Genomic DNA, 42,327 nt, shown 5'->3' with positions numbered 1-42,327 from the left:
CCCCCCCCCCCCCCCCCCCCCCCCCCCCCCCCCCCCCCCCCCCCCCCCCCCCCCCCCCCCCCCCCCCCCCCCCCCCCCCCCCCCCCCCCCCGCCGGATGGTCACTCGTTCCGGAAGACGGCCTTGCTCACTTCGGCGGGATTCTGGAACTCCTTCTTCCCGAGGTGCGAGATCCGGTCGGTGATCTCCTTGGACGCATGGTTGTCCTCGGCGACCTTGCGGAGCTGGTCCGAGCTCGCCGGGTACTCCGCACCGGACAGGGCTTTCTGCAGGTCCGTGGGGCTGACATCCGCCATGGTTCCTCCAGGCGGTGAGAAGGATCCTTGGTGCACCGGCGCCGCATGCTGCGCCGGACTGCTCAGGTACCCGGCCCGGGGAGGCGGATTCACCTCATTTGTTCAGTTGTGGGGCGTTCCGTGCAGGGGTACTCGGAGGCTTCGGCACATCGGACACAGGCATGAGACCGACGCGGAGGCACCGGATGAGCGAGCAGACCCCGTCCCAGGCCGAGGGCGAGCGGGAGCCGGGCGACACGGAACCGGACGTCCCGCGGACCACTCCCTCACAGGCCGAGGGCGAAGACACCGGCGACACCGGCGACACCGGCGACGGCGGCGAGTCCGGCGAGAGCCGGTGATCCCCGGTCTTGACGCCTGCGGGCACCCTGCCTAGCCTCGCCCCGATCACAGACGTCTGGACAGGGGGCAGACCGACGATGGCGCATCCGCAGGACCCCCGCGCGAGCAGCCCCGGTGCCCGCCCGATCCAGCTGGAGACCCAGGGCCTCGACGTCATCGGGGGCGCGGAGCGCAAGGGTACCCCGCGCACCTTGTTCTGGCCCTGGTTCGGCGCCAACGTCTCCGTCCTGGGCCTCAGCTACGGCGCCTTCGCCCTCGGCTTCGGCATCTCCTTCTGGCAGGCGCTCGCCGCCGGAGTGCTCGGCATCCTCGGCTCGTTCCTGCTGTGCGGTTTCATCGCGGTCGCCGGCAAGCGGGGCTCGGCGCCGACGATGGTGCTCAGCCGGGCCGCGTACGGCGTGCGCGGCAACCGGCTGCCCTCGGTGATCTCCTGATGCTCACCGTCGGCTGGGAGACGGTGCTGACCGCGCTCGCCACCCTGGCCACCGCCACCGTCTTCGGCCGGCTCGGCTGGGGCGGCGGCACGCAGACCAAGGTGGTCGCCCTGCTGGTGGTGGCCGCGCTGACCGTGGTCGGCGGGGTCATGGGCTTCGACCTGATCATGCGCCTGCAGACCGCCATCACCGTGATCACGGGCGTGCTCACGCTGGTCTACGTCGGCCTGGTCGCCGAGCACGTCCACTGGGCGACGGTCCGTGCCGTCCCGGCGGGCTCCGCCCAGGAGTTCATCGGCGCGCTGGTGTTCATGATGACCGGCTTCGGGCTCGGCTGGGTCAACGCCGCCGCCGACTACTCCCGCTATCTGCCCCGCGCCTCCTCCAGCCGGGGCGTGATCGGCTGGACCACCTTCGGCGCCTCCGCGGCCCCGCTGCTCCTGCTGGTCTTCGGGCTGCTCCTGGCCGGCTCCTCCGAGCAGCTGAGCAAGGCGGTCGCCGCCGACCCGATCGGGGCGCTGACCACGATCCTGCCGACCTGGTTCCTGGTGCCGTTCGCCGTGGTCGCCGTCCTCGGCCTGGTCGGCGGCGCCGTCCTCGACATCTACTCCTCCGGCCTGGCCCTGCTCTCCGCCGGTCTGCGCGTGCCGCGTCCACTGGCCGCCCTCGTCGACGGCGTGCTGATGATCGCCGGCTCCGTCTACATCGTGTTCTTCGCCGGCGACTTCCTCGGCCCGTTCATGGGATTCCTCACCACCCTCGGCGTGCCCATCGCCGCGTGGTGCGGGATCGTGCTCGCCGACCTCGCGCTGCGCCGTCGCGACTACGACGAGGACGACCTGTTCCGCCCGCACGGCCGCTACGGCGACGTGCCCCCGCTGCCCTTCCTGCTCACCCTCGGTGCCACGGCGGTCGGCTGGGGCCTGGTCACCAACACGGCCGCCGCCTGGCTGACCTGGCAGGGCTACCTGCTGGGACCGCTCGGCCTGGGCGGCCGGGACGGCCCCTGGGCGTACGCCAACCTCGGCGTCCTGGCCGCCCTCGCGCTCGCCTTCCTCGGCACGCTGCTGCTGGGCCGCCGCCGGGTGCGCGCTCAGGAGGCCCGGGAGCCGGGTTCCGCACCGGACGAGGGGAAGCGCCGCTGATGACCGGCGTACCCGGGCTGCTCGCCGCGATCGACCTGCAGCGCGTCTTCGCCGACCCCACGAGCCCCTGGGCCACCCCGCGCTTCGCCGACGCGGCCGCCGGGGTGCGGCGCCTGCTGCCGGCCTTCGAAGACCGCGTCGTCTTCACCCGTTTCGTGGCACCCCGGCAGCCCACCGGGGCGTGGCGGGCCTACTACGCCCGGTGGCCCTTCGCCCTGAAGCCGCCGGACGCCGGGCTCTGGGACCTCACGGACGAGTTCGCGGGCCGCGCGCCGCACGTGCTGGACACCGCCACCTTCGGCAAGTGGACCCCGGAACTCGCCGACCGCGTCGGCCCGGAAGGCCGCCTGGTGCTGGCCGGGGTCAGCACCGACTGCTGCGTGCTGTCCACCGCCCTGGCCGCCGCCGACGCCGGCGCAGAGGTCCTGGTCGTGGCGGACGCCTGCGCGGGCGTGGACGACGACTCCCACGTCAGGACCCTGCAGATCCTGGACCTCTACCGGCCCCTGATCCGGGTCACCACGGTCGACGACCTGCTCGGCGTGGACCGGCCGTGACCGGCGCCGGCCGGGAACCGGTGGATGCGGCCCGGTGTCCCACCGCCACGGAACCCACCCGGGCCGACCACCGCACGGGCCCCGGCTCTCCCCGCAATCCCCATGCATGCGGCAGACCCCACCGGGTACGCGAGGCGGGAGCACGTCCGGGCCCCGCCCGTCCGTGCGGCCGTACGACCGCAGCTACCTGGGGATCTGCCATGGAGACACCCGCACACGACGACCACCTGCCGACGCCCGCACAGCAGGCGCTCGACGCGCTGGCCGTGAACGCCGAGGACCAGGCCGCCCTGGACACCCTCGCCCACAGCGAGGTGCTGGTCCCGGTGCCGGACGACGCCGTGGACGGCGAGGGCGCCGACGCCTCGACGGTCGCCCTGCCCGTCCTGGAACAGACCGGGGGCGATCCGGTCGTCCCCGTGTTCACCTCGGAGGGGACGATGGCCGACCTGCTGCCGTTCGTCTCCCGCTACCGTCTGATCCCGCTCGGTGCGCTTGCCTCCCAGTGGCCGGACGACGACCTGTCCCTCGCGATAGACGGCAGCTCGGACCACGGCCTGACGCTGACCTCGCACGGAGTGCGCACGCTGCTGGCCCGCTGAACCGCCACCAGGTCCGCTGCGGCGCGCGGGCGGGCGAGGCCGGCCGGTTTCCTAGCCGGCCCGTTCGGCGAGCATGCGCTCCAGGACCGCCCGCTGCAGCGGCAGCACCTCGGCGTACAGGTCACGTCCCTTGCGGGTGAGTGCGACCCACACCCCGCGCCGGTCCTCCGCGCACACCGAGCGCTCGACCAGGCCCTCCTTCTCCAGCCGGCCGATCAGCCGGGACAGGGCGCTCTGGCTCAGATGCACCCGGCCCACCAGGTTCTGCACCCGGCACTGGTCGCCCTCCCGGGGCGAGTCGGAGGCCAGGATGTCCAGCACCTCGAAGTCGCTCGCGCCCAGCCCGTGCGGATGCAGGGCCCGGTCGATCTCGCACATCGTGCGCGCGTGCACCGCGAGAATGCCCCGCCAGCGTTCCTCGAGCCGGGTGTCGGCCGTCTTGACTGCCATACCCGCACGGTAGCACCGTTCCAGCCAATTGTTGAGTGTGCAACTAGTGCTGTGCGCAAGCAGTCGTGAACGGGTGTCAGGCCGACGGGTCCTGGAGCAGACCCACCAGGTTGCCGTCGGGGTCCTTCACCGACACGACGAGCCGGCCGTTGCCGACGTCCCGCACGTCCTGCAGCACCTCGGCACCCGCCTCCAGCAGCGCCGCCAGCCGCTCCCGGAGATCGGTGACATGCCAGAACGGCACCGGCCCGGTCATGCCCTGCGCATGCCCGTTCGGGTCGAGGCCGACGTCCTGTCCCTCGGCCTTGAAGCCGACGTAGTAGGGCTCGTCCACGTACGGCTCGACCCCGAGCAGAACGGTGAACAGGGCCTTGGCGCGCTCCTTGTCCTTGACGGGGTAGATGATCGTCTGCAGACCGGCGGTCATGGCGCTCACTCCTTCGCGATGCGTGATCCGACGCGTTCCTCGTCGGTGCTCTCACGCTAGGCCCGGGGAGCCCGCCCCGGCTTCTTCGATCCTGACCGGTTGCGGGCTCCCCCGGATCACTCGTTGTGCAGCACCTCCGCGACCGTCAGCCGGGCCGCACGCCGGGCGGGGACCAGGGCGCCCAGCACGGCGATCACCACACCGGCCAGCGCGAGTCCGGCCAGTCTCGGCGCGTGCCAGACGTCCGTCATGTACGACGGCAGGGTGATGTCGATGCCCGCGGCCATCCGCGGGACCACCACCTCGTAGGCGGCGATGCCCAGCGGCACGCCCAGCACCGAGCCGACGGCGCCGAGCACGGCCATCGACGTCACCGTCATCACCGTCACCTGCCCCGGGGTCATGCCGATCGACTTCAGCATGCCGAGGTCCCGGCGGCGGTCGTGGGTGTTGAGCACGGCCGTGTTGAACACGCCGAGGGAGGCGACCAGGGCCAGCAGCAGGGTGAGCGCGGTCGCCGAGCCGATGAGGGTCTCGGCGCCGCTGCTCGGGCCGGTCAGCTGGGTACTGAGCCCCTTGTCGACCGCTCGTGCGGCACGCGGATCACCGCCGCACCCGCACCATCTCGTTGCTGACCCGGTCCCACGGCTGACGGATCGTGGTGAGCCGAGGGATCGCGGCCGTGGCCGCCGGGGAGTCGTCGAAGCCGCCGACCGCGATGTCCTGCGGCACCCGCCGGCCCGCCCGGTGCAGCGCCGCGAGCACGCAAGCACGCCCTGCGCCATCAGCTCCGAGGCGACGAACACCGCGTCCATGTCCGGCGCCTGCGCCGGCAGCCGCTCCGCGCCCGCCTCGCCGCCGGCCCTGCTGTAGTCCAAGCCGTCACCGGCAACGGCTGGGACCCGACCGACTCCTCCTCCGGCAACGGCTGGGAGAACCAGGCCCTGTTCGGCTACGACGACAAGGCGCTCTCCTCCATGTCGTGGTTCAGCCACCGCTGAACCGCCCCTGACGGGGGCCCGGCCGCAAGGGGACGGCCGGGCCCCTCCTGCTTTCGCCGCCCCGGGCCGGACGCGGGCCGTTCGGTACCGGACAACGGCAGTGGAGTCCCCTGCGCGGCGGCGTCGGCTGCGCCACAGTGGGAACCGGGCAAACGGCGCCCGAGGAGGCCGGGGACGGAGGCGGTACGGATGATGGGGACGCCTTCGGGCCGCGTACGGCAGACCATCCTGGACTGGCTCAAGGACCCGGCGGCGAACTTCCCGGCCGGCCGCCGCCAGGGCGACCCGGCCGGCACCGGTGTCACCGCGCGGGCCGTGGCCGCCAAGCTGGGCGTGCCCCGCCGCACCGCCGCCGCCCACCTCGACCTCCTCGTCCGCCTCGGCCTCCTGCGTACCCGCCGGATCCGCTGGCGCACCCACTACCGGCGCGACGAGATCCGCATCGCGGAGGTGTCCCGGATGTTCGAGAAGGGCTGGTGAGAGACCCGGGGATCAGGCACCGTCCCCCTGAAGGGGCCGCAGCCCCCGAAGGTCTCGCTCGACGGCGAAGGGAAGCAGTACATGACCACGGCACTCGTCCCGCTCCACTACGTCGCCCTCGGCGGCCACGGCCCCGAGGACGTCGTGGCCGATGCCGACGGCGGCGTCCTGACCGGGACGGCGGACGGCCGCATCCTGCGCGTGCGCGGCCTCACGGACCCGGACACGGCCCGCGTCGAGACGCTCGCCGACACCGGGGGCCGCCCCCTCGGCCTCCAACTCCTCCCGGACGGCGCCCTGCTGGTGTGCGACGCGGAGCGCGGACTGCTGCGGGTCGAACCGTCCACCGGCACCGTCCGCGTCCTCGCCGACGCGGTGGCGGGGGAGCGGCTGCGGTTCTGCAGCAACGTGATCGCCCTGGCCGACGGCAGCGTGTACTTCACCGTCTCCAGCCGCCGTTACCCCCTCCACCAGTGGATCGGCGACATCGCCGAGCACACCGGCACCGGACGCCTGCTCCGGCTGCCGCCCGGCGGCGGCACCCCGGAAGTCCTCCTCGACGGACTGCAGTTCGCCAACGGCCTCGCGCCCAGCGCCGACGGCACCTTCCTGGTGATCGCCGAGACCGGCGCCTGCCGGCTCACCCGCTATCACCTCACCGGCCCGCACGCCGGGCGGTCCGACCTCTTCACCGGCCTCCCGGGCATGCCGGACAACCTGTGGCGCGAGGGCCCGGACGGCCCGATCTGGGTCGCCCTGGCCGCACCGCGCATCCCCGCGCTGGAGCTGCTGCACCGCAGCCCGCCCGCCGTACGGCGCGCCGCCGCCCGTGCCGCCGTGCACGCCCCGTTCCGGCCGGGCGGCACGACCGGCGTGCTCGCCGTCGACGACCGGGGCCGGACCGTTCACCACCTCACCCGGCGCCGCTCCGGCTACCGCATGGTGACCAGCGTCTGCGCTACGGGCGGCCGCCTGGTCCTCGGCAGCCTCTGGGAGCCGGGCATCGCGGTCTGTGCGGGGCCGGCCGCCCGCTGACCCGGCGGTACCCTGGTGCCCGGCCGTGATCACCCGTACGGGCGGGCCGAACAGGAGACGCGCGCGTATGACACCCGAAGCCGAGAGCCTGCGGACCCGCCCCGCGCCACCGCGGCGGGCGCAGTGGCGTACCCAGGCGCCCGTCGTCGCGGTGGTCGCCGCGGGCGGCGCCCTCGGCGCGGTGTGCCGCTACGCCCTCGGCCTGGCCCTGCCCACGCCACCCGGCGGCTTCCCCTGGGCGACCTTCTGGACCAACGTGATCGGCTGCGCCGTGATCGGCGTCCTCATGGTGCTGATCACGGAGGTGTGGGCGGCACACCGCCTGGTCCGGCCGTTCTTCGGCACCGGCGTGCTCGGCGGCTTCACCACCTTCTCCACCTACACCGTCGACCTCCGCAACCTGGTCGGCGCCGGCCATCCGCGCACCGCCCTGGCCTACCTCGCCGCGACGCTGCTCGCGGCCCTCGCGGCGGTGTGGCTGGCCTCGGCCGCCGCCCGCCCGGTGCTCCTCCGGAGGCAGCGATGACCTCACTCACCGGCCCGGCCCTGCGGCTCACCGTCTACATCGGCGAGGACGACACCTGGCACCACAAACCCCTCTACTCCGAGATCGTGCACCGTGCGCACGCCGCCGGGCTCGCCGGAGCCAGCGTCTTCCGCGGCATCGAGGGCTTCGGCGCCTCCTCGCGCATCCACACCTCCCGGCTGCTGTCGCTGAGCGAGGACCTGCCCGTCGCGGTGGTCGTGGTGGACAGCGAGGAGCGTGTCCGGGCCTTCCTGCCGCAGCTCGACGAACTGGTCGGCGAGGGCCTGGTGACGCTCGACCCGTGCGAGGTCGTCAGGTACGTCGGCCGTGCGGCGGACCCCGCACGAACGGACCCGAAGGGTGAGAATCCATCGTGAACTGGCTGCTGGTCGCCCTCGGGGCCATGGTCGGCGCACCCCTGCGCTATCTCACCGACCGCGCCGTGCAGTCCCGCCACGACTCGCTCTTCCCCTGGGGCACCTTCGTGGTGAACGTCACCGGCTCCCTGATCCTGGGCCTGCTCAGCGGCGCCGTCTCGGCCGGCGCCGCTGGTCCGCAGCTCCAGCTCCTGGTCGGCACGGGACTGTGCGGCGCCCTGACGACGTACTCGACGTTCTCCTACGAGACCCTGCGGCTGACCGAGGCGGGCGCGGGCCTCTACGCTGCCGTGAACGTCGTCGCGAGCGTGGCGGCGGGCCTGGCGGCGGCCTTCGCCGGGGTGTCCCTCGCGGGCGCCCTCTGGGCGTAGCCGACCGTCGTACGACCGGGCATAGTAAGACTGTCTACAGCACTGTCGACCAACCACTCCTCAGAACTGGATCCCATGAGCGCCATCTCCGTCGGTCAGGCCGTCGTCCTCGGGGTAGTCGAGGGGGTGACCGAGTTCCTCCCCGTGTCCTCCACCGGCCACCTCAAGATCGCCGAGGGGCTCATGGACATCCCCGTCGACGACAAGTCCGTCGTCGGGTTCTCCGCCGTCATCCAGGTCGGCGCCATCGCCGCCGTGCTCGTGTACTTCTTCAAGGACATCAAGCGGATCGTCTCCGCCTGGTTCCGCGGTCTGACCAACCGCGAGGAGCGCTACCACCACGACTACAAGTTCGCCTGGTGGGTGATCGCCGCCACCGTCCCGATCGTCGCGGTGGGCCTCGCGGCCAAGCCGCTGATCGACGGTCCGCTCGCCTCGCTCTGGGTGGTCGCCGGCTCCCTGATCGTCGGCTCCGGCGTGATGTGGGCCGCGGACCAGATGGGCCGGCACAAGCGCGGTGAGGACGACACCTCGTTCAAGGACGCGATGTGGGTCGGCTGCTCGCAGATCCTCGCCCTGCTCTTCCCCGGCTTCTCCCGCTCCGGCGCGACCATGTCCACCGCGCTCATCCTCGACCTGGACCGCGTCGCCGCCACCCGCCTGTCCTTCTTCCTCGGCATCCCGGCCCTGACCGGCGCCGGCATCTACGAGCTGAAGGACGCCCTCGGCGCGGGTGTGGGCGCCGCACCGTTGGCCGTCGGCACCATCGTGTCCTTCGTCGTCGCCTACGCCTCCATCGCCTGGCTGCTGAAGTTCGTCGCCAAGCACTCCTTCAACGCCTTCGTGCTCTACCGGATCGTCGTCGGCGTGGCCCTGCTCGGCCTGCTCGCCACCGGCACGCTCAGCAGCTGAGCGCCGCCTTCCTGATCACCCACGGGGTGCGGATGCCTGCATTCAGGCACCGCACCCCGTGAATGTTTCCTTACCGCACGCCTTGACAGCCCCGACCCGCACCCCGCAGGATCGCTCCCGTGAACCTGTCAGACAGCCAGACAGGTGGCGTGGTCCCGCGGCGCGTCAGCGCCATGGAAGCGGTCCTCGGCCACCTCCGCGGCGCCATCGAGCGCGGCGAGTACGCCATCGGCGACAAGCTCCCCTCCGAGGCCGAGCTGTGCCGCACCCTCGAGGTGTCCCGGCCCGTGCTCCGCGAGGCGCTGCGCGCGCTGCAGACGATGGGCCTGACGGTCTCCCGTACCGGCAAGGGCACCTTCGTCGTCGCCAACGCGGTGGAGGACCCCACCTTCGGCGACTACGCGGCCAGCGACCTGCTCGAGGTGCGCCGCCACATCGAGATCCCGGTCGCCGGGTACGCGGCCCTGCGCCGCACCCCGGAGAACCTGGACCACCTGGCCCACCTCCTGGACCGCATGGAGCGGGAGACGGACACCACCGCGTGGGTCGCGATGGACACCCTCTTCCACCTGGCCGTGGCCGAGGCCGCCCAGAACCCGGTCTTCCGCCGGGTCATCGAGGAGATCCGCGACGCCCTCGCGCGCCAGTCGGCCTTCCTCAACGAGCTGGGCGGGCGCCGCGAGCAGTCCAACCGCGAGCACCGGGCGATCGTCGAGGCGCTGATCGACGGTTCCGAACTCGACGCGGTGGAGGCCATGAGCCACCACCTGGACCGCGTCGAGACGACCCTCACCGACATCGTGCGCTCTCCGCGCACGGACCTCCCCACGGAAGGCGGACCCGAGGCGTGAGCGAGCAGCACCTCAAAGACGAGACGCGCCCCTCGTCCGGCCATGTCGACGCCGGAGACGCCGGCTACAGCAAGTCGCTGAAGCACCGGCACGTCAACATGATCGCCATCGGCGGTGCCATCGGCACCGGCCTCTTCCTCGGCGCGGGCGGCCGGCTCGCCGACGCCGGACCCTCTCTCTTCGTCGCGTACGCCGTCTGCGGCGTCTTCGCCTTCCTCGTCGTGCGCGCGCTCGGCGAGCTCGTCCTGTACCGCCCGAGCTCCGGCGCCTTCGTGTCGTACGCCCGGGAGTTCCTGGGCGAGAAGGGTGCGTACACCGCAGGCTGGATGTACTTCCTCAACTGGGCCACCACCGGCATCGCCGATGTCACGGCGGTGGCCGTGTACACCCACTACTGGGGCATGTTCTCCGACGTCCCGCAGTGGCTGATCGCCCTGATGGCGCTGGCCGTCGTCCTGACGGTGAACCTGATCTCCGTGAAGATCTTCGGCGAACTGGAGTTCTGGTTCGCCATCGTCAAGGTCAGCGCGCTGGTCGTGTTCATGTGCATCGGCATCTACCTGCTGGTCACCCAGCACCCCGTCGACGGCCACCACCCCGGCCCGTCCCTGATCACCGACAACGGCGGCATCTTCCCCCATGGCCTGCTGCCCATGCTGCTGATCATCCAGGGCGTCGTCTTCGCCTACGCCTCCGTCGAGCTGGTCGGCGTCGCCGCCGGCGAGACCGCGAACCCCGAGCAGATCATGCCGAAGGCGATCAACTCGATCATGTGGCGCGTGGGTCTGTTCTACGTCGGCTCGGTGGTCCTGCTGTCGATGCTGCTGCCGTGGACCAAGTACAGCGCCGCCGAGAGCCCCTTCGTGACCGTGCTGTCCCACATCGGCGTCCCGGCGGCCGGCGGCGTGATGAACCTGGTCGTGCTCACGGCGGCCATGTCGTCGCTCAACTCCGGCCTGTACTCCACCGGCCGCATCCTGCGCTCCATGGCCGTCAACGGCTCCGCCCCGAGGTTCACCGCCCGGATGAGCCGCAGCCAGGTCCCGTACGGCGGCATCCTGCTCACCAGCGGCATCTGTGTCCTCGGCGTCGGCCTGAACTTCGTCGTCCCGGCGGACGCCTTCGAGATCGTCCTGAACTTCGCGGCGCTCGGCATCCTCGCCACCTGGGGCATGATCATGCTCTGCCACCTGCTCTTCTGGCGGAAGACCCAGAGGGGCGAGCTGACCCGGCCGTCCTACCGGCTGCCGGGCTCCCCCTGGACCGAGATCGTGACGCTGGCGTTCCTCGCCTCCGTCCTGGTCCTCATGTACGCCGACGGCGGCGCCGGACGCACCACCGTGCTCTGTCTGCCGCTGATCGTCGCAGCGCTGGTCGCGGGCTGGTACGGCATCCGCGGCCGCCTGAAGCGCACGTCCACCGGCGCCGACGCGTGACCCGCGTTCCGGCCCCGACCCACCCACCGATAACAGGCAGTGATGTACAGCAGTCCTCCCACGGCGGCACCCCTCGTCCGTGAGCCCCTCCACGCCCCCGTCGCCCACCTCATCCGCGGCGGGGTCGTCGAGGGCGTCCACTACGGCTCCGTCGTCGTCCTCGGCGCCGACGGCCAGGTCCAGTTCCAGCTCGGCGACATCGAGGCGGCGTTCTACCCGCGCTCGGCCCTCAAGCCCGTCCAGGCCGTGGCCATGCTGCGGGCCGGGCTGCCGCTCGACGGCGAACTGCTGTCGCTGGCCGCGGCCAGCCACTCCGGCGAGGAACGCCACCTCGCCGGCACCCGGCGAATCCTGGAACTCGCCGGCCTCGCCGAGGACGACCTGCGCAACGTCCCCGACCTGCCCTTCGACCCGGTCGTCCGGGACGCCTGGATCCGCGAGGGCCGACAGCCCTCCCGCCTCGCCCAGAACTGCTCCGGCAAGCACGCGGCGATGCTGTGGACCGCGCGGCTGAACGACTGGTCCCTCAAGGACTACCTGGACCCCGCGCACCCGCTGCAGCAGGCCGTCGCCGAGATCGTCGAGGACCTGACCGGCCAGGCGATCGCCCGGGTCACCGTGGACGGCTGCGGCGCGCCGCTGTTCTCCATCTCCCTGCACGGGCTCGCCCGCGCCGTCTCCCGGATCGTCACGGCCGAGCCCGGCACCCCCGAGGCCCGGGTCGCCGACGCGATGCGCGAGCACGCCGAGATGGCCTCCGGTTCCGGCCGGGACGTCGCCGCGCTGATGCGGGCCGTGCCCGGTCTGCTCGCCAAGGACGGCTTCGAGGGCGTCCAGGTGGCCGCGCTGCCCGACGGCCGGGCCATCGCCGTCAAGATCGCCGACGGCGCCGACCGGGCACGCATCCCGGTTGCCGCCGCCGCGCTCGCCCGGGCCGGCGTCGACCCCGCTCTGCTCACCGCGTTCGCGGGCGAACCGCTGCTCGGGGGCGGGGAGCCGGTGGGGTGCGTGCGCGCCGTCCGCGCCCTGGACCCCGTCCCGCTGCCGGCCTGCGCCTGACCTCACCACCCCCTCACCCTCACCTCGTACCTCCGAAAGAGGATCCGTACTGTCATGACCGCTGCCACCCGGAGCGAACACGACCTGCTGGGCGACCGTGACGTGCCCGCCGACGCGTACTGGGGCATCCACACCCTGCGCGCGCGGGAGAACTTCCCGATCACCGGCATGCCGATCTCGGCCTATCCGCATCTGATCGACGCGCTGGCGGCGGTGAAGGAGGCCGCGGCGCTGGCGAACGAGGAACTGGGGCTGCTGGCGCCCAGGAAGGCGGCGGCGATCGTGGCCGCCTGCCGGGAGATCCGCGCGGGCGAGCTGCACGAGCAGTTCGTGGTGGACGTGATCCAGGGCGGCGCGGGCACGTCGACCAACATGAACGCCAACGAGGTGGTGGCCAACCGCGCGTTGGAACTGCTCGGTCACGGCAAGGGCGAGTACAGGTATCTGCATCCCAATGAGGACGTCAACCTCGGTCAGTCGACCAACGACGTGTATCCCACCGCGGTCAAGATTGCGACGGTGTTCGCGGTGCGGGGGCTGCTCAGGTCGATGTCCGTCCTGCAGGACGCCTTCGCCCGCAAGGCCGTCGAGTTCCGCGACGTGCTCAAGATGGGCCGTACACAGTTGCAGGACGCGGTGCCGATGACCCTCGGGCAGGAGTTCTCCGCGTTCGCCGTCATGCTGGAGGAGGACCGCAGCCGTCTCGCCGAGGCGGTCGAGCTGATCCATGAGATCAACCTCGGCGCCACCGCCATCGGCACCGGCCTGAACGCCCCGGCCGGCTACGCCGAGGCGGCCCGTCGGCACCTGTCCGCCATCACCGGCCTGCCGCTCGTCACCGCCGCCAACCTGGTCGAGGCCACCCAGGACTGCGGTGCCTTCGTCCAGATGTCGGGTGTGCTGAAGCGGATCGCGGTCAAGCTGTCCAAGAGCTGCAACGACCTGCGCCTGCTGTCCTCCGGCCCCCGCGCGGGTCTGGGGGAGATCAACCTGCCGCCGGTGCAGGCGGGATCCTCGATCATGCCGGGCAAGGTCAACCCGGTGATCCCGGAGGTCGTCAACCAGGTCGCCTTCGAGGTGATCGGCAACGACGTGGCCATCACGATGGCGGCCGAGGCCGGACAGCTGCAGCTGAACGCCTTCGAGCCGGTGATCCTGCACTCGCTGTCGGAGTCGATCACCCACCTGCGCAACGCCTGCACCACCCTGGCCGAGCGATGCGTCGCCGGCATCACGGCCAACACCGAGCGGCTGCGCGAGAGCGTGGAGAACTCCATCGGCCTGGTCACCGCGCTCAACCCGCACATCGGGTACACGGCGGCCACCGACATCGCCAAGGAGGCCCTGGTCACCGGCCGGGGGGTTGCCGAACTGGTGCTGGAGAAGGGGCTGTTGCCCGCCGACAGGCTCGCCGACCTGCTGCGCCCCGAGATCGTCGCGGGCAGCGGGGCACCGGCCGCCTGACCTGCGCGGACAGAGCCGCGACTACGCACCGGGAACGGCGGGGAGGCACAATGGTGATCATGACAACGACGTCGTCCCTCGCCTTCCTGCCGGTCCTGGAGCGCATCGCCGAGGAGATGGGGCGGACGCCCGGCCGTGGGCGTCCCGCCGACTACATCCCGGCGCTCGCCGCCTGCGATCCCCGCAGCTTCGGCATGGCCGTCGCCGAGCTGGACGGCACGGTGTACGGGGTGGGGGACTGGCGGCAGCCCTTCTCGGCGCAGTCCATCACCAAGGTGTTCACGCTCGCCCTGGACCTGGCCCGCGAGGGCGACGAACTGTGGGAGCACGTGGGCCGCGAGCCCTCCGGCAACCCGTTCAATTCCCTGGTGCAGCTGGAGTACGAGAACGGCATCCCGCGCAACCCCTTCATCAATGCGGGCGCGCTGGTCGTCACCGACCGGCTGCAGACCCGTACCGGGGACGCGGCCGGGGAGCTGCTGGCCTTCCTGCGGGCCGAGAGTGGCAATCCGTCCCTGGACTTCGACAAGGAGGTCGCCGCCTCCGAGTCCGCGCACGGCGACCGCAACGCGGCCCTCGCGCACTTCATGGCGTCCTACCGCAACATCGACAACGACGTCCCGCTCCTGCTCGACCAGTACTTCCGGCAGTGCTCCATCGCTGCCTCCTGCGCCGACCTGGCGCTGGCCACCGGCTTCCTGGCCCGGCACGGCATCCGCGCCGACGGCACCCGGCTGCTCACCCGCAGCCAGGCCAAGCAGGTCAACGCCGTGATGCTGACCTGCGGGACGTACGACGCGGCCGGCGACTTCGCCTACCGGGTCGGGCTGCCCGGCAAGAGCGGCGTCGGCGGCGGGATCATCGCGGTCGTGCCGGGCCGCTGCACGCTGTGCGTATGGAGCCCGGGCCTGGACGAGCGCGGCAACTCGGTGGCCGGAGTGGCAGCCCTGGACCGGTTCACGACCCTCACGGGCCTCTCGGTGTTCTGAGCGGCCCCTGTTTCTTCGGGCCGGTGGTCCGGCAAGGGCGGTGTTCCGTACGACCGACGCGCACCTGCCGGCCGAGGCGCGGGCGCGGGCCCTGCCGCCGGTCCTGGCGGTCGGTCAGCCGCTGGTGCCCCGGGTGCCCTTGGCGCGCAGGGCCAGGGCCACGGCTCCCGCGCCGAGCCCGGTCAGGCCCACGACCGTCGCGGCCCGCGACCACTCGGAGTTGTCGTCCGGCGCCGGAGCGGTGGCCGCCGCGACGGGCGCCGCTGTCGACGACGCCGACCGGCCGTCGGCGCGCAGCCCGTCGAGCGACCCCACCGGATCAACCCGCCCGGCCGCCGCGAAGCCCCAGTCGAGCAGCGCGCGCGCCTCCTCGTACACGGCGAACCCGCCGCCCTCCTGAGGATTCATCACCGTCACGACGAGCGTGCGCCCGCCCCGGCGGGCGGCGGCCACGAGGGTGTTGCCGGCGTTGCTGGTGTAGCCGTTCTTGATGCCGATCAGGCCCGGGTAGGGCGCCACACCGTCCTCACCGGTCAGCAGCCGGTTGGTGTTCTCGATCTCGTACGGCCATCCGTTGCCCGGGAACTGGGAATGGGCGGTGGAGCAGTACCGGGCGAAGTCGGGGTTGTGCAGCCCGGTCCGGCCGAAGACCGCGAGGTCGTACGCGGAGGAGACCTGGCCGGGGCTGTCGTAGCCGTCCGGGGAGACCACATGGGTGTCCAGGGCGCCCAGGGCGCGGGCCTTGGCCTGCATCTTCAGGGCGGTGGCGTGCCAGCCGCCGTCCAGCGCGGCGAGCACGTGCACCGCGTCGTTGCCGGAGCTGAGGAAGACCCCGCGCCACAGGTCGGCCACCCGGTAGGTGTGCCCCTCCTCGACGCCGACCAGGCTGCTGCCCTCGCCCACGTCCGCCAGTTCCTTGTACGTCACGGTGTGCTGCCGCTCGGCCGGCAGGGTGGGCAGCACGGTGAGGGCGAACAGCGTCTTCATCGTGCTCGCGGGCGGCAGCGGGCGGTGCGCGTCGTTCGCCGCCAGCACCTCGCCGCTCCCGGCGTCGGCGACCAGCCAGGACAGCGCGGAGACGTCCGGCACCTCGGGCGCGCCCCGGTGCGGTCTGACCTGGGTGCCGGAGCGGTAGAGCAGGGACGGCTGCGGGACCGCGACCCGTGGCCCGGGCGGCGCGGGTTCCCCCGCACGGTGTCCGGCGGCGGCAGCGGCCGGCGCGAGGGCCAGCGCCCCCGCCATGCACAGGGAGCAGGCCGATACGGTCGTCCGACGAGAGAGTCCGAAGATCATACGATCAACGTAGGAAGGACCGGGAGGTACGGCGCGCTGTCCCGGCCGGACGGCCTACGGGAGCAACCCGGATGCCGCACTCGGGGACGACCCGGTACGCATCGATGCGACGGGGGCGCCGTTCACCCCGCCGGGAGGGTCGGCTGGACGCGGCGCAGGAAGGCGGCGTTGTCGGGGGTGTCCCGCATCCGCTCCAGCAGGGTCTCCGTGGCGGCCGGCGCGCCCTCCCGGGAGCGCAGCGCGCGGCGCAGGCCCCGGGTGGCCGTCAACTCGGCCGGGGTCAGCAGCAGTTCCTCGCGCCGGGTGCCGGTGGTGTCGATGTCCACGGCCGGGAACACCCGCCGCCCGGCCAGCTCCCGGTCCAGGCGCAGCTCCATGTTGCCGGTGCTCTTCAGCTCCTCGAAGAAGTAGCCGTCGGCACGCGAGCCGGTGTCCACCAGCACGGTGGCGAGAATCGTGAGCGAGCCGCCCTCCTCGGCCCGGCGGGCGGCGCCGAAGAACCGCTTCGGGCCGAGCAGTGCCCCCGCGTCGACACCGCCGCTCAGGGTGCGCCCGCCGGCGGCGGAGGCGTTGTTGTGGGCCCGGCACAGCCGGGTCAGGGAGTCCAGCAGGACGACGACGTCCTCGCCGGCCTCCACCAGCCGCTTGGCCCGCTCGACGACCAGGTCGGCGAGGGCGATGTGCTCCTTGGGGGCCCGGTCGAAGGCGGAGGCGTACACCTCGCCGCGCACCGAGCGGCGCATCTCGGTGACCTCCTCGGGCCGCTCGTCCAGCAGGAGGACCATCAGGCGGCACTCGGGATGGTTGCCGGCGACGGCGGCGGCGAGCTGCTGCAGCAGCACGGTCTTCCCGCTCTTCGGCGGGGCCACGATCAGCCCGCGCTGTCCCTTGCCGACCGGCGCGAACAGGTCGGTGACCCGTCCGGCGAGACCGGACGCCGGGTGTTCGAGGCGGATCCGGTCGTGCGGATGCAGCGGGGTGAGGTCCCGGAAGTGGCGGCGGCCGCGCAGCTCACCGGGCTGGGCGCCGCCCACGTGCGTGACCTCGGTCAGCGCACGCTGCGCCCCGCGGACGCCCTCGACGAGGTCGCCGCGGCGCAGTGCGTACCGGCGGATCAGCGCGGCCGGGACCTGCGGGTCGGCGGGGGAGGGCAGCAGGTGCGGTGCCCTCAGGTGCCCCTTCCCGTGCGCGTCGATGTCGAGCACACCGGTGACGGGCCGGCCGGATGCGGACTGCTGGGCCGCAGAGGGGCGTTCGAGTGTGGTGGTCATGGGGTGGATGTCCTTTCGCGGACGGAAGGCCGTCGGGCGGGGCAGGAGGGGAGAGGCCGCGAGCGGGAGGCGGGCACACCTGCCTCCGGGCGGCGGGAACGGCACCTCGGGCACGGCGACGAAAGCGCTGGTCACGAGGTGGTGCTGAAGGAAAGCCAACGCCGGTCTGCGACAACGGCCACGTGGCTGGAGGAGAGGAATCGGCACCGGCGCCCGGACGACGGGGCGCGCACAGGTGCTGTCCGCACTATACCGATGCCTGCAGGAAGCGCAACGTCACGCGGCGCGCTCCCCTTCCCCCTCCGTCCCCGAATGCGTCCCCATACCATAACGATCCCGGATTTCAGGGGACTTGACCGTCAACCATGCCCTATCGTCACGACATGTCCACGCCACCGCAGTCCCCGCAGCCGGCCGACCAGCCCGTGCCGCAGCCGGCCGTCCCGCAGCAGCCGACGGCCTACCCCTACCCGAGCCCGCAGTCTCCCCCGCCGGGGAACTTCTACGCGCAGCCCACACTGGTCGGCCACCCTGCCCCGCAGTCGGGGAACCCCTACGCCCAGCCCCCGCAGTACGGGCCCGTGCCCGCTCCGCCGCCGGCCGGAGGGAGCGCGGCGGGGCGCGCGGTGCTGTGGGCGGTCGTCGGCGCGGTCGTCGCCTCCGTGGCGTGGGCGGGCGGGGTGTTCCTCGTCGCCGGCACGGGCTCCGGCGCGGACCTGCGTGGTTACTCGGCGCCGTCCAACATGTGCTCCGGCTCGGACTACTCCTCGTTCAAGGACGAGTACCCCGACAACGACTCCTCCCCGACGCACAGCTCCCTCAAGGACAAGGCGCTGGACGAGAGTTACTGCAGCGTGAGTCTGAAGAAGTCCGGCTCCACCTACGCCGACGCCTATCTGTCCCTGCAGATCGACCTGCACCGCAGGACCGACCCCGCGCCGGAGTTCACCGCCACCTGGAAGAACTACGACGACAGCCACACCGGGTACGACGTCAAGCCCGTCGAGGGCATCGGTGACGAGGCCTACCTGGTCAGCCAGGACACCACCAGCGGCACCTCCAGCGGCTCCCGCTACGCCACGCTCGCCGTGCGCGACGGCTGGGTGACGTACACGATGAGTTACAGCGCCTACCTCAGCTCCTACGACCAGGACAAGAACCCGCCCGGGCTGTCCGACGTCTCCGACTGGCTGAAGACGGACTCCAAGGCCACCCTGGAGCAGCTCAAGGGCTGACGTTCACCTGCGGCGCGGCGCGGCGCTCACGCGGAGCGTGCCTCCGCCTCCTTCGCGATCTGCTCGAACCGGGCGCCCATCGCGGCGGCGAGCGCCTGCGCGCCCGACATCGGACGGACCATGACCATGAAGTCGTCGATCAGGCCCTCCTCGTTCACCCGCAGGAAGTCGCAGCCGGTCAGCTCGCGGTCGCCCACCCGGGCCGTGAAGACCAGCGCGTGCTCGCGGCCCTCGGGGTCGCCGATCTCGCGGACGTACCGGAAGTCCTCGAACACCTCGGAGACGGCGCGCAGGATCGCGGCGGTGATCGCCTTGCCCGGGTACGGCTTGAAGACGACCGGGCTGGTGAAGACGACGTCCTCGGCCAGCAGCGCCTCGACCGCCTCCAGGTCGCCCGCCTCCACCGCCTCGCGGAACGCGCGCATCGGATCACCTCACATAGTCAACTAATTGAATAGGTGCGGATGAGAGTAATCACCTGCTGCTAGCGTGTCCACATGTCGCTCAAGTACGCCGTCCTGGCCGCCCTGCTGGAGGGCGAGGCCTCGGGCTACGAGCTGTCGAAGGTGTTCGACGTCGGGCTCGCGAACTTCTGGCCCGCCACCCCGCAGCAGCTCTACCGGGAGCTGGAGCGCCTGGCGCAGGACGGGCTGGTCGAGGCCCGGACCGTGCCGCAGGAACGCCGGCCCACCAAGCGGCTGTTCAGCCTCACCGAGGCCGGCCGGGACCGGTTGCGCGCCTTCGCCGCCGAACCCCCGAGGCGGCCGACCGCCGTCCGCGACGAACTCCTCATCAAGATCCAGGCCATGGACGGCGGCGACCCCGAGGCCACCCGGGCACTCGTCGAGGAGCGCAGGGGCTGGTCGCGCGGCAAACTCGACCGCTACGAGCGGGTGCGCGACCGCCTCCTCGACGGCCGTACCGAGGAGGAGTACCTGCGCACCGCCGACCGGATCGGCCCGTACCTCACACTCATGGCCGGCATCGCCTTCGAGCAGGAGAACCTGCGCTGGTGCGAGCGGGTTCTGGGCATCCTGCGGCAGCGCGTTCCCCTAGGCTGACCGGATGTTCAGCCCCGAAGGCCCCAGCCTGCGCGAACTCGCCGTCCAGGCGCTGTCGTCCGTCGAGCACGGCTACGACCTGCTGGCCCCGAAGTTCGACCACACCCCCTTCCGGACGCCGGACACGGTGCTGGAGGCCGTCGCGAAGTCCCTGGTTCCGCTGGGCCCTTTCGACGACGGGCTCGACCTGTGCTGCGGCACCGGCGCCGGCGTCGACGTGCTCGGCGGACTGTGCCGGCGCAGCATCACCGGAGTCGACTTCAGCGCCGGCATGCTCGAGGTGGCCCGGCGCCGGGTCCCGTCCGCCGCACCGGGCGTCGCCTGGGTGCGCGGCGACGCCCGGAGGCTGCCGTTCCGGGCCGCTTTCGACCTCGTGGTCAGCTTCGGCGCGTTCGGCCACTTCCTGCCCCGCGAGCTGCCGGGGCTGTTCGCCGAGGTCCGCTCGGTGCTGCGGCCGGGCGGCTGCTTCGCCTTCCCGGTCCTCGCCCCGCCGCGCCCCTTCGACCCCGCCTTCTGGATGCTGCTCGGCTTCGACGCGGTGATGCGGGTGCGCAACGCGCTGTGGCGGCCGCCGTTCGTCATGTACTACCGGGCGTTCCGGCTCGGGGACGTCCTCGGGGAGCTGAGCCGGGCCGGGTTCACCGTGGACCTGTACCCGCTACCCGAGTTCGGGCGGCGCAGCGACGGCAGCCCCCGGGCCCGGCTCGTGGTGGCCCGCGCCCTCACCCCGCCGCCGGCAGCGTGAACTCGTAGACCAGCGCGTCCTGTTCGGCGTGCACCACCAGGTCGGTGATCTCCAGCGGGCGGGCGTACTGGTCGTGCACCCGACGGGTCACCCGGACCGAGGAGGCGTCGCCGACCTGCGTGATGGCGTCCCGGTGGTGCAGGGTCAGCCCCGCCTTGCGCATCCAGTCGTAGGCCCGGCGCAGCTGCGCGGGCGTGTTCCCGTCGGCCCGGTCGCGGTAGCGGCCCAGCTCCGCGACCTCGGCCAGTGCCACGGCCGAGAACGAGGTCACCGCCGTACGCAGCGACCGGCCGTCGGGCGTGGCCGACCGGTAGCGGTGCACCAGCGTCGGCCGGTGCGGGGCCAGGCCCAGCGCCCGCGCGTGCTCCGGCGGCGGTTCCTCCCAGGTCACCGTGGCCCGGTCCACCGCGCACGGGTCCGTCGGCCGGGCGCCGACCGGGAAGCCGAGCGACACCGGGTCCTCCACCGGACGGCCGGGCAGCGTGGCATGGCTGCCCCGCCGGTCGGTGGCGACCAGACCGTCGCGGCGCAGCAGCTCCAGCGCCTGCCGGACGGTCTCCCGGCTGACCTCGAAGTGCCGGGCCAGATCCCGCTCGCCCGGCAGCCGTTCGCCGGGCGGAATGGTGCCGTCGCGCAGTTCGTCGAGCAGCAGCGAAGCGATCCGCCAGTACAAGGGCCGGTCGTCGGTCTGCGGGGGATCGTGCGGGGTGGTGCGGGCCATGCCGCCCCTCCTGTGTGGTGACAAGACGTAGCCGTGCGGGCTCATTGCGCGACCACATCTAGCATTGGTCTAAACCAGGAGGGAAGAGTGGTCTGTCGGTTCGGCCGAAACCCGTCCGCGCGCTCCCCGGCTCACAGGGCGCTGTAAAGGGCGTCCACCAGGGCCCTCTTGCGCGGGTCGTCCGCGATGTGCGGGCCCATCCGGTTCATCACATAGCCCAGCGAGACCCCGGCGTCCGGATCGGCGAGCCCGCAGGAGCCGCCGAACCCGTCGTGACCGAAAGCCCGCGGATTGGGCCCGTACGAGCCGCCCGCCCCGCTCAGCCACAGGCCCAGCCCGATCTCCGTCTCGCCCTCGAAGCCCGCCCCCAGCACCAGATCCCGGCAGCTGCCCTGCCCCTCGCGCACCCGCTCCGCCGCTTCCGGGGACAGCAGCCGCCGTCCGCCGTAGGAGCCGCGCCCGGCGAAGACACCGTACAGCGCGGCCACCGCACGCGCCGTGCCGTGCCCGCCCGCCGCGGGGATCTCCGCCGCCCGCCACTCGGGTGTGTTGGCCTGCGCCGCGCCCACCACCGGATTGGTCAGCGCGGCGATCGCGGCAGGGTGCAACTGACTGAAAACCGCGGCCTGTTCGCCCGAGCGCGAGGGCCGGGGATGCACCAGCTCCGCCGCCCGGCCGGACTCCTTCTCCGGCAGGCCGACGGTGAAGTCCAGCCCGAGCGGCCCGGTCACCTCGTGCTCCAGGAACGCTCCCGGACGCAGCCCCGACACCCGCCGCACCACCTCGCCGACCAGGAACCCGAACGTCAGCGCGTGATACCCGGACACCGTGCCCGGCTCCCACCACGGCTCGGTCGCCGCCAGCCGCTCGGTCGTCAGCTCCCAGTCGTAGAGCTGCGCCACGGAGTGCGGCTCCCGCAGCCCGCAGAGGCCGGCGCGGTGCGACAGCAGATGCCGCACCAGCACCTTCTCCTTGCCGGCCGCCGCGAATTCCGGCCAGTACGCGGTCACCGGCCGGTCGAGATCGAGCAGGCCCCGGTCGGCGAGCAGATGCGCGCACAGCGCCACCGGGCCCTTGGTGGTCGACCACACGTTGACCAGCGTGTCCCGTTCCCACGGCCGGGTGCGGGCCGCGTCCGCCCAGCCGCCCCACAGATCCACCACCGTCGCGCCGTCGACGGTCACCGCCACGGCGGCGCCCAGCTCGTCCCGTGTCCGGAAGTTCTCCTCGAACGCCTCCCGCACCGCCGCGAAACGCGGGTCGCAGTGGCCGTGGACCTGTGCCTCGTGCGCGGACATCGGACCTCCGTCGTCGCCGGGAGCCCTGGCCGCCACGCCGCGACCCGGGCACCCCGAACGTACCGACTGGTCGGACTGGAGGGAAGGTGCCGGGCACCGCCTCAGGCGTACGCCCGCAGCCAGCGCAGCTTCCGCTCCTCCTGGTACGGGCCGCCGCCCTCGTGGTCGTTGAAGTCGTACACCTCGATCACCTTGTCCTCGTGCGCCCAGGCGTTGAACGCCGCGAACACCGTCGACGGCGGGCACGTCTGGTCCTCCAGCGCCGCCGAGAACAGGGCCGGCGCCCGGCCGCGGGCCGCGAAGTGCACGCCGTCGAAGTAGGACAGGGTGCGCAGCGCGTCGGCCGCGCGGCCCCGGTGCGTCTTCAGGAACAGGCCTATCTCCCGGTACGGGTGCCGGTCCGTCAGGGTCGTCGCCCGCGGGAAGTCGCACAGGAACGGTACGTCCGGCGCGATGGCGGCCAGATCCGGCACCAGGCCCCCGACGGCCAGCGTGATGCCGCCGCCCTGGCTCGACCCGACCGCCACGGTCCGCGCCGCGTCGGTCAGCGGGTGCGAACGGGCCGCCTCGACCGCGCGCACGGCGTCCGTGAACACCCGGCGGTAGTAGTAGTTCTCCGGCGCGTCGATGCCCCGCGTCATGAACCCGGGGTACGCGGGCGCGGCGCCCACCGGGTCGGGCGTGCCGCCCCCGCCGCCCCAGGCGCTGCCCTGTCCGCGGGTGTCCATCACGAAGTGCGCCCGGCCCGTCGACGCCCACAGCAGGTTCTCGTGCGGCAGGCCGCGTCCGCCGCCGTAACCGATGAACTCCACCACCAGGGGCAGCGGCTCCTCGGCGCCGGCCGGAAGCCGCAGCCAGCCCCTGACCGGGTGACCGCCGAACCCGGCGAACGTCACGTCGTACACCCGCACCGTGGACAGCCCGCTGTCCACCGGTTCGAAGCGGGCGTCCAGGTCGTGCTCGCGCGCCTCCTGGAGCGTCTTGTCCCAGAAGGCGTCGAAGTCCTCGGGCGCGGCGGACTCGCTGCGGTATGCACGGAGTTCGTCGAGGGGGAGGTCGAAGAGGGCCATCAACAACCGCCTTTGCGAAGGGAGACTGCGTGCGCTCACCGTACGGGGGTGGTCGGATGACTCGCCAGGCATGTGCCGGGAAGATTGGCGGTCTTCAGCGGTGGACCTGCTGGCCAGGATGGTCGAAATCGCTTGCTGCGGCGGCTTGGCGGCGCTCCCGCGGGGTGCCCATTGGTCGGGTCACCGGGGGGAGCGGAGAGCAGGCATCGGTGGTGTGGCGGGGGTGGTGGCCGAGGACGGTCGGGGGACGGGTCAGGCCCTGGGCTGGTTCCACTTGGGGCCCGTGCGCGCCCACTCCTGCTCCCACTCGGCCAGCCGGTGCCGCAGCGCGATCCGGCGCTCCACCGCGTGCCCGAGGAGCACCGCGAGCGCCACGCCGCCGGCCGCGCACACGCCTACGGTCACGGTGTGCTGCCAGACCGCGACGTCGTCCGGCGGCGGGGCGACACTGCGGCCGTGGCTGTCGAACCACACGGTCACCGCATCACCGGCCCGCGTCCCGGCAGGCACCCGGGCGAGGGCGGTCTGCGTCCCCTTGCCGGGCTCGGTCCAGCGCACATGGGCGCGATAGGGGTGCTCGCGGTTGCCCTGCACCACGGGCAGCCGCTCGGGGGTGTTCCCGACGACCACCGCTCGGACCCGGTGCCGCTCGGCCCGCTCGGCGAGCGCCACCGACTGCGCCCGGTCGTGGGTGTGCAGACCCGCCGCCACTCCGACCAGGGGCGCGACCACGAACAGCAGGACCGCGACGATCAGCACGGTCCATGCCTCGACGACGTCCGAGCGGCGCCTCAGCGGATTGCGTCGCCAGCGCCAGCCTCGCACCCGGGTACGCATGTCCACCTCCTCGCCGCGGCACGCGAACGTCCACATCCGTCACGTACCCCGTACGGCGCACCTCGTTCACCCCGCCGACCGCGACTTCAGGCCTCGTGGAGCGCGGCGGACGACACGCGCCCCACGACTGCGCGAGCGGGCGCGGGCCGGCGCGTGAGAGTGCCGGACACCGGATGCCGGTCCCGGGCCGGCAGTGCGCTCAGCCGAAGCGTTCGATGCGGATGCGGTCGACCGGCTGGCCCGCCTCGACCAGCAACCGGGCGGCGTGTTCGGCGAATCCGTTGGAGCCGCACACATAGGCCTCCCACCCACCGTCGGGTTGCTCGGCCAGGAGCGGCGCCACATGTGCGGCGGCCATACGACCCACCGGAACCCCCGTGGGCGCGCTGCGGGTGAACACCGCCGTCGTCTCCGCGCCCAGTTCGCGCGCGTAGATCAGTTCCTCGGGGCTGCGCGCCGACACGACCATCCGCAGCGGCACCGCGAGACCCCGCGCCCGGTGGTGCCGGACCATCGACATCAGCGGCACGACCCCGGAACCGGCGCCCAGCAGCAGCGCCGGCCGGTCGCCGGGCCAGGCGAAGAAACCGCTCAGCGGCCCGCGCACCTCGACCGTGTCACCGGGCCTGGCCACCGTGTGGAACCACCCGGAGACCTCGCCGCCCGGCGCGTGATCGAGGGTCAGTTCGATGTGGCCGGAGTCGTCGGGCGCCGACGCGATCGAGTAGTGGCGCTGGGCCACATAGCCGTCCGGCGCGGTGAGCCGCAGCATCAGATGCTGCCCGGGCAGGTGCCCCGCCCACCGCGGCACCGCGAACCGGAAGGTCGCCGCGTGCGGTGTCTCGCGGCGCACGTCGGTCAGCGTGGCCGTCTGCCACTGCGCCGCCACCTGCTCGCCCACGGCGATGCGCCCCGGCACGGCGAAGCGCGTCGGGGGCGTGAACGTCCTGGTCACCGTCTCAGTCACCGGAATACCGCTGCTCCTGCCAGGGGTTGCCCCGTTCGTGATAGCCGTTGCCCTCCCAGAACCCCGGCCGGTCGTGGTCGAGCAGCGTGAGGCCGGCGATCCACTTGGCGCTCTTCCAGAAGTACAGGTGCGGCACCAGCAGCCGCGCCGGACCGCCGTGTTCGGGCGCGAGCGGCTCACCGTCGTACTCCCAGGCGATCCAGGCGCGCCCGCCGGTGAGGTCGGCGAGCGGCAGGTTCGTGGTGTAGCCCGTGTGGGAGTAGGCGATCACATGGGTGGCGGACCCATGGGGCCGCACCACGTCGAGAAACGTGTCCAGCGAGACACCGCCGAACCGCACCCCGAACTTCGACCACCCGGTCACACAGTGGATGGCGCCTTCGTAGACCGAGGCGGGCAGCGACCGCGCCGCCTGCCAGTCCCAGGTGTGCGCCCGCTCCACCAGTCCGTCGATGCGGAAGGACCAGTCGGCGGGCCGGAGGCCGGGCGTGACCTCGGCGGACAGGACGGGCCAGTCGTCCCCCGCGTCGTACTGCCCCGGCGGCAGTCCGGGGTGGGCGACGCGCGGGCGACCCGTGAAGCCTCGGGTGACGTTCATGGTCTCCACCGTACGCGCTCGGCGCGGATGCTCCGTCCCAGGTGGGGGCCCTGATCATGACAGTGGTGCGAACTCCGGGCGGCTCGGGGAATAGCGGCCCGCCGCCGCTCCTTGGCCCTGAGTGCCGGGTGGTGTGCCGGTGAGACCCGACACGAGGCAAGCGAAGCGAGGAACGAGGATGCCCAAGGCGTACGTCTTCACGCGCGACGGCGGTCCGGAGACCGAGGAGCTGACCGATCTGGAACGGCCGGTTCCCGCCCCCGGTCAGCTGCTGATCGCGGTGCGGGCGGCGGGAGTGAACCCCGTCGACTGGAAGCTGCGGGGCGGCTTCCGCCGCCCGGGCGAGAGGGAGCGCGGGTATCCGGTGGTCATGGGCAGCGAGGCCGCCGGCGTCGTGGTGGAGACCGGCGAGGGCGTGACCGGATTCGCGGCCGGCGACGAGGTGTTCGGCAACACCGTGGGCGGCGGCTTCGCCGAGTACGCCCTGCTGCGCGCCGACGTCACCGCCCACAGGCCCGCCGGGCTGTCGTTCACCGACGCGGCGACCCTGCCGGTGGCCGCGGCCACCGCCTACGACGGCATCCGCCAGCTCGCTCTGCCCGAGGGCGCCACTCTGCTGGTGACGGGCGCCGGCGGCGGGGTCGGCGCCGCGGCCGTGCAGATCGCCCGTGCCTTCGGCGTGCGGGTCGTGGGCGTGGCGAGCGAGGGCAAGAAGGACTTCGTCGAGTCGCTGGGCGCCGTCCACGTGCCGAGCGGCCCCGGCCTGGCCGAGCGGGTGCGGGGCTCGGCGCCGGACGGCGTCGACGGGGTGTACGACCTGGTGGGCGGCGCCACGCTCGCGGAGGCGGCCACCGTGCTGACCGACCGGGCGACTCCCACCGGCACGACCGACCCGACCGACCCGCCCGCCCCGGCCGGCTGGACCGACCGGACCCGGCTGATCACGGCAGGGGCTCCGGAGGAGACGGTCGCCGCGCTGGGCGGCGCCCGGGTCGCTCGAGCCCGCACCGCTGCGGTCCTGGACGCGGTGGCCGACCTCGTCGTACGCGGCGCCCTGGACCCGCACGTCACCCGCACGTTCCCCCTCGAACGCGCCGGGGAGGCCCTGCGCCTCGTGGAGGACGGGCACGTCCAGGGCAAGATCGTGATCGAGGTGACCGCGTGAGCGACCTGACCGCGGCTCAGGTGCCGGCCGCCGGCCGAGGCGACGGCATGCGCGGCGGACCGGCCCGGGCCGAGGCGGCGCACGTCCTCGACAACCCCGCGCTCGCCTCCCTGACCGGCCCGCACGCCCGCTTCGCCGAGCGGCGCGGTCGTGTGCTGCGCTATCCGGTGGACGTCAGCCCCTGGCTGGCCCTGCCCGACGCGCCCGACGCGCGGGACTGGGCCGATGTCGCCGCGCTGGCCGGTCCCGGTGGCGAGGCGTCGCTGCTGGGCTTCGGCGGCCGGGTTCCGGACGGCTGGGAGGTGACCTTCCACCTGGAGGGTGTGCAACTGGTGGGCGAGAGCGTCGCCGCCGTCGAGGACCCGGAGGCGGTGCGGCTCGGCCCGGCGGACGTGCCCGAGATGCTCGACCTCGTCGCCCGCACCCGGCCCGGCCCCTTCCTGCCCCGCACCGTCGCCCTCGGCACCTATCTCGGCATCCGTCGCGAGGGCGCCCTGGTCGCCATGGCGGGGGAGCGGCTGCGCCCGCCGGGCTGGACCGAGATCAGCGCGGTCTGCACGGACCCGGCCCACCGCGGCGAAGGCCTGGCCGCGCGGCTGGTCCTCGCGGTCGCGCACGGCATCGAGAAGCGCGGTGAGACCCCTCTCCTGCACGCCGGTTCCGCGAACACGGGTGCCGTCCGGCTGTACGAGTCCCTCGGCTTCCGGCTGCGCCGCCGTACGGTGTTCCTCGGCGTCCGGGTCCCCGAGGGCCTGCCGGAGCGACGGGCCGGGGGCGGTCAGCCGGAGCCGGCGCCCCCCGCCCCGGCGTTGTACCGCTCCAGGTAGGCCGCGAAGCGGACGAGGTCCTCCTCGGGCCAGTCGGCGAGCCGCTCCCGGAAGGCGGCCCGGCGGCTGCGGGTGACCTGGGCGAGGATCTCCTGGCCGGCCCCGGTCAGGTGCAGCACCTGGACCCGGTGGTCCTCGGGATCCTGGCGCCGCTCGATCAGCCCGGCCCGCTCCAGCGCGGACACCTGGCGGCTCACCGTCGACTTGTCCAGGGCGTAGTGCGCCGCCAGGTCCGTCGCCCGGCAGCCGCCGCTCTCCTCCAGATGGCCGAGCAGGGTGTACGACACCAGCGACAGCTCCGGGTGCATGCGCCCCGCCGAGGCCCGGGCCCGGCGGGCGAAGATCGTCATCTCGCGCTGGATCGTCTCCACGGCCGTCTCGGCTGCGCTCACGGGAATGCCTCCTCCACCGTTCTAGTTGCATAGTACAACTTGAAAAGGAAGTTGTATAAGCCAACCTTCGGAGGTCGCGTCCGATGAGGTCACCGGCACTGCGCCATGTGCTCACGCACCTGATCACCCCCCTGCTGATGTGCATCGGCATGGGGCTCGCCTACATGGGGGCCTTCGTGACCCCGGAGCCGCACCACCTGCCCGTCGCCGTCGTCGGCGCCGGTCCCGAGGCCAAGGTGTTCGCGCAGACCGTCAAGGACACAGCCGGGGACCGGCTCGACGTCCGCACGGTCGCCACCCGCTCCGCCGCCGTCGGCCTGCTGAAGTCCCGGAACGTCACCGGCGCCTACGTGCCGAGCGCCAAGGCTCCCGAACTCCTGGTCGCCAGTGCCGCCTCCGACATGGGCGCGACCGCCGTCGAGAAGGTCTTCACGCCGGTCGCCGCGCAGGAGGGGGCCCCGCTGAAGGTCACCGACGTGGCCGCACCGGTCCCGGACGACCCCACCGGGCAGGGCCTGTTCTTCCTGCTGATCGCCCTCAGCATCGGCTCCTACGCCTCGGTCGCCGCCCTCGGCGCCGCGGGCGCCGCGCTCCCGATGCGGGTCCGGGCGCTGCTCGCGCTCGGTGTCTCCGCCGTGGTCAGCGGCATCGGGGCGCTGCTCGCGGGGCCCGTGTTCCACCTCGCCCACCACGGACTCGCGGGCGTGTGGGGCATGGCGTGGGTGTACTCGGCGGGCATCGTCTTCCTCGGTGTCGGCCTGCACACCTTCCTCAAGCGGTGGACCACGCTGGCCATGATGGTGCTGTTCGTGATGCTCAACTTCACCAGTTCCGGTGGCCTGTTCCGGCCCGAGCTGCAGAACGGCTTCTTCGGCACCCTGCACGCGTTCTGGAACGGCGCCGGGTTCGTGGAGGGCGTCCGCAGCCTGCTGTACTTCGGTGACGACGGGCTCGGCCGTGACGTGTGGACGCTCGTCGGCTGGCTGGTCGCGGGCCTGGCGGTGACCGCGATCGCGGCCGCCTTCGAGCGGGCCGGGCACCGGGCGCCCAAGCATGCGGCCGCCGACCCCCACACGGCCCCGGGCGCCTCGACCACCCGGGACAGGACCGAAGCCGCCGAGCCGCGCCCGTCGGGGGCCGAGGAAGAGGTCGAGGAGACCGTCGGTGTCTGAGCGTGCCCGGCGTACCGTTCCCGGTCAGCGCGCCGCACCTCGGTTCCCGCTCGACGCGATGGTCACGACCCGCGCCCACGCGGGCGGCCCGTCCGGCCGGTACCGGGGACGGTCCTCGGACCCGGCCCGGTACGGCGGCTCCCGGTGGAACAGCCCCACCACCGTTCGGCACGGCGGCCGCTCGTCCGGCCACGGTGTCCGGCCGTCGGTCAGCACCACCACCACGTCGGGCCGCGCCCGCAGCGCCCGGGTGAACCCCGTCCGCAGATCCGTCCCGCCACCGCCCACCAGCAAGATCCCCTCCGCACGGCACAACGGGTGCACGGCCCGGGCCGCCGCGTCGCAGGACACCACGGTGACCAGGTCCAGGCGGCCGCCCAGGGCACGGGAGATCGCGGTGACCTCCAGCAGCGCGCTGCCCAGTTCGGCGTCGCTGACCGACCCCGAGGTGTCGACCACCACGCAGACCCTCGGCGGTCGGCGCCGCAGGCTCGGCAGGACGGCACCGGGCACGGCGGTCGAGCGCCGCGCCGGGCGGCCGTAGCCGTAGTCGTCGCCGGAGCCCGCACCCGAGGACGCCGAGCGGACCGCCGCGCCCAGCAGCTCCCGCCAGGGCTGCGGCGGATGGAACACCTCCTCGGCCCACCGCCGCCACCCCTCCGGCACGCTCCCCGGCCGCCCGGTGATGCCCCGCGCCACCCGGAAGCGCACCGCGTCCCGCTCCTGCTCGCTGAGCCCGTGGGCGCCGTCCGGCCCGAGGTCCCAGCCGCGCTCCAGCCCGTCGGCGCCGCTGCCGCAGTCCAGCCAGGCCAGGCCCTCCGTGCCCGGACCCAGCCGGAACTGACGCAGGTAGTCCTCCATCAGCTCGCCCTCGCGCAGCCCGAGGTCCTCGGGCAGCACCGCGCCTTCGGGCCGGACCAGTCCGTCGCCGTACACGTCGTCGTTGATCTCGAGGTCGGCGGCGATGTTCATCCGCAGCCGTTCCCCGACGCCGGTCAGCCCGCGTTCCCGGGCGACCCGGTCGCCGCGCCCGTGGTGGTCGCGCAGCAGGTGCGTCACCTCGTGCACCCAGACCCCGGCCAGGTCCTCCACGGGCGTGCGGTCCACGAAGGCCGGCGAGACATAGCACCGCCAGTGCCGGTCGACGGCCATCGTCGGCACCTGCCGCGACTCCACCGTGTGCAGCGCGAACAGCGCCGTCGCCAGATAGGGCCGGGCCCGCGCCGCCTGGAGCCGGGCGGCGAAGAGCTTGCCGAGGTCCAGCGCCCCCGACGCCCCGGCCGTCATCGGGCCGCCCCGGTCGCGGCCGAGGCGCGGCGGGCCGCCCGGTCGGCGCGCCGCGAGAGCGACACCACGCCCGCGAGCCGCTCGATCGCCGCCGGTACGTCCCAGGTCTCGCGGCGCAGCGAGGCCAGGGTGGTGGCGGGGACCACCACCACGTCCGGCGCCCCGGTCTCCATCGCCCGGACCAGCAGCGTCCACGCCGCGTCCCAGCGGGCCCGCTCCGGCCGTCGGCGGACCGCGTCCACCACGCCGTCCAGCGCGGCCTGCCGCAGATCCCCGCGCTCGGGCAGCTCGGCACCGGCCGGGTCGGCCAGCAGGGTCTCGGGATCCGGCAGGTCCATCCGGTCCAGGCTCACCAGCAACTCCAGCCCCGGCCCGTCCCCGACCGTACCCCTGACCAGCAGGGACAGCACCTCCCGGGAGGCACCGGCGGCGGTCGCGAACGCGATCAGACGCAGGGTCATCTCCCAGCTCCTGGGCGACGGCCAGGCCCCGCCCCGGCGGGTCTCACCGCTCGGCAGCCGGTGCACGAGTGTGGGGCGCACGGAGAGGAACCCGCACACCGCGCGCCGGGCCAGGTCCACGGCCTCCGGCAGCTTGCCGGGGTCGAGCCGGGGCAGCGTGGCCCTGGGCCAGGTCCCGCCCAGGCCGCGTACGACGACGTCGTGGTCGTGGGTCCACTGCAGATGCACGAACCGGTTGGCCAGGGGCGGGCTCAGCTCCCAGCCGTCGGCCGCCGAGGAGCGGGGGTTGGCGGCGGCCACGATCCGGACGCCGGGCGGCAGCCGCAGCGCGCCGATCCGCCGCTCCAGCACCAGCCGCAGCAGCGCCGCCTGGACGGCCGGGGGAGCGGTGGACAGCTCGTCGAGGAACAGCAGCCCGCGCCCCGCCCGGACCAGCCGCACCGCCCAGTCCGGCGGCGCCAACGGCACGCCCTGCTCCGCCGGGTCGTCCCCGACGACGGGCAGTCCCGAGAAGTCGGACGGCTCGTGGACGCTGGCGATCACGGTGGTCAGCGGCAGCTCGAGGGCGTCCGCGAGCTGGTTCAGCGCGGCCGTCTTGCCGATGCCGGGCTCGCCCCACAGCAGTACGGGCAGATCGGCCGCCACGGCCAGGGTCAGCGCCTCGAGCCGGGTGTCGGGGCGAGGTTCGGTGCGCGTGTCGCCCAGCAGCGCCAGCAGGTCGGCGGCGACGTCGAGGCGCGAAGGGGCGTCGGAAGGGGCAACGGGAGTGTATGCAGACATGAGGGATCACCTGAGGGTGTGAGAAGGCTTCAATGGGGTTGGCTGCTTCAGCGGTTGGTCGCGTTGCGCGGGCGGCGGCGTGCGTCACCGGCACGGCGGCGGGCCGGGCCGTGGGGCTCGCCGGTGCCGAGGGGCGCGTGCCCGGGGCCGATGAGCCCCGCCCGGTAGAGGCCGTACGTGATCCGGCGCTCCGCGGCGGCCTCCAGGGCGTCCCGCAGGGCACCGTCCCGCAGCAGCGCCTCGGGGCCGAGCAGGCCCTCGACCACGGCCAGCGCGCCTGCGGTGTCGCCGTGGGCCAGGCGTTCGCGGACCCCGGCGAGGCAGTCCGGCGCCCGGTGTGCCCGGTCGATGGCTTCCAGACAGGGCAGCGGCGGCCCGCCGAACGCCCGCAGCAGCTCCTCGCGGCGTACTTCGTCGGGGGCGTGGTCCAGCGGAGCCAGGACGCCGTCGACCAGGCCGATGCGGTGCGTGGCGCCCCGGCACGCCACGAGCCGCGCGTCGTCCGCCGGGTCCGGGGCGCGGGGCGGCCGGGGCACATGGCCGGGTACGAGCGCGGCGGCGACCAGCGGGTGCAGCCGGTCCGGCCCGAGCAGCCCGGCACCGAGCAGCTCCAGGTCGGGCAGCACCCGGGTCGCCGCGTCGGGCAGCACGGGCAGCGCGCAGAAGCCACCCACCGGGGTGCCGGTGACCACCCGCAACCCGAGCGCGCCGCCCCGACCGCCTTCGACGGACCCCGGCCGGACGGATTCCTGCCCCCCGGCCGCGACCGCCCGCCCGCGCCGCAGGGCTCGAATCCGGCCGTCCGGGTGGTCTTCCGCTCGCCCTTCCCGCCCGGGGCGCCGGGGTCCGCCTTCCGCCCGGCTGTCCTGCCCGGGGCGGTGTGGTCGGCCTTCGGTCCGGTCCTGCGCCCGGCTGTCCTGTGCAGGGGCGTGCGGTCGGCCTTCCGCCCGGCTTCTGCGGTCGGGGCCGTACCCGCGTCGATCTTCGGCCCGGTCCGTCCGCCCAGAGCCACCGCCCCCGTCCCGTACCAGCTCCAGGACCAGTCGGCGTCCGCCCCCCAGCCGTACGGCGAAGGGGCCGGTGTCGCGTCCCTCGGCGTGGAGCAGGACGGCCGCCTCCGCCGCCCACCGGCCCACGGCGTGGCCGCCGCCCGGCGGGAGCAGCCCCAGTGGGTCGTGGTCCGGTGGTACGGCAGCGTCGGCCCCCGAGCGGTGGCGCAGCTCGCCGGCCAGGTCCGCGTCCCACAGGTGGCGGTGCAGGTCGAGCCGGTAGCGGCGGTTGGGGCGCGGATGCGGATGGCGGCCGGACGCGGTCCGGTCACCGTCCCAGAGGGCGAGGCCGATGCGCTGGCCGGCGTCCGCCCAGGCTGGTGGCGTGCGGACCACGAGGTGCACCGGACGGGCCCGCCCGGGTCTGTGGTAGCGGGCCAGCGTGAGGGTGAGCCCGGGACGGAGCAGCCCGTCGGGCGCGATCCTCGGCAGGTGCCAGCGCAGCAGGTCGGGAGCGAGCCGTCGGAGGTCGGCGCGGATCCGGGCCGCGAGCTCACGGCCATGGACGCGGGCCACGGTGCGCAGGTCCAGGTCGACGTCGACACCGGCGGCGGCGCACGCCCCCGCCCAGTCCCCGGCCGTACGGCGGGCCGTCGCGGCCTCGATCATGGACGGCGGCACGGCGAACTCGCGCACGCGCCGCCACAGGAGGAGTCGGGAGTCCCCGTACGCGGTCTGAGTGAGCATCAGCACTCACCTTGCGCGGACGGGACCCCCAATCTGTCAGCAGAGCGAGTGGTCATCGCGGCGATCGTAACGGGCGGGTCCGGGCCGCGCCAGGGAGTTTTCCCGAACTCGGCGGGGACGGCGGCCGGTCCGGGCGCTGGGGTATGGTGGCCGTCCGGCCGCGGACGGTGCGCGGCCCCTGGCCGTTCGAGGAGGTGAGACCCATTACCGCTGTGTCTGCTCGGGTGCTCTCTCCTCGTGACGGCCTTCTGTGACCGCGCGGCCCACCGGCACCGGTGCCCGCGAGAGCGCCCTTCGGCTTCCCCCTTCCGAAAGGCCCTCGACCTCCATGCCATCCATGCCCCCGCTCACCTCGTCCGCCGTCGTCGCCGCGCTGCGCGCCGCGGGGTGCGTCTTCGCCGAGGACGAGGCGGAGTTGCTCCTCGCCACCGCCCGTACCCCCGGGGAACTGGCCGCGATGGTGGACCGGCGCGCCGCCGGGCTCCCGCTCGAACACGTCCTCGGCTGGGCCCGCTTCCACGGTCTGCGCATCGCCGTCGGACCGGGCGTCTTCGTGCCGCGCCGCCGTACCGAGTTCCTGGTCGACCAGGCGCTGGCCCAGGCCCCGGACGCGAGGGTCGTCGTCGATCTGTGCTGCGGCTCCGGAGCGCTCGGCGCCGCCCTGGCCGCCGCACTCGGCCCGGTCGAGGTGCACGCCGCCGACATCGACCCGGTCGCGGTGCGCTGCGCCCGCCGCAACCTCGCTCCCCATGGCGGCCGGGCCCACGCCGGTGACCTGTTCGAGGCGCTGCCGCCCGGGCTGCGGGGCCGCGTCGGCATCCTCACGGCGAACGTGCCGTACGTCCCGACCGGTGAGGTGGCGCTGCTGCCCGCCGAGGCCCGCGACCACGAGCCGCTGGTGGCGCTCGACGGCGGCGCGGACGGCCTCGACGTGCTGCGCCGGGTGGCCGCGGCGGCACCCGACTGGCTCGCGCCCGGCGGCTGCCTGCTGACCGAGACCAGCGAACGCCAGGCCGGCGCCGCCCTGGAGGCCTTCCGCGGCGCCGGTCTGACGGCCCGTCTGGCCGTGTCGGAGGAGCGCTGCGCGCACGTGGTCATCGGCGTGCGCGAAGCGGACGCTACGGCAGCTCCTGCGCCCGGGCGATGAGCAGGGCCACGTCGTCGTGGTTGGCGGGGTGGTGCAGCGTCCGCAGGAGCAGGTCGCAGGTCTCCTCCAGCCCGCGGGCCGGGTCGTCCAGCAGGGAGAGCAGGAAGTCCAGGCGCTCGTCCAGCGAGTGGTAGCGGGTCTCGACCAGTCCGTCGGTGTAGAACACCAGCTCGTCGCCGGGCTCGAAGTCGACGGTGACCGTGGAGAACTCCACCCCGCCGACGCCCAGCGGCACCCCGGTCGGCAGGTCGAGCAGCTCCGGCGGCCGCCCCGGGCGGACCCGGGCCGGCGGCAGATGGCCGGCGTTGGCGATCCGGCACTGGCGCAACTGCGGGTCGTGGACGGCGTACACGCAGGTCGCGATCGAGTGGTCCAGGGCCGAGGTCGTCTTGTCCAGGTGCTCCAGCAGCAGCGCCGGGTCCAGGCCCAGCGGGGCCAGCGTGGTGGTCGCGGTGCGCAGCCGGCCCATGGTGGCGGCCGCGCTGATGCCGCTGCCCATCACATCGCCCACCACCAGCGCCGTCCGGCCGCCCTCCAGCGGGATGACGTCGAACCAGTCGCCGCCGACCTCACTGGTGGCGCCCGCCGGCTGATAGCGGGAGGCCACCTCCAGGCCGGTGGTCACCGGCGGATGGCTGGGCAGCAGGCTGCGCTGCAGGGTGAGCGCGGTGTTGCGGGCGTTCTGGTACCAGCGGGCGTTGTCGATCTGCACTGCGGCGCGGGCCGCCAGCTCCCGGGCCAGCAGGACGTCGTCCTCGTCGAAGGGCGCCGGATTGCGGGTCCGCTTCAGGTCCAGGGCGCCCAGCACCTCGCCGCGGGCGATCAGCGGCACCGCGAGGTACGAGTGCAGGCCCGCGCGGCCCAGCAGCACGGCTGCCTCCGGTGACCGGGCGATGCGCGGCAGGTCCTCGTCCTTGACCCGCGGCACCAGCACCGCCTCGCCCGTGCGCACGCACTCGGTGACCAGCCGGTCCGCCGCGTACAGGGCGATCTGGCCGGGGGAGTCGGCGGCCCGTACGGCGTCCGTGCCGTCCTGCGGGCGCACCGCGAGTGCCCGGATCATCGCCGACTCCGCCGGGCCGAGCGTGCTGGGCCGGCCCTCCACCACCGCGTCCAGCAGGTCCACGGCGGCCACGTCGGCCAGCTCCGGCACCGCGACCTCGGCCAGCTCGCAGGCGGTCCGCTCCAGCTCCAGCGTCGTACCGATCCGGGCGGAGGCGTCGGCGATCACCGCCAGCCGGCGCCGCGCGGCCTCCGCCTCGACGGAGGCCCGGTGCTGCTCGGTGATGTCGGCCAGGGAGACCGCGGCGCCGAGCACGTTGCCCATCGCGTCCTCGAGCCGGTACAGCGAGAGCGACCAGGTGTGGTCCCGGTCCGGGTCGGCCGGGGTGCGGCCGACGAGGGGCTCGTCGATCACCGGGGTGCCGGTGTCCAGGACCCGCCGGGCGGTGGCCGCCAGGGTGTCGGTGTCCAGCAGCGGCAGCACCTCGCGGATGGTCCGGCCCGTGTGCTCGGCCGCCGGGACCCCGATGATGCTCTCGAGCGCCGGGTTCACCGTGACGAACCGCAGCCGGGTGTCCAGGACCGCCAGCCCCATCGGTGCCTGTTTCACCATCCGCTCAGACAGCGCCACGTCCTGCTCCAGGCGCCGCACGGTCGACTGGTCGGCGGCCAGCCCCAGGGCGTAGACGTCGCCCCGGTCGTCCAGCAGCCGCATGTTGCGGAACTCCACCACTCGGGTGCTGCCGTCCTTGCGGCGGATCGGGAATCCGCCGGCCCAGCTCTGACCGGTGCGCATCACGTCGGCGAACAGCTCGCCGACCAGCTCAAGGTGCTGTTCGTGCACCATCAGCCGGGCGGCGTACTGGCCCAGCGCCTCCTTGGCGGTGTACCCGAACAACTCCTCGGCCTGGGGGCTCCACAGCACGATGCGGCCGTCGGTGTCCAGCACCACCGACGCCACGCCCAGCACGTCGAGCAGCCCGCCCGGCCGCACCGGCCCGCGCACGGGCTCCCCGCCCTCCGTCACCGGAGCCCCGGCGTCCCTCATGCCACGCACCGCCTTCGCCCGTTCGCACGGCACGCCCTGGTCCCCTGTGCCGACTCCCCTTGTTGTACCGCGCTCACACCCGACTCTCCGACGCCTTCGCCACCTGTCTCCACCATCTCTCAACACGGCGGCGGACGTCCGCCGAAGTCACCGGGCCGGCGGCACGCGGGGTGCCGAGGACGCCTTCCGGGGCCGTGCGGGACCGTCCCCGGGCGCGGCGGTGTTCACGCCCATGTTGCTCCATTGGTCTGTACATGACCACCCGGGCGGGCCAGACTGTCCGCCGACCGAGTGCCTCCACCCCCCCCGCCCGAGGAGTCGCCACCCATGCCCGTGCCCGCGTCCGCCCGGCAGCGCTGTCACACGGTCCTCGCCGGACTGCTCACCCTGGCCACCGCCGCCGTCGTCTCCCTCGCCGCACCCGCGCCGGCCTCGGCGGCGGGCACCTGGACCGAGACCGGCTCCGACCGCGCCGACCCGCTGACCGAGAGCCAGGGGCTGACCTCGGTGGAGGTCCCGGCGAACAGCCCCAACCGGTACACCGGCATCGGCACCATCCCCCTCGGCGTCTCGAGCCGCGGCTGGAACCACGTCGGCGACCCCGACGCCTCGTACAACGGCTACTACATCGAGCCCTACCAGCGGGACTCCGGCAACTCGAAGATGTTCCGCGTGCAGGCGCCCGGCGGCGGCTGGTCGGAGTACGTCCACACGCTCAGCCCCGGCGAGGCCCTGAACAACTCCTGGGCCGCCGTCTCGCCCGACGGCCAGTGGATGCTGTCCGGCGAGTGGGGCACGATGAACCGCCTCCTGGTCTTCCCGACGCCCGGTGTCAACGCGAGCACCTCGCCCTCGGCGAACCTCCCGCAGGTCTCCGACGTCCGCCTCGACCACGCCGTCCGTGACGTGCAGGGCTGCGACTTCTCCGGCCCCACGACCCTGCTGTGCTCCTCCGACGACCCCGACGGCTCCCTGTTCGGCATGACCAAGCCGCTGCTCGAGATCGACCTGTCGGCCGCCCCGAACGGCACCGCGGACGTCTCCGGCCATGTCACCGCCCTGCGCCAGCTGCCGCTGCGCAGCGCCTGCTCGGGCAGTTTCGAGGCGGAGGGCATCGACTACGACCGCCGCACCGGCATCCTGCGCGTCATCGTCATCTCCCCGGGCTTCTGCGTGCTGACGGACAGCAAGACGTACAAGTTCGCGCGCGGCTGAGGTGTGCGCGCCGGCCGGTGGTGCTTTCCTGAGGATGGACGCGGCTGTGCGGGGTACCCCGTTCCACCGCAGCGCGGCCATGAAAGGAGCGATCATGGAGAACACGGAGCGGTCGCACCCGGAAACCGTCTCGGTGGAGATCAGTGGCTACTCCAAGGACGACGCCCGCCTCGTCTTCGAGGCGCTCGGTCGCTGCTTCGCGACCGACCGGGGCCCCGAGGAGGTTCCGCAACAGCTCCACGAGACCCGTCCGATGGTGTGGCTCGGCACGTACGACGTGGCGGACGCCCGTGAGCAGGGCTGCCCGCCGGTGCACCTCGACGCCCCCGTCGACGCGGACGTCCAGGGCGGCTACTGGGCCGTCGGCCGGTTCCGCTCCACCCTGGACTCGATGTTCACCGTCCACGAGACGTCGGCCTCCGGCGACCAGGAGCGCGACCTGCACCTCCGGCTGGAGAGCCGCTGATCCAGTGCCCCGACGCCCCGGCCGGCCCGCCCGCCGGGGCGTCGTCGCGTCCGTGCGCCGGGCGGGTGGTCACCGTGGCCGGGCTCACGTGCCGACGTTTGTGCAACTAGTTGCACAACCGGGTGCGCGTCCTCTACAACAAGAGGCGACCGCACCCTGCACGGAGGGCCCGATGAGCCGTTACCCGCACCTGTTGTCCCCGCTCGACCTCGGATTCACCACGCTGCCCAACCGCGTGCTGATGGGATCCATGCACGTCGGTCTGGAGGAGGCCGAGCGCGGGTTCGAGCGGATGGCGGCGTTCTACGCGGCCCGCGCGCGCGGGGGAGTGGGGCTCATCGTCACGGGCGGCATCGCGCCCAACGAGGAGGGACGACCCTACGAGGGCGGGGCCAAGCTCACCACCGAGGCGGAGGCCGAGCAGCACCGGGGCATCACCGAGGCGGTGCACCGCGAGGGCGGCCGGATCGCGATGCAGCTCCTGCACTTCGGCCGGTACGCCTACCACCAGGACCTCGTCGCCCCGAGCGCGCTGCAGGCGCCGATCAGCCCCTTCGTGCCGCGCGAGCTGACCGACGCCGACGTCGAACGCACCATCGACGACTACGCCCGCGCCGCCCGCCTCGCCCAGCAGGCCGGCTACGACGGCGTGGAGATCATGGGCTCCGAGGGCTACCTCATCAACGAGTTCATCGCCGCGCAGACCAACCACCGCCAGGACCGCTGGGGCGGCTCCTACGAGAACCGGATGCGCCTGCCCGTCGAGATCGTCCGGCGCGTGCGCGAGGCCGTCGGCGAGAACTTCATCATCATCTACCGGCTCTCCATGCTCGACCTGGTCCCCGGCGGGTCCTCCCTGGAGGAGGTCGTCACCCTCGCCAAGGCCGTCGAGGCGGCCGGCGCCACCATCATCAACACCGGTATCGGCTGGCACGAGGCCCGCATCCCCACCATCGCCACCTCCGTGCCGCGCGGCGCCTACACCTGGGTCACCAAGAAACTCATGGGCGAGGTGTCCGTGCCCCTGGTGACCACCAACCGCATCAACACCCCCGAACTCGCCGAGGAGTTGCTGGCCGGCGGTCACGCCGACATGGTCTCCATGGCCCGCCCGATGCTCGCCGACCCCGACTTCGTCGCCAAGGCCGCCGCCGGCACCCCGGAGGCCATCAACACCTGCATCGGCTGCAACCAGGCCTGCCTGGACCACACTTTCAGCGGGAAGATCACGTCCTGCCTCGTCAACCCGCGCGCCTGCCACGAGACCGAGCTGGTTCTCTCCCCGACCCGGCTCCGCAAGCGCGTCGCGGTCGTCGGTGCCGGCCCCGCCGGACTCGCCTGCGCGGTCTCCGCCGCCGAACGCGGGCACTCCGTCACCCTGTTCGACGCCGCGAGCGAGACCGGCGGCCAGCTCAACGTCGCCCGCAAGGTCCCCGGCAAGCAGGAGTTCGACGAGACGCTGCGCTACTTCCGCCACCAGCTCGACGCCCACGGCGTCGACGTCCGCCTGAACACCTGGGTGAGCGCCGAGGACCTGGACGGCTACGACGAGATCGTCGTCGCCACCGGCGTCTCCCCGCGCACCCCCGACATCCCCGGCGTGGACCACCCCCGCGTCCTCGGCTACCTGGACGTCCTGCAGGGCGGCGCGCCCGTCGGCGACCGCGTCGCCGTCCTCGGCGCCGGCGGCATCGGCTTCGACGTCGCCGAGTACCTCACCGACGGCGGCGACAAGGCGAGCGAGGACCCGGCGACGTACTTCCGCCACTGGGGCGTCGACATGGACTACGCGGCACCGGGCGGCCTCACCGCCCCCGAGCGGCCCGCGCCGCCCCGCACGGTCCACCTGCTGCAGCGCAAGACCTCCAAGGTCGGCGCCGGACTGGGCAAGACCACCGGCTGGATCCACCGCACCGAACTGAAGCACCGAGGCGTCATCATGGTCCCGGGCGTGCGCTACGACCGGATCGACGACGCCGGCCTGCACATCACCGTCGGCGAGGAGAGCACCGTCCTCGAGGTCGACACGGTGGTGCTGTGCACCGGGCAGGAGCCGCGCCGCGACCTGTACGAGGAGCTGGTCGCCGCCGGCCGCAGCGCCCACCTGATCGGCGGCGCCGACGTCGCGGCCGAACTGGACGCCAAGCGGGCGATCAAGCAGGGCACGGAGGTGGCCGCGGCCCTGTAGGGGCCGTACGCCGCCTCCCTAGGATGAGTCCATGTCCCTCCCGCACGCCATCCTCACCGCCCTGCTGGAGAAGCCGTCGTCGGGCCTCGAGCTGACCCGCCGGTTCGACAAGTCGATCGGTTACTTCTGGTCCGCGACGCACCAGCAGATCTACCGCGAGCTGGGGAGGCTGGAGGGCGAGGGCCACATCCGCGCCCTGCCGGCCGAGCAGCCGGCCCGCGGGCAGAAGAAGCGCTACGAGGTCCTGCCCGCGGGCCGCGCGGAACTGGCCCGCTGGACCGCCGCCTCGCAGGACCCCAAGCCGCAGCGGGATGTACTGCTGCTGCGGCTGCGGGCCGCCGCCGTGGTCGGCACCGAGGGCCTGGAGGCCGACCTGCGCCGCCATCTGGAGCTGCACCGGCGGCAGTTGGCCGAGTACGAGGAGATCGAGCGGCGCGACTTCCCGCCGGACCGGGACGCGCCGCAGGACCGGCTGCGCCATCTGGTCCTGCGCGCGGGCATCGACCTCGAGACCTTCTGGACCCAGTGGCTCACCCACGCGCTGAAGGAGTTCTCCGAACTCCAGGACAGCGCAGGGGAACCCGGGCGGCAGGGGGCACAGGGGCCGCCGGAAGCGGCGTCCGGTACGTCCGGCTGAGCGCCGGCGGCCTCCTGTGCCGGGTGCGTGCCCGCGTCCGCTCAGAAGCGGTACGGCTGCTTCGAGCGGCGGCGCAGGAACCAGGCCGTGGCGACGACGCCGGAGCTCACCAGGGCGGCGCCGATGCCGAGGGTGAGCGCGCCGTAGTCGCGGGCCGCGCCGCCGAGACCGCCCATCACGCCGCGTGAGGGTGCGGGCGTGGATGTCGACGAGATCGTGGGCGCCGACGGCAGGGAGACGACGACGGACTGGGTGCCGGCGGTCGTGCCGTTGGAGCAGATGACGATGACCGTGTAGGTCCCCGGGCTCACGCCCGACCAGGCGGCGGACTGGCTGACGGTGGTGCCCGAGAGGGCCACCTGCCGGCCTTGGGCGAAGTTCGCCTGGCGGCTGCTGAGGAGTGAGGCGGTGCCCCAGCTGCCGTTGTTCTGGGTGCAGGCGCTGGTGACGACCGAGACCGTGGATCCGGTGGTGCTCACCGAGATCCCGGAGACTGCGGCCGAGGACCCGGTGAGTGCGGCCGGGAGCGCGGTGGCGGCCGCCAGGGTCAGGCCGGAGCGGAAGAGGAGTCGTGAGATACTCATTGGCTGGCCTCCGGCGGCACGGTTGGCGGTACGTCCCATGCGCCGCCGAGGGTCGGGAAACGTCCGTGCTGCCTCAACGGCAGGAAACGCGGCCCCGGCCCGGCACGCACCCGGACCGCACCCGGTCGAGTGACGACGCTCCGTCACCCGACACCCCCGACACGCCGCGGTGGCCTGCGGGAACACCGGCCAGCGGCCCGCCGCGACACGCCGTGCCCGGCTGCGCCGGCCCACCCGACCGCCGGCCGACGCCGCCGCGGGGCCGGTGCGGCCTCAGCCGTCCTGCGCCGCCAAGGTCACCGTCCGCTCCGCCGAGAACCCGCCCCATGTGCCGTCCGGGAGGCGGGCCCGCAGGCGTACCCGGTGTTCGG

The 42,327-nt window shown here is 73.4% G+C and carries 45 protein-coding genes and 2 pseudogenes (1 of these 47 running past the window's edge); 26 read left to right on the top strand and 21 right to left on the bottom strand.

Translation table 11 applies throughout. The features are described from left to right. Positions 1-100: 100 nt before the first annotated feature. The gene (locus ACZ404_RS10800) at positions 101-295 is read right to left on the bottom strand and encodes a DUF2795 domain-containing protein (protein ID WP_468438122.1); all 195 of its coding nucleotides are present in this window, start codon (positions 293-295) and stop codon (positions 101-103) included. Positions 296-480: 185 nt separating this feature from the next. Between ACZ404_RS10800 and ACZ404_RS10795 the strand changes: the two genes are divergently transcribed. The 4 genes and pseudogenes from ACZ404_RS10795 to ACZ404_RS10780 all read left to right on the top strand — a co-directional run bounded on the left by ACZ404_RS10795 (position 481) and on the right by ACZ404_RS10780 (position 3,375). Continuing rightward, a complete protein-coding gene (locus tag ACZ404_RS10795) occupies positions 481-636 on the top strand; it encodes a hypothetical protein (RefSeq protein ID WP_468438120.1) in 156 nt (51 codons plus the stop codon). A 78-nt stretch (positions 637-714) separates the two neighbouring features. Further along, positions 715-2,216 (top strand): annotated as a pseudogene (locus ACZ404_RS10790) (purine-cytosine permease family protein). Further along, complete coding sequence (locus ACZ404_RS10785) at positions 2,216-2,773, top strand: cysteine hydrolase family protein (protein WP_468438118.1); 558 nt, start codon at positions 2,216-2,218, stop codon at positions 2,771-2,773. Before ACZ404_RS10790 ends, ACZ404_RS10785 begins: the two are co-directional and overlap by 1 nt. A gap of 200 nt (positions 2,774-2,973) precedes the next feature. Further along, positions 2,974-3,375, top strand: a complete 402-nt coding sequence (locus tag ACZ404_RS10780) for an SseB family protein (RefSeq protein ID WP_468438116.1) — start codon at positions 2,974-2,976, stop codon at positions 3,373-3,375. 51 nt (positions 3,376-3,426) lie between these two features. Here ACZ404_RS10780 and ACZ404_RS10775 read toward each other — a convergent pair whose 3' ends face one another. From ACZ404_RS10775 to ACZ404_RS10760, 4 genes and pseudogenes are all read right to left on the bottom strand, one after another. Then, the gene (locus ACZ404_RS10775; protein ID WP_468438114.1) at positions 3,427-3,825 is read right to left on the bottom strand and encodes a MarR family winged helix-turn-helix transcriptional regulator; all 399 of its coding nucleotides are present in this window, start codon (positions 3,823-3,825) and stop codon (positions 3,427-3,429) included. A gap of 76 nt (positions 3,826-3,901) precedes the next feature. Beyond that, a complete protein-coding gene (locus tag ACZ404_RS10770) occupies positions 3,902-4,252 on the bottom strand; it encodes a VOC family protein (protein ID WP_468438112.1) in 351 nt (116 codons plus the stop codon). 116 nt (positions 4,253-4,368) lie between these two features. Next, entirely contained in the window at positions 4,369-4,710 is a 342-nt protein-coding gene (locus ACZ404_RS10765; protein ID WP_468438162.1) for an ABC transporter permease, read from the bottom strand. 154 nt (positions 4,711-4,864) lie between these two features. Further along, positions 4,865-5,127, bottom strand: a pseudogene (locus tag ACZ404_RS10760) (substrate-binding domain-containing protein); the annotation flags it as partial. A 315-nt stretch (positions 5,128-5,442) separates the two neighbouring features. Between ACZ404_RS10760 and ACZ404_RS10755 the strand changes: the two are divergent. The 11 genes from ACZ404_RS10755 (at position 5,443) to ACZ404_RS10705 (ending at position 14,753) form a co-directional block, all read left to right on the top strand. After that, entirely contained in the window at positions 5,443-5,733 is a 291-nt protein-coding gene (locus ACZ404_RS10755) for an ArsR family transcriptional regulator (RefSeq protein ID WP_468438110.1), read from the top strand. 81 nt (positions 5,734-5,814) lie between these two features. Next, complete coding sequence (locus ACZ404_RS10750) at positions 5,815-6,768, top strand: SMP-30/gluconolactonase/LRE family protein (protein ID WP_468438108.1); 954 nt, start codon at positions 5,815-5,817, stop codon at positions 6,766-6,768. A gap of 67 nt (positions 6,769-6,835) precedes the next feature. Then, positions 6,836-7,294, top strand: a complete 459-nt coding sequence (crcB, locus tag ACZ404_RS10745) for a fluoride efflux transporter CrcB (RefSeq protein WP_468438106.1) — start codon at positions 6,836-6,838, stop codon at positions 7,292-7,294. After that, positions 7,291-7,671, top strand: coding sequence for a DUF190 domain-containing protein (locus ACZ404_RS10740; protein WP_468438104.1), 381 nt, complete (start codon positions 7,291-7,293; stop codon positions 7,669-7,671). The genes crcB (ACZ404_RS10745) and ACZ404_RS10740 overlap by 4 nt, the downstream gene beginning before the upstream one ends. Then, positions 7,668-8,042: a fluoride efflux transporter CrcB gene (crcB, locus tag ACZ404_RS10735; protein ID WP_468438102.1), complete on the top strand. Its 375-nt coding sequence runs from the start codon at positions 7,668-7,670 to the stop codon at positions 8,040-8,042. Before ACZ404_RS10740 ends, crcB (ACZ404_RS10735) begins: the two co-directional genes overlap by 4 nt. A 75-nt stretch (positions 8,043-8,117) precedes the next feature. Next, on the top strand, positions 8,118-8,954 hold the full coding sequence (locus ACZ404_RS10730) for an undecaprenyl-diphosphate phosphatase (protein WP_468438100.1): 837 nt from the start codon (positions 8,118-8,120) through the stop codon (positions 8,952-8,954). A gap of 173 nt (positions 8,955-9,127) precedes the next feature. After that, positions 9,128-9,805, top strand: a complete 678-nt coding sequence (locus ACZ404_RS10725; RefSeq protein ID WP_468438160.1) for a FadR/GntR family transcriptional regulator — start codon at positions 9,128-9,130, stop codon at positions 9,803-9,805. Further along, on the top strand, positions 9,802-11,241 hold the full coding sequence (locus ACZ404_RS10720) for an amino acid permease (RefSeq protein WP_468438098.1): 1,440 nt from the start codon (positions 9,802-9,804) through the stop codon (positions 11,239-11,241). The genes ACZ404_RS10725 and ACZ404_RS10720 overlap by 4 nt, the downstream gene beginning before the upstream one ends. Positions 11,242-11,283: 42 nt before the next feature. Continuing rightward, complete coding sequence (locus ACZ404_RS10715; RefSeq protein ID WP_468438096.1) at positions 11,284-12,300, top strand: asparaginase; 1,017 nt, start codon at positions 11,284-11,286, stop codon at positions 12,298-12,300. A 54-nt stretch (positions 12,301-12,354) separates the two neighbouring features. After that, on the top strand, positions 12,355-13,764 hold the full coding sequence (gene aspA, locus ACZ404_RS10710) for an aspartate ammonia-lyase (protein WP_468438094.1): 1,410 nt from the start codon (positions 12,355-12,357) through the stop codon (positions 13,762-13,764). A 50-nt stretch (positions 13,765-13,814) separates the two neighbouring features. Next, positions 13,815-14,753, top strand: coding sequence for a glutaminase (locus ACZ404_RS10705; protein WP_468438092.1), 939 nt, complete (start codon positions 13,815-13,817; stop codon positions 14,751-14,753). A 114-nt stretch (positions 14,754-14,867) separates the two neighbouring features. Here ACZ404_RS10705 and ACZ404_RS10700 read toward each other — a convergent pair whose 3' ends face one another. Together ACZ404_RS10700 and rho are read right to left on the bottom strand one after the other, a co-directional pair. Beyond that, on the bottom strand, positions 14,868-16,046 hold the full coding sequence (locus ACZ404_RS10700; protein WP_468438090.1) for a D-alanyl-D-alanine carboxypeptidase family protein: 1,179 nt from the start codon (positions 16,044-16,046) through the stop codon (positions 14,868-14,870). 122 nt (positions 16,047-16,168) lie between these two features. Further along, complete coding sequence (rho, locus tag ACZ404_RS10695; RefSeq protein ID WP_468438088.1) at positions 16,169-17,317, bottom strand: transcription termination factor Rho; 1,149 nt, start codon at positions 17,315-17,317, stop codon at positions 16,169-16,171. Between the two features lie 383 nt (positions 17,318-17,700). Between rho and ACZ404_RS10690 the strand changes: the two genes are divergently transcribed. After that, entirely contained in the window at positions 17,701-18,552 is an 852-nt protein-coding gene (locus tag ACZ404_RS10690; protein WP_468438086.1) for a hypothetical protein, read from the top strand. Between the two features lie 26 nt (positions 18,553-18,578). On the opposite strand, the gene ACZ404_RS10685 is transcribed toward ACZ404_RS10690, so the two are convergent. Further along, positions 18,579-18,977, bottom strand: a complete 399-nt coding sequence (locus tag ACZ404_RS10685; RefSeq protein WP_468438084.1) for a nuclear transport factor 2 family protein — start codon at positions 18,975-18,977, stop codon at positions 18,579-18,581. Positions 18,978-19,049: 72 nt separating this feature from the next. Between ACZ404_RS10685 and ACZ404_RS10680 the strand changes: the two genes are divergently transcribed. Together ACZ404_RS10680 and ACZ404_RS10675 are read left to right on the top strand one after the other, a co-directional pair. After that, the gene (locus ACZ404_RS10680; protein ID WP_468438082.1) at positions 19,050-19,613 is read left to right on the top strand and encodes a PadR family transcriptional regulator; all 564 of its coding nucleotides are present in this window, start codon (positions 19,050-19,052) and stop codon (positions 19,611-19,613) included. A 4-nt stretch (positions 19,614-19,617) separates the two neighbouring features. Continuing rightward, complete coding sequence (locus tag ACZ404_RS10675) at positions 19,618-20,358, top strand: class I SAM-dependent methyltransferase (RefSeq protein WP_468438080.1); 741 nt, start codon at positions 19,618-19,620, stop codon at positions 20,356-20,358. Here ACZ404_RS10675 and ACZ404_RS10670 read toward each other — a convergent pair. From ACZ404_RS10670 to ACZ404_RS10645, 6 genes are all read right to left on the bottom strand, one after another. Next, positions 20,336-21,079: a GntR family transcriptional regulator gene (locus ACZ404_RS10670; protein ID WP_468438078.1), complete on the bottom strand. Its 744-nt coding sequence runs from the start codon at positions 21,077-21,079 to the stop codon at positions 20,336-20,338. The genes ACZ404_RS10675 and ACZ404_RS10670 overlap by 23 nt on opposite strands. A gap of 131 nt (positions 21,080-21,210) precedes the next feature. Beyond that, on the bottom strand, positions 21,211-22,377 hold the full coding sequence (locus tag ACZ404_RS10665; RefSeq protein WP_468438076.1) for a serine hydrolase domain-containing protein: 1,167 nt from the start codon (positions 22,375-22,377) through the stop codon (positions 21,211-21,213). A 101-nt stretch (positions 22,378-22,478) separates the two neighbouring features. Beyond that, positions 22,479-23,447, bottom strand: coding sequence for an acetylxylan esterase (locus ACZ404_RS10660; protein WP_468438074.1), 969 nt, complete (start codon positions 23,445-23,447; stop codon positions 22,479-22,481). 252 nt (positions 23,448-23,699) lie between these two features. After that, positions 23,700-24,284: an Rv1733c family protein gene (locus tag ACZ404_RS10655; protein WP_468438072.1), complete on the bottom strand. Its 585-nt coding sequence runs from the start codon at positions 24,282-24,284 to the stop codon at positions 23,700-23,702. Between the two features lie 199 nt (positions 24,285-24,483). Next, positions 24,484-25,239 carry a ferredoxin reductase gene (locus ACZ404_RS10650; protein WP_468438158.1) on the bottom strand — a complete coding sequence of 252 codons (756 nt, stop codon included), beginning with the start codon at positions 25,237-25,239 and terminating at the stop codon, positions 24,484-24,486. A 4-nt stretch (positions 25,240-25,243) separates the two neighbouring features. Further along, positions 25,244-25,849 (bottom strand): sulfite oxidase-like oxidoreductase, encoded by a 606-nt coding sequence (locus tag ACZ404_RS10645; RefSeq protein ID WP_468438070.1) that lies wholly within the window; start codon positions 25,847-25,849, stop codon positions 25,244-25,246. 178 nt (positions 25,850-26,027) lie between these two features. Between ACZ404_RS10645 and ACZ404_RS10640 the strand changes: the two genes are divergently transcribed. Together ACZ404_RS10640 and ACZ404_RS10635 are read left to right on the top strand one after the other, a co-directional pair. After that, positions 26,028-27,014, top strand: coding sequence for a quinone oxidoreductase family protein (locus ACZ404_RS10640; RefSeq protein WP_468438069.1), 987 nt, complete (start codon positions 26,028-26,030; stop codon positions 27,012-27,014). 47 nt (positions 27,015-27,061) lie between these two features. Further along, positions 27,062-27,841 carry a GNAT family N-acetyltransferase gene (locus ACZ404_RS10635; RefSeq protein ID WP_468438156.1) on the top strand — a complete coding sequence of 260 codons (780 nt, stop codon included), beginning with the start codon at positions 27,062-27,064 and terminating at the stop codon, positions 27,839-27,841. On the opposite strand, the gene ACZ404_RS10630 is transcribed toward ACZ404_RS10635, so the two are convergent. Next, positions 27,793-28,233: a MarR family winged helix-turn-helix transcriptional regulator gene (locus ACZ404_RS10630; protein ID WP_468438067.1), complete on the bottom strand. Its 441-nt coding sequence runs from the start codon at positions 28,231-28,233 to the stop codon at positions 27,793-27,795. The two genes, ACZ404_RS10635 and ACZ404_RS10630, sit on opposite strands and share 49 nt — an antisense overlap. Before the next feature lie 83 nt (positions 28,234-28,316). Here ACZ404_RS10630 and ACZ404_RS10625 point away from each other — a divergent pair, with 83 nt between their 5' ends. Beyond that, positions 28,317-29,405, top strand: a complete 1,089-nt coding sequence (locus ACZ404_RS10625; RefSeq protein ID WP_468438065.1) for an ABC-2 transporter permease — start codon at positions 28,317-28,319, stop codon at positions 29,403-29,405. Positions 29,406-29,429: 24 nt separating this feature from the next. Here ACZ404_RS10625 and ACZ404_RS10620 read toward each other — a convergent pair whose 3' ends face one another. The 3 genes from ACZ404_RS10620 to ACZ404_RS10610 are packed head-to-tail and all read right to left on the bottom strand — an operon-like array spanning position 29,430 to position 33,669. Then, on the bottom strand, positions 29,430-30,692 hold the full coding sequence (locus ACZ404_RS10620) for a vWA domain-containing protein (RefSeq protein ID WP_468438063.1): 1,263 nt from the start codon (positions 30,690-30,692) through the stop codon (positions 29,430-29,432). Beyond that, the gene (locus tag ACZ404_RS10615) at positions 30,689-31,933 is read right to left on the bottom strand and encodes an AAA family ATPase (protein ID WP_468438061.1); all 1,245 of its coding nucleotides are present in this window, start codon (positions 31,931-31,933) and stop codon (positions 30,689-30,691) included. Before ACZ404_RS10615 ends, ACZ404_RS10620 begins: the two co-directional genes overlap by 4 nt. A 47-nt stretch (positions 31,934-31,980) precedes the next feature. After that, complete coding sequence (locus ACZ404_RS10610) at positions 31,981-33,669, bottom strand: hypothetical protein (RefSeq protein WP_468438059.1); 1,689 nt, start codon at positions 33,667-33,669, stop codon at positions 31,981-31,983. Between the two features lie 337 nt (positions 33,670-34,006). Here ACZ404_RS10610 and ACZ404_RS10605 point away from each other — a divergent pair, with 337 nt between their 5' ends. Then, positions 34,007-34,816, top strand: a complete 810-nt coding sequence (locus ACZ404_RS10605; protein WP_468438057.1) for a putative protein N(5)-glutamine methyltransferase — start codon at positions 34,007-34,009, stop codon at positions 34,814-34,816. On the opposite strand, the gene ACZ404_RS10600 is transcribed toward ACZ404_RS10605, so the two are convergent. Continuing rightward, positions 34,788-36,866, bottom strand: coding sequence for a SpoIIE family protein phosphatase (locus ACZ404_RS10600; protein ID WP_468438055.1), 2,079 nt, complete (start codon positions 36,864-36,866; stop codon positions 34,788-34,790). The two genes, ACZ404_RS10605 and ACZ404_RS10600, sit on opposite strands and share 29 nt — an antisense overlap. A gap of 333 nt (positions 36,867-37,199) precedes the next feature. On the opposite strand from ACZ404_RS10600, the gene ACZ404_RS10595 reads away from it, so the two are divergent. The 4 genes from ACZ404_RS10595 to ACZ404_RS10580 all read left to right on the top strand — a co-directional run bounded on the left by ACZ404_RS10595 (position 37,200) and on the right by ACZ404_RS10580 (position 41,372). Beyond that, a complete protein-coding gene (locus tag ACZ404_RS10595; RefSeq protein ID WP_468438154.1) occupies positions 37,200-38,081 on the top strand; it encodes a hypothetical protein in 882 nt (293 codons plus the stop codon). A 94-nt stretch (positions 38,082-38,175) separates the two neighbouring features. Continuing rightward, positions 38,176-38,547, top strand: coding sequence for a hypothetical protein (locus ACZ404_RS10590; RefSeq protein ID WP_468438053.1), 372 nt, complete (start codon positions 38,176-38,178; stop codon positions 38,545-38,547). Positions 38,548-38,719: 172 nt separating this feature from the next. Next, complete coding sequence (locus ACZ404_RS10585; protein ID WP_468438051.1) at positions 38,720-40,735, top strand: FAD-dependent oxidoreductase; 2,016 nt, start codon at positions 38,720-38,722, stop codon at positions 40,733-40,735. Positions 40,736-40,766: 31 nt separating this feature from the next. Next, entirely contained in the window at positions 40,767-41,372 is a 606-nt protein-coding gene (locus ACZ404_RS10580) for a PadR family transcriptional regulator (RefSeq protein ID WP_468438049.1), read from the top strand. A 41-nt stretch (positions 41,373-41,413) separates the two neighbouring features. Here the strand turns inward: ACZ404_RS10580 and ACZ404_RS10575 are convergent, their stop codons facing one another. Together ACZ404_RS10575 and ACZ404_RS10570 are read right to left on the bottom strand one after the other, a co-directional pair. Beyond that, positions 41,414-41,956: a hypothetical protein gene (locus tag ACZ404_RS10575; RefSeq protein ID WP_468438047.1), complete on the bottom strand. Its 543-nt coding sequence runs from the start codon at positions 41,954-41,956 to the stop codon at positions 41,414-41,416. 273 nt (positions 41,957-42,229) lie between these two features. Continuing rightward, positions 42,230-42,327, bottom strand: partial view of a fibronectin type III domain-containing protein gene (locus ACZ404_RS10570; RefSeq protein ID WP_468438045.1) — the 3' portion only. 889 nt of this gene lie beyond the right edge of the window; the window shows 98 of its 987 coding nt (coding positions 890-987); its start codon lies beyond the right edge, outside the window — the gene reads right to left on this strand; the stop codon is at positions 42,230-42,232.

The organism is Streptomyces sp. NPDC030798 (assembly GCF_055572275.1).
Note: the sequence above shows the minus strand (reverse complement) of the source record. Positions and strands in the feature narration are given on the sequence as shown.

Excerpts from the sequence above, each read along its gene's own strand:
- ACZ404_RS10660 (WP_468438074.1), bottom strand. The coding sequence starts at position 23,447 with ATGGCCCTCTTCGACCTCCCCCTCGACGAACTCCGTGCATACCGCAGC.
- ACZ404_RS10780 (WP_468438116.1), top strand. The coding sequence starts at position 2,974 with ATGGAGACACCCGCACACGACGACCACCTGCCGACGCCCGCACAGCAG.
- ACZ404_RS10725 (WP_468438160.1), top strand. The coding sequence starts at position 9,128 with ATGGAAGCGGTCCTCGGCCACCTCCGCGGCGCCATCGAGCGCGGCGAG.
- ACZ404_RS10670 (WP_468438078.1), bottom strand. The coding sequence starts at position 21,079 with ATGGCCCGCACCACCCCGCACGATCCCCCGCAGACCGACGACCGGCCC.
- ACZ404_RS10795 (WP_468438120.1), top strand. The coding sequence starts at position 481 with ATGAGCGAGCAGACCCCGTCCCAGGCCGAGGGCGAGCGGGAGCCGGGC.
- ACZ404_RS10685 (WP_468438084.1), bottom strand. The coding sequence starts at position 18,977 with ATGCGCGCGTTCCGCGAGGCGGTGGAGGCGGGCGACCTGGAGGCGGTC.
- ACZ404_RS10610 (WP_468438059.1), bottom strand. The coding sequence starts at position 33,669 with ATGCTCACTCAGACCGCGTACGGGGACTCCCGACTCCTCCTGTGGCGG.
- aspA (WP_468438094.1), top strand. The coding sequence starts at position 12,355 with ATGACCGCTGCCACCCGGAGCGAACACGACCTGCTGGGCGACCGTGAC.
- ACZ404_RS10680 (WP_468438082.1), top strand. The coding sequence starts at position 19,050 with ATGTCGCTCAAGTACGCCGTCCTGGCCGCCCTGCTGGAGGGCGAGGCC.
- ACZ404_RS10585 (WP_468438051.1), top strand. The coding sequence starts at position 38,720 with ATGAGCCGTTACCCGCACCTGTTGTCCCCGCTCGACCTCGGATTCACC.
- ACZ404_RS10605 (WP_468438057.1), top strand. The coding sequence starts at position 34,007 with ATGCCCCCGCTCACCTCGTCCGCCGTCGTCGCCGCGCTGCGCGCCGCG.
- ACZ404_RS10655 (WP_468438072.1), bottom strand. The coding sequence starts at position 24,284 with ATGCGTACCCGGGTGCGAGGCTGGCGCTGGCGACGCAATCCGCTGAGG.
- ACZ404_RS10785 (WP_468438118.1), top strand. The coding sequence starts at position 2,216 with ATGACCGGCGTACCCGGGCTGCTCGCCGCGATCGACCTGCAGCGCGTC.
- ACZ404_RS10590 (WP_468438053.1), top strand. The coding sequence starts at position 38,176 with ATGGAGAACACGGAGCGGTCGCACCCGGAAACCGTCTCGGTGGAGATC.
- ACZ404_RS10750 (WP_468438108.1), top strand. The coding sequence starts at position 5,815 with ATGACCACGGCACTCGTCCCGCTCCACTACGTCGCCCTCGGCGGCCAC.
- crcB (WP_468438106.1), top strand. The coding sequence starts at position 6,836 with ATGACACCCGAAGCCGAGAGCCTGCGGACCCGCCCCGCGCCACCGCGG.
- ACZ404_RS10675 (WP_468438080.1), top strand. The coding sequence starts at position 19,618 with ATGTTCAGCCCCGAAGGCCCCAGCCTGCGCGAACTCGCCGTCCAGGCG.
- ACZ404_RS10645 (WP_468438070.1), bottom strand. The coding sequence starts at position 25,849 with ATGAACGTCACCCGAGGCTTCACGGGTCGCCCGCGCGTCGCCCACCCC.
- ACZ404_RS10625 (WP_468438065.1), top strand. The coding sequence starts at position 28,317 with ATGAGGTCACCGGCACTGCGCCATGTGCTCACGCACCTGATCACCCCC.
- ACZ404_RS10705 (WP_468438092.1), top strand. The coding sequence starts at position 13,815 with ATGGTGATCATGACAACGACGTCGTCCCTCGCCTTCCTGCCGGTCCTG.
- ACZ404_RS10615 (WP_468438061.1), bottom strand. The coding sequence starts at position 31,933 with ATGTCTGCATACACTCCCGTTGCCCCTTCCGACGCCCCTTCGCGCCTC.
- ACZ404_RS10800 (WP_468438122.1), bottom strand. The coding sequence starts at position 295 with ATGGCGGATGTCAGCCCCACGGACCTGCAGAAAGCCCTGTCCGGTGCG.
- rho (WP_468438088.1), bottom strand. The coding sequence starts at position 17,317 with ATGACCACCACACTCGAACGCCCCTCTGCGGCCCAGCAGTCCGCATCC.
- ACZ404_RS10690 (WP_468438086.1), top strand. The coding sequence starts at position 17,701 with ATGTCCACGCCACCGCAGTCCCCGCAGCCGGCCGACCAGCCCGTGCCG.
- ACZ404_RS10775 (WP_468438114.1), bottom strand. The coding sequence starts at position 3,825 with ATGGCAGTCAAGACGGCCGACACCCGGCTCGAGGAACGCTGGCGGGGC.
- ACZ404_RS10770 (WP_468438112.1), bottom strand. The coding sequence starts at position 4,252 with ATGACCGCCGGTCTGCAGACGATCATCTACCCCGTCAAGGACAAGGAG.
- ACZ404_RS10665 (WP_468438076.1), bottom strand. The coding sequence starts at position 22,377 with ATGTCCGCGCACGAGGCACAGGTCCACGGCCACTGCGACCCGCGTTTC.
- ACZ404_RS10740 (WP_468438104.1), top strand. The coding sequence starts at position 7,291 with ATGACCTCACTCACCGGCCCGGCCCTGCGGCTCACCGTCTACATCGGC.
- ACZ404_RS10640 (WP_468438069.1), top strand. The coding sequence starts at position 26,028 with ATGCCCAAGGCGTACGTCTTCACGCGCGACGGCGGTCCGGAGACCGAG.
- ACZ404_RS10600 (WP_468438055.1), bottom strand. The coding sequence starts at position 36,866 with ATGAGGGACGCCGGGGCTCCGGTGACGGAGGGCGGGGAGCCCGTGCGC.
- ACZ404_RS10580 (WP_468438049.1), top strand. The coding sequence starts at position 40,767 with ATGTCCCTCCCGCACGCCATCCTCACCGCCCTGCTGGAGAAGCCGTCG.
- ACZ404_RS10635 (WP_468438156.1), top strand. The coding sequence starts at position 27,062 with ATGCGCGGCGGACCGGCCCGGGCCGAGGCGGCGCACGTCCTCGACAAC.
- ACZ404_RS10755 (WP_468438110.1), top strand. The coding sequence starts at position 5,443 with ATGATGGGGACGCCTTCGGGCCGCGTACGGCAGACCATCCTGGACTGG.
- ACZ404_RS10700 (WP_468438090.1), bottom strand. The coding sequence starts at position 16,046 with ATGATCTTCGGACTCTCTCGTCGGACGACCGTATCGGCCTGCTCCCTG.
- ACZ404_RS10575 (WP_468438047.1), bottom strand. The coding sequence starts at position 41,956 with ATGAGTATCTCACGACTCCTCTTCCGCTCCGGCCTGACCCTGGCGGCC.
- ACZ404_RS10715 (WP_468438096.1), top strand. The coding sequence starts at position 11,284 with ATGTACAGCAGTCCTCCCACGGCGGCACCCCTCGTCCGTGAGCCCCTC.
- ACZ404_RS10730 (WP_468438100.1), top strand. The coding sequence starts at position 8,118 with ATGAGCGCCATCTCCGTCGGTCAGGCCGTCGTCCTCGGGGTAGTCGAG.
- ACZ404_RS10620 (WP_468438063.1), bottom strand. The coding sequence starts at position 30,692 with ATGACGGCCGGGGCGTCGGGGGCGCTGGACCTCGGCAAGCTCTTCGCC.